The sequence below is a fragment of the Rhodopseudomonas sp. genome, from assembly GCF_036404135.1.
In the GTDB taxonomy this organism is placed as follows: Bacteria; Pseudomonadota; Alphaproteobacteria; order Rhizobiales; family Xanthobacteraceae; genus Rhodopseudomonas_A.
Genome location: NZ_DASWPE010000152.1, coordinates 1 through 44511, shown reverse-complemented (window position 1 = coordinate 44511; position 44511 = coordinate 1). Strand labels below are relative to the sequence as shown.

Here is a 44511-nt window from a genome sequence, read left to right as displayed (position 1 = left end):
CCAGCATGCGACACCCCCGTCAAAATCGAAGTGTCGCAAGACAGATCACACGAATTCCCGATTCTGGAATCCCCCCAGCAACACCCGAGTCAATCCGTCGCACCCAAGATGTGTGCATGCCTTAGTGCACACGCAGGGACCCATACGGCGCGGAGCCGCGTTTTGACTTGTGGCTGCGGTCGTTTCTTCATCTTGGAATCCAGGGGTGATGGGTCCCTGCGTGCGCAGGGACGACGCGGGGAGAGGTCCTGCACGTTCGCTACTCGCTGCGACCAAGCACAGCCGCCTCGGTCATTCGTCTTCGAACTCTCTCACCCGATCTTGATCGCCGTGGTCTCTTTGATGCGCTTCACCGGGATGATGCTGCGGGTGTTGGCGACGCCCTCGATGCGCGCCAGCACCTGGGTGAGAAAGCGGTGAAACTCGTCGAGATCAGCCACCGCGATCTTCAACAGATAATCGAACTCGCCGGTGACGAAGGCGCAATCGATCACCTCCGGCCGCGTCAGCACCACGGACTCGAACCGGCTCGAATAGGTCTCGACCTGCTTCTCCAACCGCACCTCGACGAAGGCGATGAAGCCGGTGCCGACCGCAGGGCCATCGACCAGCGCGACGTAGCGCATGATCACGCCGGCGGCCTCCAGCGCCTTGACCCGGCGCAGACAGGGCGACGGCGACAGCCCGACCCGGGCCGCCAGATCCTGATTCTGGATCGCGGCATCATCCTGCAGAATGCGCAGTATCTTGCGGTCGAGTTCGTCCATGCGCAATCCAGTGCCGTGATGTGATGTTTTGAGCATAGCGGATGCCAAAGCGCCGCGCGAGCGGGTCGCACTTCGCCGCCCGCTGGCGCGCCGTCGCGGCTATCGTCGTGCCAGCGTCACGCGAGGACATGCCATGACACGACGGGCCAGCGACATCCTGCTCGATATTCTGCGCGACGAGGGCATCAGCCACGTGTTCGGCAATCCCGGCTCCACCGAGATGCCGCTGATGGACGCGCTGGTCGATGCGCCGGACATTCAGTACGTGCTCGGGCTGCAGGAGGCCACCGCGGTCGGCATGGCCGACGGCTGGGCGCTGACCTCGGGCAAGACCGGCTTCGTCAACCTGCATGCGATGGGCGGGCTCGGCAACGCGATGGGCGTGCTGGTCGCCTCGAAATCCAGCGAGACGCCGCTGGTGGTCACCGCCGGCCAGCAGGACACCAGGCATCTGGCGACCGAACCCTGGCTGTCCGGCGACCTTGTGGCGCTCGCGGCCCCGGTGACCAAATGGGCCAAGGAGGTGCGTCGCGGCGAGGACCTCGGCGCCGCGTTGCGCCGCGCCTTTGCGATCGCCCGCACCCCGCCCTGCGGCCCGGTGTTCCTGTCGCTGCCGATGGACGTGCTCGATCAGCCGGTCGAGGGCGTGACGCCGCCGGCCTCGGCGTCGCCGCGGCTTGGCCCCTCGCCGGATTCCGACAGCTTTGCCGAGATGCTGTCGCGCCACGCGCCGGAGAAGGTGCTGGTGCTGCTCGGCGACGACCTGCCTACCACCGCCGCGCCGGGGCTGGTGGAGTTCGCCGAGGCCGGCGGTTACGCGGTGGCCGGCCTGCAACTGACCTCGCGTTCGGCGTTTCCCTCGGCGCATCCGTGCTGGGCCGGGGTGCTGAAGCCGGACTTCGCGGCGATCCGCGAACGGCTGCACAGCGTCGAGGCGCTGGTGCTGGTCGGCGGCCGCGCCTTCGTCGCCTATCCCTATCGCGACGTCCGCCCGATCCCGGAGGGCGTGAAGATCTTGCACCTCGCCGACAATCCGGAGGCGTTCGGCCGCGAACACCCGGCCGACCTCGCACTGCTCGGCGACATCGGCGCGACGCTGCAGACCGCCGCCGCAACGCTCGGGCAGTTGCTCGACCGCGCCGGCGTCGCAGCGCGACTGGCGGAGCGCGCCGCCGCCAAACAGGCGCATATCGCAAAAATTCGCGCCGAGATTCTCGGCACCGCGCACGAGACGCCGCTGTCGCCCGACGCCGCGGTGCTCACCGTGTCCGACGCGCTGCCGGACAACACGCTGCTCGCCAATGATTCCGCGGCGACCTTCGGCCAGGTGCAGGACTTGCTGATGACACGGCCGGGGCGCTATTTCTTCGCCCGCGGCGGCGTGCTCGGCTGCAACATGCCGGCCTCGGTCGGCGCCGCCTTGCTGCATGACGGGCCGGTGGCGTCGTTGGTCGGCGATGGCGGCGCGATGTATTCGCCGCAGGCGCTGTGGAGTGCGGCGCGCTATCGCACCAAGGTGCTGTTCATCGTGTTCAACAACCGCCGCTACGGCGTGTTGCAGAACATTGCCAAGCAGCTCGGCTGCAAGAACGCGGTGGCCGGGCGCTTCGTCGGCATGGATGTCGACGATCCGCCGATCGACTTCATGGCGTTGTCCAAATCCATGGGGGTGCCGGCGGTCAAGGCCGACACCCCGGATGCGATCCGTGCCGCGATCGCCGCGGCGCTTTCGCGCGACGGGCCGACGCTGATCGAGATCGCGGTGAAGTAGGCGGCGCTACGCGGCGGGCCCCACGGCGGCGCCGCCGGAGACAACGCCGCGCCGGGTGCGCGGCCGCAGCTTGCGCCGCGCCCACATCACGAGGCCGGAGCCGAGCAGACCCGCCAGCAGCACCGAGGTGATGAGGTTGAGCGAGCCGGACAAGAGCGTCCACCAATTGCCTTCGTGCAGCAGCCGCGGCCAGTTGCGCGGCAGCGGCGCGACGCCGTCGGCCGTAAACGTGTAGGCGCGCAGTTCGCCATCCTCGTAGATCCGCGCCATCATCCGTCCGCCGCGATTGCGGATCGACGTCAGCCCGGACAGATCGTGCGATTGCGCAATCGCGCGCACCGCGTCGGTCAGCGGCAGCGGCTTGGCCGCGGCCGGCGGCGGCGCGCCCTGGAAGGTGACGCCGGACAGCATCAACAACGCGGTGATCGGGCTCAGCAGCAGCAGCGGAATGCCGAACCAGGCCATCCCCTTGTGCCAACCGGACAGGCTGTTGCGCAGCCGCGGCAGGCCCATTAGCAGGCCGATGCTCATGATCGCCACCATGGCGATGGTGGAAGCGATCACCAGCCATTCCTGGTCGAACAGATGCTCATGGGTGCGCCGCGACCACAGCAACACATCGCCGACCACGTCGCTGCCGGTCGCCGCCTCGCCACTGACCAGATCGATCGCCGGCGCCCCGCTGCCCTGCAACTGCAGGCGCTGGCCGACCGCGCTGATCGACAGGCCGCGCGCCTTGCCGTTTGGATCGTAGCGCTGGATCAGCGCGGCGATGCGATCCGCGTTAACCAGGTCGGGGGCCAGCGCACGGTCCTGCACGATCGGCTCGACCGACAGCATCAGGCCGGTAACGATGATCGCGATCAGCGGTAGCGCGAACACCAGGCTGGTCCAGCGATGTAGTTTCAAAAGAGTTGTGTTGTTCATGGCAGTCTCCGTGGTCCGGACCGCGCTGCAAAACACCGCTCGCGCAAGGTCGGCGTGACCTTTTACCCGACGCTAGCTGACGGAACGCTGACCGGCGAAGCTCACAATTCGATCAGCTCGATCGGATGATCGTTGAGCGATTTGGCCAGTTCGGCGACGTGGCGGTGATGCGTGAACAGAATGATCTGGCGTTGCTGGCCGGCTTCGGCGAGCAGCCGCAGCGTCGCCAGCGTGCGCGGCTCGTCGAAGCTGGTCAATAGATCGTCGCCGATGAACGGCATCGGCTCCGCGGTGCGGCGTTCCAGCAGCGCCAGCCGCAGCGCCAGAAACAACTGATCGCGGCTGCCTTCGCTGAGGCCGGCGATCGCGACCTGCGCGCCGTCACAGCGCCGGGCCACCAACACCGGCTGGTCGTCGTCGCCATAGTCGATGCCGAGCCCGGCGAACGCGCCGCCGGTCGCGGTGGCGAACAGCGAACTCGCGCGCGCGATCAGGGGATCCTGCACCATCGCGCGGTGCCGTTCGATGGCGCGGGCGGCCAGCCGCGCCGCCGCGGCGCGCAGCAACCAGCGCTCGGCGATCGACAGCAATTCGGCATTGGCCTCGGCGCGTTCGGCGGCCTGCGCGGCGGCATCCCGGCCCTTGGTCAGCGCCGCGCAATCGGCCTGCGCCTGATGCAGCGATGCCGACGCCGCGGCGATGTCGCCCAGCAATTGGCTGTGCCGCAACGTCTCGCGGTCGATGTCGCCGGGCAGCCGGTCGAGGTCGAGGCCGTCGCGCTCCTGGCGCAGCGAAGCGTCGTCGCGGCCGTCGGCGATGTCGTAGAGGTCGCGGCGCAGCGCATCCTGATCGGCCGCCAGACGCTGACGCGCCAGCGCGCGCTCCAGCGGCAAAGCCAGCCCGGCGATGTCGGCGACACCGAAGGCGCGGCGGGCGTCGTCCAACACAGCTTCAGTCGCGCCACGCCGGGCCAACAGCGCGTTGCGGCTGGCGGCGCGCGCGATCGCCGCCTGCTGCAGCCGCCGACAGGTCTCGGCGTCGCGCCGGGTGGCGTCGAGCTTGTCCACCAACCGCGCCAGCGATTGTTGTGTATTATCCGAGCGCAGCGCCGGCGCGGTGCGCGCCACGACGTCGAACACGTCGGCATCGAACGCAGCAAGGTCGGCCTCGATCGCGGTGACGCGATGGCCTTCGAGCTGATAGGCGGCCTTCGGCACCGCCACAGATTGCCACACCGCCAAAGCCGCGGCGGCCTGCACCGGGGTTACGCTGCAATCTTGTCCGATGCCGGCCATCGCCGCGGGCCAGGCCGCGCGATGGCGGGCGAGCGCGGTCTGCGCGGCCTCGCGCGCGGCCTTGGCTTCGGTGAGATCGCGCTCGATCCGGCTCTTGGCCACCGCGCGCGCCTTGGCGTCGGCCCAGGCGCCCTGCAGCGCATCGAACCGCGCCTTGGCCTCGCGATACAACAGCTCCGCCGCCAGCGCGCGATCGGCGACGCGCCCGGTAGAGTCGAGAAAGCCCAGCACCGCAAGCTTGCCCTGCTCCAGCGCCGCCGCCAGCGCCGCGAGTGCGGCCTTCTGCGCGTCGCATTTGTCTAGCCGCTTGGCGATGTCGTCGAACCGCTCGCGCCAGCGCAGCATCTCCGCTGGGCTGCGCGGCGCCAATCCTGACGCCGCCCACGCGCCGCGCCAGCCGGTCTCCAATTCGGCGCGCCGCGCCTGCAGGCCGGCAAGCTTGTCGTGCTGCCGCGTGCGTTCGTCGCGAGACGCCGCCAGCCGCTGCTGCGCATCCTCGTGGCGGGTGGCGCGCTCGGTATCGCTCAGCAACCGATCGGTGACGCGGTCGATGCTCTGCGAGGCCTGCTCGGCGGCGTCGAGCTGGCGCTCGACCACACGGGGGTCGACGGCGAGCGCGGCACGCAAGGCGCTGAAATGGCTGTCGCGGTCGTCGCGGGCACGGACCAGATCGGCGCGGGTCGGCACCACGCCGGCGTGCGACAGCCGCGTCAACTCGACCTCGGTCTTGGCGATCGCAGCGTCGGTCGCGGCCAGCGCTTCGCTCAGCCGTTTCACCTCGGCGTCGGCGGCCTCGGCGGCGCGGGCGAAGGTGGCGATGGTGGCCGGGTCCGGCGCGGGCACCGCGCGCAGTTGCTCGAGCGCGCCCGGCGAGGGATCGAGCGCCGCGGCCGCGGCCGCCAGCGCGTCGCTCTCGATCTGCAAATTCGCGCGGTCGCGGCGCAGCCGGTCGGCCTGCGCCGGAATTTCGCCGAGCGCACCGAAGCGCTGCCGGAGCTGATCGATATCGACCACGGCGCTCGCGTCGTCCTGCTCGGTGGCAAAGCCGTCGCGCTCCTGCTGCGCTCGCGTATAACGCGCCGCGGCCTCGGCGATCGCCTGCTCGGCGCGCGCGGTCTGCGCGATCAGCTCGCGCGCCTGCGCCAGCGCCGGATCGCTCGGTAGTTGCGCCAAAACGTCCTGATGCGACGCCAGCCCAAGCCGCTGCGCGGCTTCATCAAGTTGGGCCTCAGCCATCTCGCGGGCTTGCCTGCGCTTCGGCAGATCTTCCAGCGCCTTGCGCACCGCGCCGAGCCGTTCGCGCAACGCGTCGATGGTCGCGGCCTCCGCCAGCAGCGTCTGGTCGACCGCCATCGCCGCGATCTCGGCGGCATCGGCGGCGGCATCGGCCTCCAACGCGCCGAGCTCGCGCTCCAGCGCGGCGTGGCTGTCCAGCGCGGCGCGCCATTGCGCCAGCGCGGGGGCCGCGACCGCCGGCAGATCGGCGAGCGCCGCGAGCTCCGCGGCGATGCCGTCGAGCCGCGCCAAATGCGAGCGCACCCGTAGCGTGCGCTGCCACAGCGCCAGCGTGCCGCCGATCTCGGCATGCGCGGCGTTCAGCGCTTCGAGCTTCTGCCGCGCCTCGCGCACCATCGCCTCGGCCTGCGTCACCGCTTCGCGGGTGACGATGGCGTCGCGCAGCGCGCGGTCGGCAGCGTCGCGCCGCTCGGCCGCCAGATAGAACGGTTTGGAGCCGGACTTGCGCGGCATGAACAGCTCGTCGGCCTCGCTCTGCAAGCGAAGCCGCGTCTGCGACAGCGAGGCCATGCCGGCCGAACTCGCCGCCAAGGTCTCCGCCAGCCGGCCGCCGGCGGTGAGCAAGTCGTGGCCGCCCTCGCGCAGCGCCTGCGCGGTCAGCCCGAACTCACGGCTGAACATTTCGCGCGATACACCGGCGAGCAAAGGCGCCAACAGATCATCGGCGAGCGGCTGGTCGTTGGCGTCGACCAGCGTGTTCTTGTTGCCCTTGCGCCGCCGCGCCGCGATCAGCCGGCCGTCGGAATGGCGGAAGCTGCCGCCGATCCGCAACGCTTTGCTCTCGTGCAGGAAGTCATAGCCGGTGCGGCCGCCGAAGCCGAACAGCAGATCGCCGATCGCCGCCAGCGCCGAGGTCTTGCCGGCCTCGTTGGCGCCGAGCACGACGTGCAGCACTGCTGCGGCATCAAAGCTGAGCGTGCGATCGGTGAAGCGGCCGTAGCGCTCGAACGCCAGTTGCTCGATCCTCACGACGCGTCTCCGGCGAGCAGCGCGCGCGCATCATCGGCCAAACGCTGCAACGCCTCCGAGCGATCGAGTTCGTCGTGCAGGTCCTTCGGCAATTTCGCCTTGATGGTGTCGGTGAGTTCCGCGAGCAGCGCGGCGAACTCCGCATCGGAGGCGGCGTCGCGCAACAACTGATCGACGTCGAGCGCGTCGGCACCGGCCTGCGCCGCGAGCGAGCGCGGCGGCGCGCTGGTTTTCACCTTGAGCTGTTCGACCCAACAATCGGCGGCGAGCTGAAAGCCGATGGCGCGAAGATCGTCCTGCAGCGTCTCGCGCCGCGCTATCAGCTGATTGTGCAAGGAGGTGGCGCCGGTCAGCGTAAGCCGCGCCGCCAGCGGCCGGCCCTCGCTCTGCGCCTGTGCGGCGGCCAGCGCGGCGCGGCTTCGCGCCAGCATCTCGTCCTCGCCGCTGAGGCCGGCGACGTCGACGCTCACATGCGCCCAGCGCGCGCCGTCCAGCGCCAGCGGCGTCACCTCGACGATGCGGCCGTCCTCGACGGTGACGCGCATGGCGCCCTTGGCGCCGGTCTCGCGCACGCTGCGGCCTTGCAGATTGCCGGGATAGACGATCCAGGGATCGTCACAGACCACGGCTGCGGCATGGACGTGGCCGAGCGCCCAGTAATCATAGCCGAACCGCTTGAGGTCCTCGACGCTGCATGGCGCGTAGCCGTCGTGGCTGCGGGTGCCATCGAGCGAGGTATGCAGCACGCCGATATTGAGCCAGCCGTCGCGGCGCGGCGGATAGCTCTCGACGAAGTCGGCGGTCAGCCGGTGCGGAAAGCTGCGGCCATGCAAGGCGACGCGCTGCGGCTCCAGCGCCACGGTCTCGGCCTTGCCGGCGCTGAACACCCTGACGCTGCCGGGATAGGGCAGATCGCGCGACATCACGCTGGCGGCGTCGTGATTGCCCTTGACCAGGAACACCGGGATGCCGGCGCGATCGAGCGCGCCGAGCGCGCGAGCGAAGAACAGCCCGGTCGAGACGTCCTTCCAGTCGCCGTCGAAAATATCGCCGGCGATGATCAGGAACGAAGCCTTGCTGGCGATGGTCTGTTCGATCAGCGCCTCGACCGCGCGCCGGCCGGCCTGCGCGAAGCGCGCGGCCACCGCCTTGTCCTTCAGGCTTAGTCCGGCGAGCGGGCTGTCGATGTGCAGATCAGCGGCGTGAATGAAGCTAAAACGCATGACGATCCGGATCGGCGCGGCGGATACGCCGTCGCGCGGGGGCGCAAATTCGCATCACGCGTGTGCTGCACGATTGCCCCCTTATAAGTACAATCATTCGTTGCGATCAAGGGGCATCGGGGCAGCGATCGAAGGCTCATCCCGCCGGCGCGATGGCCAGCCCCCTGCCCTGATCGGCCAGTCGCAATTTGGTATTGACCGCGAGCGCCCGCAAGCTCGCCTTGACGTCGTCAGCGGAGGTTTCGCCGACGCTGACGAGCTGGTTGTCCCACCACAGCGCCGCCAGACCCGCCACATGCGGGCACGCCATGCTGGTTCCGCTCATCGCCACCAGCCCGCCGCCGACCTTGGCGCCGACGATATCGACGCCCGGCGCGGACAGCATCGGGTTGACGTTGGAGAACGGCGCGACGGCGTAGCCGTTCGCGGTTCGGCCGAGCGCGGCCACCGAAACCACGCCTTCGGTCGCCGCCGGCATGCTGACGTCGATCAGCTGATCCGGGCCGCCGGCGCCGCGCTTGCTGTCATTGCCGGCCGCGGCGATCAACAGCCGCTGGTCGAAGTTGAGAAAATCCACCAGCTTGTCGAAGTAGCGGATGTTGTCGCGGTAGGCCTGCAACGCCTTGGACACCGCCGCCCGCTCCGGCCAGGACGCCGCCTTGAGCCGCTCGACGATCGCCGGGAAATCGAACCCGAGCGACATCGACAGAATCCGCGCGCCCTTGCCGACCGCCCATTGCAGCGCCGCGGCGACCGCCTCGTTGGAGCCGCGACCCTCGTCGTCGAGCACCTTGGCGATGATCGCGGTGGTCACCCCCGGCGCCACGCCGATGCGGACGCCGTCGACATCCTGGCCGAACACGGTGCTGGCGCAATGCGTGCCGTGACCCTTGACGTCGCTGACATCGGGATTCGGCGCGCCCTCCGGCCCCGGATCGATGAAGTTCTGGGTGTGCCAGGTCTTGATGCCGCGGAACGCGGGGTGGGTTCGATCGATCCCGGTGTCTAGTATCGCCACCGGGATATCGCGCTCCGGCGGCCGATCCGGACTGATGGCATATTTCGCCTGCACCGCGCCGATGCCCCACGACGCGCCGGCGGCCGTGGCCGCCTGTAGCGCCGCCGCCGCAGCATCGACATCGGCGGTGGCAGCCGGCGCCACCAGCGCCATCGGAATCAACGGCGCGGCTTCCTGCTTCGGATCGCGCAGCACGGCGTCGCGCTGCCGGTCGGACAGCGTGGTGGCTTCCAGCGTCAGCCGCGGCGGCGCGGCGCGCATCTCTTCGACCACCTCGGGCCGCAGCGCATTCATGCTTTGCAGCCGGCTCACCCCGGCCGGCATCCGGCCGTCGATACGCAGCACCAGATAGCGATCGGGGTCGTAGGGAATGCTCATCACGCGCTCCATGCTAGCGGCAGGGCGGCCTCGGCTTACTTGTTGGTCGCGGTGGCCGGCTGTTTGGACGGCAGCACCGGCGAAAGATCGACCCAGACCTCGAGCGAGCCCGGCACCAGCGGCTTGCTGCCGACAAAGCTCAAGAGCGGCCGCAGGCTCACCGGCCGACCGCCATTGATCTCCCGCACCTTGGCGGCAACGGCTTCGGCCAGATCGGTATCTTCCTTGAAAAAGAAGCGGATCTCGGACAGGCCGGCTGCGCCTGCAATCTTCTCCGGCGCGTAGGTGACCTGGAAGTCGGAAGCGGTCAGATTCTTGCGAAGCTGGTTGGCGAGGTCGTCGGAGCCGGCATACTGGATGTTGACCTTGGCGCAGCTTTTCCGCGGCGCCGACACCTTGGCCCAATATTGCAGCCCGGTCTCGCGCTGATAGGCTTTGGTCTGCTGCACCGTCACCGCGGTACCCTCCGGCACGAAGCCGAACGGCACCGCCATGGCATATTCCGGAAGCTCGGTCGGAAAATCGGCCCGCAGGTAGATGCTGGCGTTGGTCACCGCAGGTCCCGGCCGCAGCTTGTCCGGAGAGTCGGGGGACTTCAGCTTCCAGTTGGTTTTCGAGCCGACCCACATGTAGCCGAAACAATCCCCGGTCTTCGGATCGAATTGCGGCTGCGGCAATGCCGGCTGACTGTCGGCCAGAATATTCCCAGCAGCCGAGAGCCGTTGCGGCGTCGGTTGCGGCATCACGGTCTGCGCCGCCGAGTCCGAGATCGTCGAGGCCAGGCTGGCCTTGAAGTCGACGGACTTGCCTTCGGCCGCGGTCCTCTGCAGTTCCTCCAGCCGGTCGGTCAGTTTCTGCACCTCGGCGCGCAGCCCCTCCTCGATCTTTCGATCCTCTTGCTGCTTCTGGTAGTATTGCGCCAAGCCGAACGCGGCGATGATCACGAAAGCCGAAACGATCGCGCCGATGCGGACGCCGCGATCATAGCGCTGCTTTTTTTGCAACTCCACTTCGTGATCGGCCCGGGCCTTGAAGCTGGCCTCCAGCAACTGCCGCACGTCCATCGAATCGCTGCGATAGTCCTTGAACGGCTCGAGCGCGTCGCCGGTGATCAGATAGCCCTCGTCGCGGCCGCTATCGAGCCACAGCCGCGCGGTGGAGATCAGCTTGGATTCCGTCTCGCGGCCGTGCCGGGCGTCCGCAAGCCAGCTCGCCAGCGTCGGCCAATAGCCGATCAGCGTCTCGTGCGCGACTTCGAACCGATCCTCGCCGTCGATGTCCGCCGAAGACAGCCGCCGCAACAGCCGCGCCCGTTCGAAGGCGTCGAGGATTTCGCCGACGGCGGCGGCATCCTCGCCGAGCGCCAGCGTGTCGCGGCCGACCCGGTTGCGGACAAAGTCCTTGTCGCCGGCCGGCACCACCAGCTTGAGGAAGATCCGCCGCGCCAGATCCTTCTTCGGATCGGAGAACTGCTGCAGCACCGTTTCGGCGGTGCTGGTCAGCGCTTCGCGCGGCGAGCCGACCTCGCGATAGACCGCCTGGGTGATCTCGTCGCGGTCCTTGTAGTCCCACAATTTGTTCAGCGTGAATTGCAGCAGCGGCAACGCGTCTGGATTTCCCGCCACCGAGCGCACCAGATCGTCGACCACGCCGACGCCGAACCGCAGCCCGACCTGCTCGGCCGGCCCCTCGATCATGCTGCGCAACTCGTAGATCGACGGCGGCGGCGGACTGAACAGGCTGGCCGGCGAATGCGCCGCATCGCCGATCCCGGCGATCTTCTCGAACTGCAGCCGCTGGCTCTCGCGCAGGCAGACCAACAGCTTGTGGCTGCCGGCGAGCGACGCTAACGCCCGGCCGATGACGTCGAGCGACGGCTGCACATCCGCCCTGGCCAGCGCCTCGCCGAACTGATCGATGATCAGGATCGCCTGCGGATCGAACGCGGTCAGCGCATCGTTCAATTTGCCCGGCGTCTTGACGATGGCGCGCTCCTCGGAACGGATCGCGGCCAGATCGGCGCCCGGCCTGATCGCGCGAAGGATCGCGGCCAGCGGCTCGCGGCCCGGCGAGGCGACCACCACGACCTTGTGGCCCTTGTCCTCCAGCCGCGGCAGCAGGCCGGCATTGATCAGCGAGGATTTGCCGCTGCCGGACGGCCCCAGCAGCAGCACCACCGGGCGCGGCCCCTCGATCCGGTTCAGCAATTCCTCGGCGGCGTCCTCGCGGCCGAAATAATCGTCGGCGTCGCCGCGGGTGAACGGATCGAGCCCCTTATAGGGCGATCGGTCGCGGCTGAGACTGCGGTTGGTGCGCGGATCGAAATCCGCCAGCACCGCCACCGTCGGCGCCGCCGGGTCCGCCGACGAAAGCGCTTCCGACGCCGCCCCCGATGAATATTCCCGCGACAGGATCAACGAGGTGGTCCAGTACTCGATCGCGGCCTGCGCCGCCTTGCGCTCCGAGGGCCGCTGCAGGATTTTGCCGGTGACCACCGCCTTGCCGATGAATTCGACCACCTTGTCGAGATGCCCGCCGCTGCCATTGCCATCGGTCGAATCGACCTTGTCTTCCAGCAGTTCGAGATTGGCCTGCTGCAACTCAACGAAGGATGCAAAGGCGCGGCCCTGCGAAATGGCCGACAGCAGCGTCGTCATAGACTCGCCTCCACCAAAGCCGCGAGCGGGTTGCCGAGTAGAATGATCTGCTCGCTGCCGGACAGCAGCGATTTGTCGACCTGGCTGAAGCGATTGGTCATGTCGCTGCGGAACAGGTCGAAATGTTCGAGCACCAGATCCCATTTGCTGGCGGCGATGTCGGCGGCAACGACACCGCCGTGCCGCAGCATCTCGCCGGCCCAATCATCGGCCGCACTCGCCTGGCACAGCGCCGAGGCCTTCGGCCAGGCCTTTTCCCAGGTCGCCTCGAACCAGCGCTGCTGCAACTGCTCGGTGACCTGCATTTCCTGCAGCATGGAGAGATCGTTATCGAGATCCTGCCAGGAATTGTGGTCGGCGACGTTGCTGCGCAGCGCTTCCCAATGCGCCCGCAGCCGGTCCGGGCCGGTACTGACCACGGTGCGCAACACGGCGTCTTGCAGGTCCATCGAGCGGATCACGGTCTCGAACAGATCGAGCAACTGATCGACCGGCAGGTCGCGCAGGATCAGCCGGACCTTGCCGTTGAGTTCGGAGGGCTGAAACCGCAGGTGTTTCTGGATCAGCTTGGCAGCGCCCATCTTGTCGATGATGCGGTCGGCCTCGATCAGGCTGGTCAGCGCGCCGGTGAATTCGTCGATCCAGTCCATCTCGTGCAGGCCGCGCGCCCGGCCGGCTTCCTTCAGTTCGTTGGCCTCGGTCGAATAGTTGCGCCAGGATTGCCGCATGATTAGCGCGGTCATCCGGATGCCGTCGCGGGATTTCTTCTGATCGGGCTCGTTCAGCGCCGACATCAGTATCGGGAAATTTCCCTGAATGGTCTGCAGCACGTCATGGATGGCCTTGTGCCGTCGCAGATCGGCGGTGCGCTCGGTGATGGTCTTGATCGTTGCGCCGCTGTCGCGGATCGCCGTCTTGGCGTCCGGATATTGTCCGAGCAGCTGGAACAGCCCGCTCCATGGCGCCTGCTGCCTTGCATCGGCGAGCACGTCGTATTTCGGAATCGCGGTGGTCTGGGTCTTGACGATGCGCTGCCGGATCAGTCTGATCGGGACGCCCTGCGAGGCGACGATCGCGTTCCAGTTCGGATCGCCGAGGTGATGCAGCGCGAACAGCTTGTATTCTTCGGTCAGGCAGGGCGAGCCGGATGAGCCCGGGCCGGTCATGTATTCATAGCGCATCCTGGTGTGCAGCGCGTTGTCGCCGATAAATTCGCGGGCCTTGTAGACCTGCGGCGCGCCGAGCGGGTGCTGGATCACGATCACCCGGGCGCCGCGCGGCAACACCGCGACGCCGTCGGTCGGCGGCGGCAGGGATTCCCACGGCGTGTCCCACAGGTCGATCCAACCGCGACGCTGCAACACCCGGCCCGGCGGCTGCATCTGGCCGACCGGCTGCGCCAGTTGCAGCAAGGCGTAGTCGAGCTGGTCCTCGGTCGGCATCGGGTCGTTGATGTGATCGGTGATCTCGGCCTGGCCGTAGCCGCTCCAGTCGAGGCAGCGCAGCACCGGGATCGGCGTGCCGAGCTTCACCGAATTGTCGGCGCTTTTCTGATAGTCGAACACACAATTGGCCGGCTGCACCAATTGGCCCACGGCATCGATGATCCGCTCCACCACGTGAAAATTGGTCAGTACGGTGTCCGGCCCGACCAGAAACCCGGTGCCGAGCGGCGCGCCGCCGGTCTGGATGCTGCAGACGCTGCTGAGAACCCGGCCAAATCGCTCCGAGACCTCGTTCGGCGTAGGCATGCTGCTCAGCCCTCCGTGGGCAGATCCTGCAGGCTGACCCGTTGGAACAGCGGCACCACGGCGAATTCGCCGCCCGGCGTCGCCACGGATTCCGCCTTGACGAATTGCTTGGGCCGGATCGCGGTGGCGCGCGCCCAATCGATCTCGAAAGCCTGCGCGTAATAGCCGGCGAGTTCCTGGTCGTCGAAGATCAGCGAGGCGTCGCGGTTGAGCGTCACCCCCGGCTTGCTCCAGTTGTGACTGCCGAGCAAAATCCGCTGGCCGTCGACGATCATGCCCTTGGTGTGGCTGTCGTCGATCCGTCGCAGCCGCTCCGCGATGTCGACGCCCTTCGACTTGAAGTACCAGGCGGCGTGGGTGGGGTCGGAGTATTTCGCGCCGCCGGTGCGCAGGATCACCCGCGCGTCGTCGAGCGTCTTCAGCTTCTGGGTCAGCGCCTTGATCAGCTCGTCGATGTAGCCGCGATCCTGCCGCGGGTTCGACGGCATGCCGATATAGGGGATCTGGAACAGCAAGCTGTTGCGCGCCGACTTGATCAGATCGAGCACCGCCTCGCTATACACCGCGCCCTCGCGGTCCGGCGTCAGCAGCGGCTTGACCTTGACCTTGCGGGTGATCTCGAGCGGCTCCACGACCCGGCCGGGCGGCCGGCGCTCCAGCTCGACGCCCTCCTCCAGCGGAACCTCGACCTCCTTCACCATCTTGCTTTTCGGCACCACGCCGCCGCCGAGATCGGTCGAACGTTTGAAATCCTGCTGGATATGACTGCGGAAGCGCCCCGACAGCGTGGCGTTGTGGATGACGACGTGCCATTCGCGGTTGCCGGGCAGATCGGTATCGGCGGCGTCGTCGCGCTGCTGCTGGGTAATGATCGGCTGGCTCGACTCCGCCTTCCAGTTCCCCGACGACAGCCAGAACACGTCGTCGTCGCGCACCGTGACCTTGATGTGATAGGCGTCCGAGATCAGCCCAGAGGTGCCTTCCGGCGCCACGATGCGCTCGAAGCCGGCGAATTTCTCCCACGCCTTGAAGGTCGGAATACGATCGAACTCGCCGTCCGGATCCTTCACCTTGGAAAAGCTGGCATTGTCCAGCACCAGTTGCAGCGCCACGTTGTTGTCCAGCCGCTCCTGCAGCGCGTCCTTGATGTGCGCGGCGTGAAACTCATACATCGCCGATACCAGCGTGCGGGGCGCCGCGGCCAGGAACGCCTTGAGTTCGTCCCAGGAATATTCCGGCCCGACATGGGCGCGGATCGTCATAGGCTCGTTGACCTCGGCAAAGGAGAACTGCTCGCCGCTGCGGGCGTCGTCGTCATAGGCGATCGAGTCGACGGATTCCACGGCCGGGCCGGCCTCGATCTGCTCGGCGACGCTGGCCGGAAAATAGCGCACCGGAAAGCCTTGAAACTGCGACGGCACGGCGGCGGCGACCGCGGCCAGCCGTGACGGCAACACCGATGCGGCGATGCAGGGCGCGTCGCCGATCGCCTCGCCGTCATCGAGGAAACCGACCCGCGCCGCCAACACGCCATCCGGGCGTGCGTTCCAGAATTGCGCGACCGCGGTCTCGATGTCGGGCGCGGCGCCCGAAGGCGGCGCGCTTGAACCCGACGCTGGCGCGCCCCCGCCGGACGACGTCTGCGGTTGGCCCAGCGAAACCCGGATGATCAGCGGAATGCTGATTTCGACGCCGCCGGTCGCGCTCACGACCTGCGGCGCAGCCGAGGGCTGCTGCGGCGGCGCTGGCCCTTGCGCGACGCTTTGGCTGCCCGGCCGCGGCAGTGGCGCGCCACGGTTCAGTTCCAGCACCGGCGGCTCACGCCAGCGCTCGCGCTTGATGTAGTCGCTCAGCACCGAGGCCGGCACCGCGTAATTGGCCTGCTTGTACAGCCCGGCGAAATGCAGCCCGGCGGCGCGCCCGGTCTTCGGATCGATCACCGCCGCCCCGGAATTGCCGCCCAGCGTGCTGCAGTCATGCTCCGCCGCATTGTTGCGTTCGACGGCCATGATCAGCCCAGGCGCGGCGCGCTTGACGTCGTAACGGTCTCGAAACAGCTGCTTCATCCATGCCTGATCGGGAATCATGCGCTTGGGCGCCTTGGCCGGATATCCGATGGTGACCACCGGGGCATTGACGGCCAGATTACTGTCGCAGATCGCGATGAAGGCCGGCCGTGCACCGTCGACTGTTCGGGCCACCTGGATGAACGCAATATCGTTCGGGCCGCTGGTCTTTTCGATATAGAGCACCTGCTTGACGTCAAACACCCGCCCCTGGTTCGCCGCCAGATCGTCGAATTCGTGCACGGTATTGAGCGAGGCCGAGATCGGCTTGCCGGCGACGCCGCGCGAAAATACGAAACGCCGGCCGTCCTGCTGCGCGATCAGTTGCGCGACATGCCGGTTGGTGACCACGATGTCGGCGGCGACGAACCATGCGGTGCCGACGAAATCCAGATTGCCGGGAAAGTCGACAACGTCGATGCGGCCGACCAGCGGCATGATCGGTTCGACGGCGGTGCGCGAGGCGTTCAAATCCGTCACCAGATCCCTGGCCTCGTCGCCGTCCAGGCTCACCTCGACGGTATCGATCCAGTCATTCCTGACGAACAGCACCGGGCGTTGCTCGCGGACGATGGTTTCGTTAACCACGTCGACCGGCGATGCGGCGATGCCACCCACCGCCTCGGCCTGCACGCGAGGCGCCAGCGCTTCGGCCTCGATTGCCTTCTGGTAGCGCTCGCGCTGCGCGGGCCTGCGCGCCAGGAAGCGCTCGACGAATTTCCGGTTATAGTCGCGCTGCTCGTCGTTTTCCATGACGGTCTCGACAATTCTGCGATCCAGATTCCTGACCGGAGAGCCGGGCCTCGGGCGACGCCCCGGCGCGAAACGTTGCAACGGCTACAGCGTGCCAAAACTGGTTTCGTGCGGTCGACGGTTCGAGAAACCATCGTCCGTCCATCAAAAAACATTGATATCAAAACTACTTAGCAGGCCTCAAAATTCCGGCCAAACCCGCCACGCTAATAACAACCGTGAGTTTAATTTGAGCACCGCTTGTCGCCAGACGCAAGCGTTTTGAATTGCCGCCGCCCGACCGATGAGCGACCACCTGTCGCCGCTTCGGAACCAGCCAGGCTGGCGTCCTACATCCGCGCCGTTCACGGCGAGCTAATCGATCAGGATGTCCGCGCTAATATGAAGCGCGCCCTGCGCCGTGGTCTCGACGGTCGCGGCGACGCCGTAGACATCGCGCAGCATCTGCACGCTGACCGTGACGGCGGCAGCGCCGGCGCCATACAACGCGCCGCCGCGCAGCACCACGATCTGATCGGCCCAGCGCGCCGCGGCCTGCAAATCATGCAGCACCGCGATCACGATGGCGCCGGCGCGGGCGGCCTCGCGCACGATTTGCATGACTTGCAACTGATGTCGCAGATCGAGCGCGCTGGTCGGCTCATCCAGCAACAACAGTTTCGGCGAGCGCACCAAAGCCTGCGCCAGGCTGGCGAGCTGGCGCTGCCCGCCGGACAATTGATCGAACGGCCGCATCGCCAATTCGACGATACCGAGCCGCTGCAGCGTCGCCAACGCGGCGTCGCGAAATCCATCGGGGCTCGGATCGGCCGATTGCGCCGGCGACGCCCGCAACGCGCTGATCACCGATTCCAGCACGCTCAACGCCAGCCGCTGCGGCACGAATTGCGGCATGAACGCCATCAGCCGCGAGCGCGCCACCGCGTCCATCGCCAGCACGTCGTCGGCGCCGAGACGCGCCATCCCCGTGGCCGGCACCAGTCCCGCGAGCGCGCGCAGCAGCGTGGTCTTGCCGGCGCCGTTGGGGCCGACCAGCGCGGTGATCTGCCCCGCCGCGATCGGCGGCAGCGACAGGTCGGCGATGATCCGGCGCCCGCCATAGCCGGCGCAAAGATTGCCGATCCGCAGATCTGGCGCGGCCATCATAGCGAGCCTCGCCGGCTGAAGATCAGCGAAAAGAACACCGGCAGCCCGATCAACGCGGTGACGATGCCGATCGGCACCAGCACGCCGGGGATGATGCTCTTGCTCGCCACCGAGGCCAGCGACATGATGATGGCGCCGGTCAGCGCGCTCGCCGGCAGGAAGAAGCGATGGTCCTCGCCGATCAGCATCCGCGCGATATGCGGCCCGGCCAGCCCGACAAAGCCGATGGTGCCGACGAACGCCATCGCGGTGGCGGTCATCAGGCTGATCCGTAGCAGCGACATGAAGCGCAAGCGGCCGATATTGATGCCGAGGCTGCGGGCGCGATCCTCGCCGAGCCGCAGCGCCATCATCGGCCAGGCGGCGCGCTGCGAGAACGGCAGCGTCACCACTAGCACCACGGCGAGCAGCCGCAGCTTGTCCCAGGAGGCCCGCGACAGGCTGCCCATGATCCAGAACACCAATTGCTGCAACGCCTGCTGGCTGGCGAGAAACTGCGTCAGCGCCACCAGCGCGTTGAAGGTGAAGAACAGCGCGATGCCGCACAGCACCAGGATGTCGGTGCCGGGTCCGCGCATCCGCACCACCGATTGCAGCACCAGCACCGAGACGAAGGCGAAGGCAAAGGCATTGGCCGAGATGATCCAGTTCTGCGGCACCCCGGGAATGCCGATCCCCAGCACGATCGCCAGCGCCGCGCCGAACGACGCCGCCGACGACACCCCGAGCGTGAACGGGCTGGCCAACGGATTGCCGAGGATGGTCTGCATCTCGGCGCCGGCGGTGGCGAGCCCGAGCCCGACCAGCACCGCGAGCAGCGCCTGCGGCAACCGCACCTCCCACAGGATCGCGGCGTGTGCGCCCGACAACGACCCCGGCTGCCAAACGCCGCGGATCACGCCGGACAGGCCGAGGCTGGAGGGGCCGGTGCCGAGATCGATCGCGAAGGCGGCGACGCTGATCAGCGCCAACAGCAGCAGAACCGCGATACGGCGGCGGATGACGCGCTGATAGGCCCGCGCCATAGCCTTGCTGGCCTCGCTGGGTGCCGGCACGGCGCTGAGCGGCGACGTCATCGTCACCGGCGCAACTCCTGAGGCAACAAATCCTGAGACATGGGCTGCGTCACTTCAGATCGATCCAATAGGTTCCGCGCATCGGCACCGCCAGAAAGCGCGCATTGATCTCCGCCATCGTCGCATCGGGGTCGATGTCTTGCATCAGCTCCGGGTTGATCCATTTGGCGAGCGCCTCGGTCGCCAGCAAGTTCAACGGCGTCGACAGCATGTTGTGGAACAGCCCGTGGACCCGGCGCTCGCGCACCGCGCGCAGTTCGGCAAAGCCCGGCCGCGCCACCACCGCCGCCAGCCGCGTGCGGATCGTCGCTTGATCAAACCCCGGACCGATCACCAGCCCGCCGGAGGCTTGCAGATGCGCGCCGCCGGTGCCGACATAGATCTGCGGATTCTGCGCGATCACATATTCCAATCCCAGTTGCGCGCTCGGCGCTGACGACACCGCGGCGGAGACGCTGTCGCCGCCGGCGAAGGCGATGAATTGCCCGATATTGCCGGCACCCGGGGCGTGGCAGCAATCGGAAATCCCGGCATGGGTCTCGACCAGAATGCTCGGCCGCGGTGCGGTCCTGCGCGCCAACCGCTCGGCGATCCGATCCATATGGGCCTGGTAGAACGCGGCATAGGCTCCGGCCTGCGCGTCGCGGCCGGTGACGCGGCCGAGGATGCGCAGGCTGCGCAGCGTGTTGTCGAACGGCGCGACGAAGAAATCGGTGAACACCACCGGGATGCCCGCCGCCTCCAGCTGCCGCGCCACGTCGTTGGCGCGACCACCCGGCGCAAAGCTGACGCCGAGCACCGCGAGACCCGGCTGCATCGCGATCGCCTGCTCGACCGAAAACGTCCCGTCATTGCCGAGGCCGAGCACCGGCACCGCGTCGATCGCCGGGAATTTCTCCCGGTACAGCGCGTAGCTCTCCGGGTCGCTTTTGCGAAAATCCCCGAGCCAGCCGGCCAGCAGACTGACGGGGGCGTCATGGATCAGCGACAGCGCGATGATCTGGCGGCCTTCGGCGAGCAAGATGCGCCGCGCCGGGCCTGGCAAGGTCACGCTGCGGCCGGTGACGTCGGTGACCTCGATCGGCTGATCGGCGCGGGCCGGCAAGATCACTCCGCCGAGCGTCAAGGCGAAGGCCAGCAGCAGCAGCGCCGCAATCGATCTTGCCGCCGCATCGCGCCCGCGAACACGCATCATGCCGCCCCCAATGCAAAGCGCAGCGCCCGGCTGATCGCCGCCGGCAGCACCGAGCCGTGGTCCTCGTCGGCGAATTCGGTGAACGACACCGCGAGCAAGGCGGCGTCGGCGCCGCTGAGTGCGCCGGCCAGTTCGGAGGCGTTCTCCACCATCCGGTTGCGCCGAACCCAGGCATCGTGCGGGTCCTGCCCCGCGCCGATCTGTTCGAGGCTGCCCACCGTCAGCAGCAACCGCCGCGGCAGTTGCTGCGGCGCGCTCGCCAGGAAGCGCTCGCGTTGCGCAAGCAGCCGCTCGCGAGCAAACCAGATCGAGGGGCTGGCCGCGATATAGCTGCGAAACAGCGCCGGTCGCGAGAACAGTGCGTGCAGCACCAGCAGTCCGCCGAACGAATGGCCGAACAGCGCGCTGCGGGCGCGATCGATCGAAAATTCATGCTCGATCTGCGGACACAATTCGTGCGTCAGAAAATCCAGAAAATCCTCGGCGCCGCCGGTCGCCGGCCATGGCTCATGGTTCGGGCGCGGTGGCAGCAGGTCTTGCGGCAAGGCCGGTGTATAATCGAAGGTGCGGCGCCCGGCATCGAGCCACGAGGTGGTCGGATAGCCGATCCCGACCACGACCGCCGGAGTCACGCCGGTCCGCTCCGGCCGCCGCGACTGCAACGCCGCGGCCGCCGCGGCGATCGGAAAGCTGCCATTACCGTCGAGTAGATACAGCACCGGCAGCGACTCCGACGCCGCGTCATGCTCCGGCTGCCAGACGAAGATCCGGTACTCCCGCCCGGCACTCGAACGGATGTCGCGCACCGACGCGCCGGGGATCACCGCGTTTGCCATCATGAGACGCTCCGGTTGGTGATCCGATGCAGATCGAACGGCCGGAGGCATCAGCGCGGCGGCGGTCGCTACCATTGGTACTTGACCGTGCCGAGCGTGGTGCGGCCGTTGCCGTAGAAGCATTGCGTCGCCGAGGCGCAGGCCGAGACATAGGTCTTATCGAACACGTTGCTCATGTTGACGGCGAGTTTCCAGCCTTTCAATTGCGGCGACAGCCCGGCGAGATCGTAATGCAGTTGCAGATCGGCCAAGGTATAGGCCGGCACCAGCATTGCCGCGGAGTTGATGTTGTCGCCGAACGAGGCGCCGACATAGCGGACGCCGCCGCCGCCGCCGAAGCCGGCCAGCGCGCCACTCTGCAGCGTGTAGTCCAGCCACAGCGAGGCGGTGTCCGACGGCGCGCCGACCGGAGCTTTGCCCTGCACCGCGATGCCGCTGACCACCTGCGTGCTCTTGGTGATCTCGATATCGGTGTGCGAATAGGCCGCGACCAGGTCGAGGCCGGGCTGCAGCGTGACCTTGCCGCTGAGTTCGACGCCCTTGGAGCGGACCTGGCCTTGCTGGATCTGGCAGTTGGTTCCCGACGCCGTGCACAGCGTATAGGCCGAGGCCAGATGCGTGGTGTCCAGCGTCAGCACGTTGTTCTGGGTGATGTCGAAATAGGACAGCATGAAGAAGCCGTTGAGACCGACCGGCTGATATTTGACGCCGACTTCATATTGTTCGCCGGTGGTCGGCACGAACGCAGCCCCGGTGTAGTCGGTGCCGATGGTCGGCTCGAACGAGGTCGAGTAGCTGGCATAGGGCGCAATGCCATTGTCGAACAGATAGGTCGCCCCGGCGCGCCAGGTCGCCGCGGAATCGTCCGGCCGGGCGCTGCTGGTGGTCTTGCCGGTGGCGATCGCCGAGGTCACCGAGGTGGCGTCGGCCCAGTCGTTGCGGACGCCGAGCACCACGGCAAGCTTGCCGAGCCGGACCTGATCCTGGGTGTAGACGCCGAGCTGGTTGCGGTCCTGATCGGTGCGGCTGGTCAGCGCCGGCACAACAAGGGTTCCGTAGTTCGGATTAAGATAGTTGATGTTGGTCGCAGTGCCGTTGCCGAACTGCGCGCTGGCGCTCGAGGTCTGATAGTCGAGGCCGGCGAGCACGGTGTGATGCAGCCAGCCGGTGTCGAACTTCGCCTCGACCTGGTTGTCGAGCGAGGCGGCTTTCAATTGCTCGATATAACGCGTGGTGGTGCGCACCAGGCAGAGATTGGTCTTGCTGCCGGCGCCGCAGGTCGAGCCGGCGCCGAACCCGGTGACCGACAGCGCCCTGAAGTCGCTGGAGACCTCCATGTAGCGCAGGTTCTGGCGAACGCTCCAGATCTCGTCGAAATGGTGCTCGAACTCGTAGCCGATCGAGGTCTGGGTGCGATCGTATTCATTAAAGGCCGGATGGCCGGAGAAGAAGTTCTTCGGGATCTGGCCGTTGGGATTGGCCTGCAGCGTGCCGAGCGCCGGCAGCCAGTTCGGCTGATAAGCGGAAGGATCGTGGTCGTAGCTGCCGCGGATCGTCCAGGTGGTGTCGACCGACGGTCGCCAGGTGATGGTCGGCGCGATCAGCTCGCGTTCGGTGGTGGTGTAGTTAACCTCGGTGTCGGCCTTGCGGCCGAGCCCGATCAACCGATACAGCAGGTCGCCATCCTTGGTGAGCGGCCCGGAGACGTCGAAGCCGGCTTCGTAGCGGTTGTGATCGCCGAACCTTGCCATCACCTCGCCCTGCGGCGTGGCGGTGGGGTTCTTACTGATCAGATTGACCATGCCGCCGAGATTGTTCTGACCGTACAGCACCGAGGCCGGTCCGCGCAGGATCTCGACCCGCTCCAGCAGATAGGGATCGACCGAGGGCATCGCGTAGGAGACGCCGCGCGGCAGCCGCAGCCCGTCCCAGAAATGCAGGTAGTTGGCGTTGGCGCCGAACCCGCCGAAGCCGCGGATGAACACATTGTCGAACCGATCGCCGACCCGGCTTTCCGACACCACGCCGGGCTCGTAGCGCAACGCCTCGGCGACGCTGCGGGCGCCCTGCGCGGCGATCTGGTCCTTGGTCACCACCGACATCGATTGCGGCGTCTCCAGGATCGCGGCGTCGGTCTTCGATCCGGTGCTGCTGCGCTGCGCGACGATGCCGCGAACCGGACCGCGCGCGCTTTCTTTCGGCGCGGTGTCGACAACCGGCGCCTGAACCGCCGGCGCCGGTTGAACCGCCGGCGCGCGGGTCACGCGTTTCGCCGCGGCGCGCGGCTTGACGTTGCGGCCCTCGATCACCACTGCGGGAAGGTCGGAGCCGTTTGCCGGCGGCTGCGCCGCCGCGCCGGAAGTGAAATCGACCAGTTCGGCCGCCGCGACCAGCGCGGACAACAGGGGCAGCCGGCCCCGGCGAAAGGATGTCGTCATGTCAGCGCGCCCCACCAAATAAGTCCCCGCAGGCGCGCGAACCGTTCGCAACGCCACGTCTCTTGGTGCGACAGTGGCCGCAGGAGGACAATGGCGAAGGCTTTCGTTTGCCGAACTCTGGCTTTCGGTGCAGTTTAGTGGCGTTAAAAACTGCCGCGATGAAGTCACCCGCTAGCGCAGACTGCTCGGCGACACGCCGAACCGCTTGCGGAACACGGTGGCAAAATGCGCGGCGCCATAGCCGACGTGATAGGCGGCTTCGGAGACGCTCATTTCCCCCGACGAAATCAGCTTGTAGGCCTGCTCGAGCCGGTATTCCTGCAGGAAGCCGTAGGCGGTGGAGCGATAGATCCGGCGAAAGCCGAGATTGAGCTTGCGCACATTGAGGCCGGTCTGCTGCGCCAGCGAGTCCAGGCTGGGCGGGTTGCGCATCGCGCCGACCAGCAGATCGCGGGCCTGGCGGATGCGGTCGACATCCTTCGAGGAGAACTGATGGCCGTCATGGTCGTCCGCGTCGGAGATGCAGGACGACAGCGCCAGCGCAACCAGTTGCATGGCCTTGCCGCCGAGATACAACTCGCGCTCGACGCCGCGGATCGGGCAATTCATGATCTGCGCGGCCACCGCCTGCAAATCATTGCCGGCCGAACTGGACAGCAGCACCGCGCCGGGCGCGCTGCCGCCGCTCGCCTGCAGCGGCGAGCGATCGAACGCCGCCGCGATCTCGCTGCCGAGCAGCTTTTCGTCGAGCTGCACGATGACATAGCGGACCGGCACATCGGCGGCGAACACCTGGTCGCGCTGGCCGCCGCGGAGGCTTCTGATCATCAGCACCGCGGGGCCGCAGATCTCGCGCTCGCCGGCGTCGCCGATCCGGATCCGCAACCGCCCGCTGAGCAGCATCACGGTCTTCACGCCGGCGGCCAGTTCGGCATTCACTCGCTTCGGCTGATCGAACTGGGTGATTCCGGCCGACACCACCATCGCACCGGAGAACAGCGGAAACCTTTCGCCTTCCCGTTGCAAGGATGACCGTGTCGTTGTGGTCGCGCGACTTGTCATCCACTCCTGCACTGGCCCGGGCGCGCCCCGAAAGCCTCACGGATTGCCGGGGCCGGAGCATCGGGCATCACCCGATCAAGCCCTTTCGATAAGCGAAAAGAGCCTAACTTTGCCATTGCAGCGCGGCAAGCCGCGCGGGCCGCGGCAGACTACATTCGCTCCAAACCGGCGGCGGCCGTCGCTATGGCGTGGCGCGAGCCGCGATGGCGCGTTGCTGGGTTTCGATCCACGCCACCCAGGCCGCCAGGCCCTCGCCGCTGGTGGCGGAGAGCTGCAGCACCGGCAGGGTCGGATTGACCCGGTGCGCCAGCTCCAGGCAGCGTTCGACATTGAAGCTGACATAGGGCGCCAGATCGATCTTGTTCAGGATCATCAGATCGGCGGCGGCGAACATGTCGGGATATTTCAGCGGCTTGTCCTCGCCCTCGGTGACCGACAGGATCACCACCTTGGCGGCCTCGCCGAGATCGAAGGCGGCCGGGCAGACCAGATTGCCGACGTTCTCGACGAACAGCACCCCACCCTCGGCAAGATCGAGCCGCGCGAAGGCGTCGGCCACCATCGCGGCATCGAGATGACAGCCCTTGCCGGTGTTGACCTGGATCGCCGGCGCGCCGGTCTCGCGGATGCGATCGGCGTCGAAGCTGGTCTGCTGATCGCCCTCGATCACCGCCACCGGCAATCGGCCGGCCAGCGCGGTGATGGTGGCGCAGAGCAGTGTGGTCTTGCCCGACCCCGGGCTCGACAGCAAATTGAGCGTCAGAATGCCGGCCTGCGCGAAACGCGCGCGGTTGGCTTCGGCGAGACCGTCGTTGTGCGCCAGCACCGCGCGCTCCAGCTTGATGACCTGGCGCTGGTCGAGCCCCGATACGGAAACCCCGGCCGCGCCGGCGCCGTAATGCATAGCCGCATGATCGTGCTCGGCGTGTTCGGCGTGACGATGATCATGGTCGTGCGGATGATCGTGGTGATGGCCGTGCGGGGTGCCGGCCGCGTGCAGCGCCGCATGCGCGGCGGCGTCGAGCTCGGCGTGGTCGTGGCGATGCTGTCCGTCAATGGTTTCCTGGCCGCAGCCGCAGATCGCACACATGGCCCGCCTCCTGTTCGATGTGGCGATCGCTCGCCAAAGCCCACCGCCGCCCGTCTTTAGGGCGGCGGCAAAATCAAATGTCAGATGATGCCGCTGAGCAGGCCGACGCCGGCCGCGGCGACCACGCCGCCCGCGGTGCGCACCGCCGCCGTGCCGAGCCGGTCGCCGACCTTGCCGATCGCAAAGCCAAGACCGATGCCGCCGACGTGGAGCAGCGCGGTGGCGGCCATGAAGCCGAATGCATAAGATAGCCCGCTGACGTCCTGCGGCATTTCCGCGCCATGCGCGTGACCGTGAAACACCGCGAAGAATCCGACCATGCCGACGGCGAGCGCCACCGGCATCGCGACGCCGCTGGCAACGATGGCGCCGAGCGCGATCAGCGAGGCGGCGATTCCGACTTCAACGAACGGCACGGCGATGCCGGCCGCGCCGAGCGCGCCACCGCCGGCCATCACCAGCACGAAGCTCGCCGGCAGCAGCCACAGCGCGCGGCCGCCGAGCTTGAACGCCAGAAGCCCCACGGTGACCATGGCAAAGACGTGGTCGAAGCCGAACAGCGGATGCGCGAAGCCGTGCGCCACTCCGCCGAGGTGATCAAGGCCGGGATGGGCGAAGGCGACGCTCGGCAGCAACGCGGCTGCAAGGCCGAGCGCGGCGATCTTGATGACGTTGGTGTTCATGGTCGTACCCTCTTCTGCTGATGCGTGTGGGGCGAACGCCGCCGAGCAACATCGGCACCGTTTGTGCGAATTGCATCAGAGTTCGTTCGTCATGGCCGAACGTCGTCGGATGCCTCGGCAGGACTTCTTCAAATCGTCATCCTGCTCGAGCTTTTTGATTGAGCATGATCTGTTCCGAAAACCGGCGGTCAGTTTTCGGGATCGTGTTTTAGAGCGGGCGAATCTTCTTGCCCACGCTCGACCATTCCTCCGCCGGCAACCGACCGGCCGCCGCGATGGTCAGCCGCGGCATGTCGAGGATGGTGTAGTCGGTGCGGCCCTTGCGGCTGATGTAGCCCTCCTTGATCAAGCTGTTCAGCGCCGTCGAGGTGGTCTGCCGCGAGGAGCCGATCAGATTGGCGATCTCCTCGATGGTGAGTTCGACCGACAGCGTGATTCCGGTTCCCGAAGCCTTTCCCTCGCTCGAGGCGCGGTCGACGAAGAACCACGCGATCCTTTGCTTGATGTCGTGAAACATCAGATCCTCGATGGTGCGCATGCAGGACATGATCGCGCGGCCGAGAATCGAAACCAGTCCGAAGGCGATCGCCGGGCACTGCTCCAGTTTCTTGCTGAAGGTGCGGATATCGGTGAAGCGCAATTCGCTCTTCTCGACGGCCTCGATCAGACAGCCGGAGTGCATGCAGAAGATATCGCCGGGGACCAAGTAGAACAGCGTCATTTCCCGCTCGTCGCCGACCAGATAGACCTTCAGCTTGCCACCCATCACCACGAATACGCCGTTCTCGTCGCCCTCGCCGGTGCAGATCATGCTTCCCTTGTCGTGCTTGCGCACGTTGAAGCCGTTAAAGAACCCCTCCCCGGATGGGCTGGTCAACACATCGGCGATATTGAAGCGCGGCGGCATGTCGTTTCCCTCACGCAAGGGGCCTCGGGCGCCAGCTGTCCGACATCGGGCTGTGACCGCGTTGATCGAACGCGGCAACCCTGTCGTCACGCGATCGGGCGCGGCCCTCCAATTTTGGCTTTATGATGCTCAGTCACATCATGGGAGCCGGGTGTCACTACACTTTCCGGGGAGTGGTGAAGGTGGGGTTGATGGCCATGCGCGTGGTGCGAGAACACGTCCCGCGCCGGGCTGCCGCCGATCTCCTGCAGCGCGGCCTCCAGCGAGCGCCGCGCCAGCTGCACGTCGGCCATCGCCTGGTCCAGCGCCTCATCGAGCCTGGCATTGACGCCGATGGCGCCGCGCTGCGCTTCGATCTCGGCGACATGGTCCTGCGCATGATCGATAAAATGCGCCAGATAGGCGCGCAGCCGCGCCTTGGCCTGGTCCTGTGGCGTCATGGGGTGTTCTCCTCGATAAGAGTGACGATTACGCCTTTTTGCATGTCGATCCGCTGGATCGAGACGCCCAAAAACAATTGCTCGTCCCCGAACAGGGTCGAGACCCGCACCGCGCCGGGCTCAAAGCTGATCGCGGTGACGTCCTTGACTTCAACCGCGCCGGTCGAGGCGGTGCGGCTGACGACCACGGTTCCTAGGCACATTGCATCTGCTCCTTCGGCTGCTGCGTGGGCGCGATGCGATCGAGCAGCGTCAGCTGCAGCGCATGCGCGCGCTCGCGTCCCGCCTCGGCCAGATCGTAGAACGACACGCCGGCCTGGTCGGCGGCCTGCACCGCGGCGTCGAACGGCAACGAGGCCAACAGGTCGCAGCGCTGCGATTGCTCGGCGATGAAGCCGCGGTCCTGCTCCGAGGCCACCTTGTTGGCGACGTAACAGATCTGCTTGATGCCGAGTTCGCCGGCCAGTTGCTCGATCTGCCGCGCGGTCTGGAAGCTGCGCGCGCCGGGCTCGACCACGATGATCAACAGGTCCACCGCCTCGACGGTGCCGCGGCCGAAATGCTCGATGCCGGCCTCCATGTCGATCAGCACGCATTCCTTGCGCCGAGTCAGGATGTGCCGCAGCAAGGTCCGCACCAGCGCGTGCTCCGGACAGACGCAGCCAGTGCCGGCGTGATCCACCGTTCCCATCAGCAGCATCTTGACGCCGGCATGCTCGACGCAAAACTGGTCGGGAATGTCGTCGACCTTCGGGTTGAGGATGAAGTGGCTGCCCATCCCGGCGTGGGCGCCGGTGCGTTGGCGCGCCAGATCGACCATCTTCGAGATCGGCGTGACGCCGGCCAGCCGCTCCGGCGAAACCCCGATCGCCGAGGCCAGATTGGCGTCGGGATCGGCGTCGATCGCCAGCACTTTCCAGCCGTCGTCGGCGAGCGCGCGGGCCAGCATGCCGACGATGGTGGATTTGCCGACGCCGCCTTTTCCGGTGACCGCGATCTTCATGACAGCCTCGCAGGGATCACCGGGCGCTTCGCCGCGGCGAGCGCGTGGATCAGCGGCGCGGCCAGGGTGCGGAGGCCGAGCCCGTTGCGACGCTCCTGGATCGCGGCGAACATCTTGTCGGCGGCAATCGCCGGATCGGTCTCGACGATGAAGTAGCCGCCGAGCAGCTCGCGCGCCGTGGTGGTGACGAGTTGGCTCACCACGTCGGAGCCGACGATCGGCGGCACGGTGCCGAGATGGGTCGGGATGCCGAGCGCCACCGCCCAGCTGCCGATCACCACGGCCTTTTCGGTCATCGCTTCCGGCGCCGAGGCGACCAGCGGCAGATCGGAAATATCGACGCCGAGCTTGTTGGCGAGCGCGGTGGCGAGCGCCACGGCGCGGCTATTGTCGACGCAGGAGCCCATATGCAGCACCAGCGGCAGCGGCCCGCCAAGCCCGGCGGATTCGCCGATCGCGGTCAGCACGCCTTTCAGGCCCTCGCCGGCATATTGCCGGGTGGCGTCCTGGGTCATCATGCCGGCCTTGGCATAGGCGCCGGCGGCGCAGCCGGTGGCGAGCACCAGCACGTTGCGTTTCGCCAGCGAGCGGGCGATCTCGATATAGGCGCTGTCCTGCTGGGTCTTGGTGTTGTTGCAGCCGGCGAACAGTACCACGCCCTGGATATTGCCGTTGACGATGTTGTCAACCAATGGCTGCAGCGGATCCTCGGCGTTGATGGTGGCGAGCGCCGCCACGATCGCCTCGGTGCTGAAGCCGACGATCGCCTCCTGCGCAATGTTGGGGATCTGGATGCGGCGCGGATCGCGATGCTTGAACGCTTCGATCGCCATCCGCACGATCGAGGTGGCGTTTTCCGAAGCCTTGGCCTCCTGGAAATCCATGTGGGTGGCGCCGGCGATCTTGTTCTGCTTGTCGGTGGTGATGATCTTGGTGTGGAAGCACTCCGCAACCCGCGGCAGCGACGGCATGATGCACTGCACGTCGAGCACCATGGCGTCGAGCGCGCCGGTCAGGATCGGCAGTTCCTGCGATAGATAGTTGGTGGCGAGCGGAATGCCGTGGCGCACCATCACCTCGTTGCCGGTGCAGCAGATGCCGATGATGTTGATGCCGTCCTTGGCGCCGGCGGCGATCGCCTCGGCGTTGAGGTCAGCGGCGATGTCGCAGATGATATCCGACAACAAGGGGTTATGGCCGTTGACCGCGACGTTGACGGCGTCGCGCTTGATCACGCCGAGATTCGACGAGGTCACGATCGGCTTCGGCGTGCCGAACAACGCGTCGGACAATTCGGTCGCCAGCATCTCGCCGTCGAGATCGGCCAGCGCCACGCGCAGTCCGCCGAGGATCAGGTTGGTCGGATCGGCGTCGCAGCCGAGATGGGTGCGCGACATCGACTGCGCCACCGAGGCGTCGATATTGTGCGGCAACAGCCCGAGGTCGCCGAGCTTCTTCAGCCGCGGCGCCGGCAGCGACGCCGACAACCAATGGCACGGCTCGTCGTAGTTCTGGTTCTGGAAATCGTGCAGCGTGAGATCGGCGAGTTCGCGGACGATGGTCATCAGGTCGCGGCCCTCGGTCGCGACCCCGAGCCGCGTGGCGACGACCCGCAATTTCTCTTCGTCGCGGATCGAATAATCGTGCAGATGGCCTTGGCTGAGATGCAGCATCGCCAGCGCGATATGGCGGCCGTGCTCGGAATGCGCGGCGGCGCCGGCGGCCATCATGCGGACCAGGTGGCGCGCGACGATGGTGTCACGATCGGCGCCGCAGATGCCGAATTGCGGGCCCTGGCCGAACGGATCGATCCGGCACGGGCCTTTCAGGCAGATCCGGCAGCACAGGCCGGTGGTGCCGAAGCCGCATTGCGGCTGCTGCTGGGCATGACGGCTCCATGCCGTGCCGATATTGTTGGCTTCGGCAATCGCCAGCATCTGGACGGCGGCGGGATCGGACGAACAGGTGTTACAATCGAGGCAGGCCACGGGAGAACCTCTTCAATTAGAGCGAAATACGCAGGGAACGATGGGCTTGGGCGAGCTCGCGGGCGCGGGCCAGTCGCAACGCATCGCGGTAGGCGATCAGATCGACCATCTTGATCGCCTTGGTCGGGCAGGCCTCGACGCAGGCCGGATCGGTCTTGCCGTTCTCGGCGCGCCAGTCGCTGCACAGGTCGCACTTCTTGGCGACGCCGCGGTTGGTGATCGACGACGGGCCGAGCTTGGCCTCGGAGCGCACCGTGATGGCGCCGAACGGGCAGACCATGACGCAGAGCTTGCAGCCGATGCATTGCTGCTCGACGATCTCGATCTGGCCGTTGGCCTGGCGGCACGATCCGGTCGGGCAGACCATGGTGCAGGGCGCGTCCTCGCACTGCCGGCACTGCATCGGCATGGTGGCGCCGTCGACCGACACCACCTGGTTGCGGGCGTGCAGCGGCAGATGCGCCGCGACCGCGCTGACGATATCGTGGCCGTCGCCGTGCGCGACGGCGCAGGCCAGTTCGCAGGAATGGCAGGCCAGACAGCGATCCGGCTCGGCATAGATGATGACGTTTTCTTTGGCGGGTCGTTGCGACATCTGTCGGCCTCCGGGCCTGTTACATTGGCTGCGCGCCGCTAGGCGCAGACCACGATCTCATCGACGGTCATTCCTTCCGACGGCAGCATGCTGACGTCGCTTCCCTGGCAAGAGCCGCATCGGAAGCGCTGATCGGCCACCCGCTCGTCTTGGCAATCCCTGCAGAACACCCGCACAGGGCGACGGTTGATCCTGAGCAGCGCGCCGGCCATGTTGGTGTCTTCGGCCAGCAGATCGAACGACGATTGCAGCACGCGCGGCTCGATGCCCTGGAGGCCTCCGATCGTCATCGTGATCGCGGAGACCTTGCCGCCACCGCGGCGCAGCACCTCCTCGTTCACCACCCGCATGAGGGCACAAGTGATTGTGATCTCGTGCATCTCGGGGACCCCAGAACCATGTCGTGGTGGTGGATTAGGCCGATGCCGCGGGCGGTTCTGTCCGCCAAATGACAAATCGAAAAAAGATTTAGAACGCTGCAAAACCGGGCGAGACGCCGCGCGTCCCGGCGCTTGCCGGCCGACGACGGCGCGGTGCGCCAGCCGAACGGCGAAAGCCATCCGGGGCTTGCTGAGCCACCCTGGATGGCTTCTTTGACGGGCTTTAATGCCCGGTTTCGCTGAACGGCCTTCGCGCAAGACGGCCGGGCGATGTCTGATCCTGGCGCGTCAGCGCTCGGTGCAGGAAATGCAAGGATCGATGCTGTTGACAATCAAGGGAATGTCGGAGATCCCCTCGCCCACCATCATCAGATGCAGCACGTCCCAGTTCATGTAGCTCGGCACCCGCCATTTCACCCGCGCCGGAATATCGGTTCCGTTGGTGTTGACGTAGTAGACGAGTTCGCCGCGCGGCGCCTCGACCTTGGTGACCGCCTCGCCGGCCGGAATGAACGGCAAGGGGCCGGCGTCGGTCGCACCGTCCGGCAGGTCACGCAGGCATTGCCGCAACAGCCGGATCGAGACCGCCACCTCCTTCAGCCGCACCATGGCGCGCGACCAGACGTCGCCGTCCGGATAGCTGATCACTTCGACGTCCATCTTGTCATAGACCGCATAGGGCGCCGCGGTGCGCACATCGTAGCCGTAGCCGGCGCCGCGCGCCACCGGACCCATCAGACCGTATTCGATGCAGTGTTCGCGGCTGATCTGGCCGACGCCGCGGGTGCGCCCCTGGATCGTGGCGTTGCTCTCGTAGACCGGGATGATCTCGTTCAGCAGCAGCGGCTCCAGCCGGTCGAGCTGGGCAATGATGTAGGCCGACTGAGCGGCGTCGATATCGTATTTCACCCCGCCGATGATATTGGCGGCGAGGTCCATGCGATTGCCGAACACGGTCTCCTTGGTGTCCTGCATGATCTCGCGCGCTTCCATCACATGCATGAACAGCGATTCGAAGCCGACCACATGCGCCAGGATCGCGACGTTGAACATGTGCGAGGCGACGCGCTTGATCTCATCGGCGAACACCCGCAGATATTGCGCGCGCTCCGGCACCTCAATGCCGGCGATGGTCTCCAGCGCCATGCAATAGGCTTCCGGATGGCTATTGGAGCACAGCGAGCAGACCCGCTCGATCAGCGCCAGGTTCTGGTAGATGTTGCGCTTGGCGGTGAGATATTCGATGCCGCGATGGACGTGGCCGGCGGTGATCTCCAGCCCGGCAACCTTCTCGCCCTCGACGTCGATGCGGAAATACATCGGCTCCTCGAGCGAGACGTGCAGCGGGCCGACCGGCATGTTGAAGGATTTCATCGTTGCTTCTCCCGATCGGTGATCAGCCGCTCGAACAGCATGTTGGTCGAGGCGGCGTTGGAAATCACGGAGAGCGGAATCAGCCGCTCCATCACCCGGCCGTCGACGCTTTCGTCGAGGAACAGCCGGCGATTGTCGGTCCGGCCATTGGTCTTGATGTCGTAGAACTCCATGAATTCGCGTTCGTGCCAGTCGGCGTTGCGGAACAGCGTCACGATGCTGTCGACGCTGGCGCCGCTCGCGAGCGTCACCTTGATGGTGACGGTCGAGCCCTCGATGTCGAAATGATAGGCGATCTGGTTGCAGCCGGCCTGTTGATCGGCGAGCGCCGTGATCATGCTCAGCCTTGCGTCGAACGCTTTCAGCGCGCGGCACGCCGCGATGAGGTCGTCCTTGTCGGCCAGCGTGATCCAGGCGGTGACCCGACCGTGGCGGTCTTCGCTGATCGAGAAATCGCCGCGGATCATGCGGGCGACGGACATCACCCGATCCTTGATGCTGGATGCATCGCTCATATCATCTCTCCTCTGTAGCTCGCCTTGCGCCGGCACTCCGGGCACAGATCCATCAGCCGCTCGGCGCGCGGATTCGGTCCCTTGTAGGCGAGCTGTGTCAGCACGCTGCCGGTCGGCAGCAGCTTGTCGCCGCACGACGTGCAGCGCTTATAGGCAACCACGGCATGGTCGAGCTGGGCGTATTTGTCCTGCTGCAGATGCGACAGGTGCCAGTCGTTGCTGAGCTTGATCGCCTTGGTCGGGCAGTAATAGGCGCACAGCCCGCAGGATACGCAGGTGTTGTGCCAGATCACGAAATGCAGGCCGTCCTCGGCCTCGGCGAAGCGGATCGCGCCGGCGGCGCAGACGTGCTCGCACATGTTGCAGCCGACGCAGGTGGCTTCGTCGAACGTCACCTTGCCGCGATAGCCGGCGGGCGTGGTCGCTTCGCCGAACGGAAACGCTTCGGTCGAAGGCCCCTTGCGCAGATTGTCCCAGAGGATTTTCAGGAATGCCACGATCCGCTCCTATGTCCGCTTGGCCCAGATTTCGATGGCCATGGCGATGCCTTCGATGATCGCCTGCGGCCGCGGCGGACAGCCGGGGACGTTGACGTCGACCGGCAGATAGCGATCGATCGGCCCCTCGATCGCGTAGCTTTCGCGGAACACGCCGCCGGAGATCGGACAGATCCCGACCGCGACGGTGACCTTGGGGTCGGGAATTTCCTCGAACACCCGCAGCACCCGGTCCTTGACCCGCGCGGTCAGCGGCCCGGTGATCAGCACGATGTCGGCGTGCTTCGGGCTGCCGCAATATTGGCAGCCGAGCCGCTCGACGTCGTAGCGCGGAATGCAGGCGGTGGTGGCGAGCTCGACGTCGCAGCCGTTGCAGGAGCCGGCGTTGATGCGATACAGCCAGGGTGACTTTTTCGCCGCGGTCGAAAACAAATTCATGAGCATCGCTCCTTAAAGCCGCGCCGCGACGAGAACCAACCCGGCAACGCCGAGCAGCTCCGGCCACTTCAGATAGAACAGCACCGCCTGATCGATCCGCATCCGGCCGACCGCGGCCTTCAGCAGCGCGCCGGCCAGCACCATCACCAGGCATTTCAGCGCGAACACCATGAGGCCGGCGATGCCGTCCGGCCCGTTGGGAAAGAACAGCGCGACGCCGAGCCCGATCACCACCACGCTTTTGATCGCCGAGGTGAGCTTCAACAGGCCGAGCGGCGGGCCGGAATATTCCACCAGCGGCCCTTCCAGCACTTCGGCCTCGGCCTCCGGAATGTCGAACGGCGCGATGCCGAGATTGGCCGGGATGAAGCTCAGATAGGTCAGGAACGCCGGCAGCAGCCAGGGATCGAACAGGAACGCGCCGTGGCGCTGCTGATAGGCGACGATGTCGGACAGATTGAGCGCGATCGGCTGGCCCATCACCGAGCCGGCGTGCAGCGCCACCGCGACCAGCGACAGCAGGATTGGCCCCTCATAGGCCAGTACGATCGCCATCTCGCGGGAGAAGCCGATCGCGCCATAGGGCGAGCCGGAGGCGGAGCCCGCCAGCATCAACGCCACCGCCGGCACCGAGACCAGATAGAACAGCACGATCAGGTCGCCGAGCATCGGGCTCGGCTGGTAGAAGCCGGGGATCGGGATCATCGCCGCGGCGACGCCCATCGCCGCGAGGCCGATCAGCGGCACCGTCAGGAATACGAATGGATTGGCGGTGTCGGGGATAAGCGTGCGTTTGCGCATCAGCTTGATGAGATCGTAGAACGGCTGCACGAGCGGCGGCCCGATCCGGCGCTGCAACCGGGCGATGGCGCGGCGCTCGACGCCTTTCAGCGCGAGGCCCAGGGCCATCGCGAACAATCCGCCGGGAAACACCACGACGGCGAGCAGGGTCCAGAGCGCGTCCTTAATCATGGTGGTGACTTTCGATCGCGGGTTCGGCCCGAAGTGCGAGCCGGATCAGCCGCTCCGGCGTCTCGTACAGCGCCGAGGCCGGCATGTGCATGCGGGCGTTGGGGATATTCATCACACCGCCGGTGTGGACGTAGCTCGCGACCCTGGTGCTGCCGGCGATCCGGCAATACAGCCAACCGATCAGGCCGACGCCGGCGAGCGCCACGCTGAGCAGCAGCGGATTGAACGATCCGGGCAGCCCGCCGAGCCAGCTTGCCTCGATCGGCTCAAGCCCAAGACTGGTCTGGATGCCGGCGATCGGCACCAGCAGCAGGCCGGGAAACACGCCGACCGCAACGCTGGCCGCGACCAAGAGCAGCATCGGCGCCAGCATCACCGCCGGGGCTTCCTTCATGCCGGCCGCAACCGGCGACAATTGTCCCATGAAGGCGGTGTGGGCGAATTTCAGCACTGCGGCCAAAGTGAACAGGCTCGACATCAGCGCCGCCAGCGCCAGCAGATAGTGCCCGCTCTGGAACGCCGCCTGATAGATCAGCCATTTCGAGCCGAAGCCGTTGAGCGGCGGAATCCCCGCCAGCGACAGCCCGGCGAACAGCAAGATGCCGAAGGTGATCGGCATTTTCCGCCCCAGTCCGCCGAGTTCGTCGAGGCTAGTGATATGCGCCTGCGCCAGGATGCAGCCGGCGACCAGAAACAGCACATCCTTCAGCAGCATGTGGTTGGCGGCGTGCATCAAGCCGCTGGCGATGCCGAGCGAGGTGCCGAGCGAAATCCCGAGCAGGATGTAACCGAGCTGGCTCACGGTGCTATAGATCAACAGCCGTTTGATGCCGGTCTGCACCACCGCCATCGCGCCGGCATAGAGCAGCGTGATCGCGGCGATCACCGCCACCACCTGCATCAGGTTCGGCATCCAGGCTGAAATGCTGGCGATCCTGGTGAAGGTCGCGCCGGCGCCCAGCACCACGAAAAATTTCAAAATGCCGTAGGGGCCGACCTTCAGCAGCACCGCGGAGATGTAGCCGGAAACGGGCGTCGGCGCCGGCACGGTGTGCATCTGGTAATCGATCCGCAGCGGCAATTGCGCGGCTTTCATCAGGAAGCCGGCGAAGATCAGGCTGACCGGAACCAGCAGCGCGACCGCCGGCAGCTTGCCGACAGCTGCGGCCAATTCAGCGATCTGGAAGGTGCCGGCGACTGAGGCCAGCATGGTGACGCCGAGGAACAGCACGCTGGCGCCGACGAAATTGAAGATGAAATACTTGGTGCCTTCGCGCAGCGCTTCCGCGGTTTCGTCGTGGCTGATCACCAGATACAGCGTCCAGCTGCTCATCAGCTCCCAGAAGGCGAAGAACGAGAACAGATTGCCGCTGGCGGTGACGCCGAGCAGTCCGGCGATCATCGCCAGGAAGTAGAAGAAGAACCTGTTCTGGGCATGGCCGTGCGCCATATAGCCGATCGAATAGCACAGGTTGATGCCGCCCATCGCCACGATCGCCGCGGCGTACCAGAACGACAGCGCGTCGTAGCTCGCCGCCTGCAGCAGCACGCCGGCCAATGCAGCGGCCATCACCGCCACCGAGAGCACGCCGGCGCGCAGCGGGCGGCCGCGGCCGAAGAGATAGACCGCGACGGCGCCGAGCGCGGCGATCGCGGCGGCGAGCGACCACTGCATGGTCAGGGGCGGCAAGGCTGCGCGAGCCAATTCGCTGTGCGCGGCCAGCCGATCCACCACCGGCACCACGAAATGCAGCACGGCGTCGGGATACAGCCCGTTCACCACACACAACGCGGCCAGCGCGCCAAGCACGATTCGCATCGACAGCGACGCCTCGGCGATCTCCGGGCCGCGATACGGCGCGAAGAACACCGCGCGCAGGATGCGGGCGTAATACATCGCGCCGATCACGCCGCCGAACAGCATCACCATCGCCACCGGGATCTGGCCGGCCTCGACGCAGGCATAGATCATCAGGAACTTGCCGACGAACCCACCGAACGGCGGCACGCTCATGATCGCCAACAGGCCGATGCCCATGCAGAACGCGGTGAACGGCATCTTGCGGCCGATGCCGTTCAAGGCATCGAGGGTCTGGCCCTTGGCGCGCATGATCAGCGCGCCGGCGCAGAAGAACAGCAGCGTCTTCATGATGGCGTGATTGGCGACATGCACCAGCGCGCCGGCCAGCGCCAAATAAGTGCCGACGCCGATCACCATCGTAATCTCGCCGATCTGCGCCAGCGTCGAATAGGCCAATAGCCGCTTGATATCGACCTGCCGATAGGCCTGGATCTCGCCGATCAGGAAGGTGACGCAGCCCAGCGTAATCAGCACCACGCCCGGCGCGGTGAGCCCGCCGAACACGTCGAGATGCACGAAACTCGCCGCGCCGAACACCGCGAACAGCAGCTTCACGATGCCGAGAATGCCGGCCTTCGTCAGGATGCCGGACATCGGCGCCGAGATCGACGATGGCGCCACCGGATGGGCGTCCGGCAACCAGCTATGCAGCGGAAACAGCCCGGCCTTGGCGCCGAGCCCGACCAGGAAGGTGGCAGCGATCAGCCAGCCCATCGCCGGCGACAGCTGCGACGCGCGCTCGGCAATCTCGCTGAGCTCGAAGCTGCCGAGCTGGGTGTGCAGCAACAGGATGCCGAGATGCATCACATAGGCGCCGGAGGTGCAGATCAGGAAATATTTCATTCCTGCCTTGAGCGCCTTGTCGGTCTGCTCGTGGATCACCAACAGATACGAGCTCCAGGTCATCAGCTCCCAGAAGAGATAGAAATTGCCGAGATGCTCCGCGGTAGCGACGCCGATCAGCGAGCCGATCATCACGAACAGGAAGAAGAAATAGCGGTTGATGGCGTGCGAATGCGCGATGTAGCGGACCGAATACACCGCGACGGCGAGGCCGACGCCGGCGAAGATCAGCGCGAAATAATCGCCGACGTCGCCGCGCTTCAGGGTGAACGCCACCAGCGCCAGCGTCGCCGCCGCGATCACCACGGCGCCGACGCTGCGCAGCGAGGTGGAGAACCGGCCGAGCACGAACAGCAGGAACCCGCCGACATAAGGCAGCAGCACCGGCGCGCTCCAGGCGGTCTCGAATTCCGGCAGCGCGGAATGATCGACCATGCCGGCGGCGGTGGCGGCCATCGCCAGGAAAGGGTCGGGATAAAGACTCATCACGATGGTGGCGAGCGCCAGCACCACCATCGGCGCGTCGCGCGGGGTGATGGCGAAGAACGAGATCGGTTTGTCCTTGAGGATGCCATGGCTCTGGCGCTGGAAGCACACCACCTGCACGGTGCGGATGAAATACACCGCGGCGATGATGCTGGCGAGCGTGCCGCCGACCGCGAGCAGCCAGTCGCCGTTTTCGATCGCGGCGTACAGAATAATGAATTTGGAGAACGCGCCCTTGAACGGCGACAGCCCCATCACCGAGAACATGCCGAAGCCGAACATCAGCGACACGAACGGGAAGCGCTCGACGCTGCCGACCAGATCGACCAGTTTCGAGGAGCCGGTGCGGCGGATCAGGTGCCAAGCCGCGACGAGCAGCAGCGCGCGCATCACCAATTGGTAGCCCAGATGCATGATCGCGCCGGTGTCGCCGGTCAGGGTTCCCACGCCGAACCCCATGAGAACATAGCCGATTTCGGCGACGCACGAGGCGATCAGCAGGCGCTTGAGATCGCGCAATTGCAGCAGCGCGGTGATTTCACCAGCCACCGTAAGCAACAGGCCAAGCCAGCCAAGAAACGAAATATGAGCCATGGACCGCATCCGTCCTGTTGCCTGCCCCGCGGGGATCGGCCGTGGAGTAGGCCAACCCCGCGGCGAATTCCGTCAGACAGCGGACAAATCGGAAATCTTTGCCGCGGCCGGCGGCGATCCGGCAGCCGGCCGGCTGCAAATGCCGGACGCACGGCCGGATGCAAAACAGCCTGGGCCCCGGTCGCATCCGCGACCGAGGCCCAGGCTGTGTGCTTTGCGGCTGACGCTGCGGCGAGCCGGATATCGGCGGCGGCTGCGCGGCGAAACTGCTGCGGAGCCCGCAATGCGCCGAGATCGTCGCCGCGGTTGTCGCTCCCGAACGACGCGGGACGCGGCTATCGCGCAGCTTGCGATCGCATCTATCGATTGACCAGGCAGCGCTGATCGACGGCCCCGCCCCGCAGCAGCGTCAGCACGTTACGCACCGTCATCAACGAGACTTCGCGCCGCGCTTCCTCGGTGACGCCGCCGCAATGCGGCGTCACGATCACGTTGGGCAGGGTCCACAGCGGATTGTCCTTGGCCGGCGGCTCGACCGCGAAACTGTCGAGTCCCGCCGCCGCGAGCCGACCGGACGTCAGCGCATCGAACAGCGCCGCCTCGTCGACCACCTCGCCGCGCGCGGTGTTGATCAGCAGCGCGCCCGGTTTCATCAGGCCCAAGGCGCGGGCGTCGATCAGGTTCTGGGTCTGCGGGGTCAGCGGACAATGCAGGCTGACGATGTCAGAATCCGCCAACAGCGCGTCGAGCGACTCCACCCTGCGGGCGTGCGGACCGAACGCCGCTTCGGGCGCGAACGGATCGTAGGCGATGGTGGTCATGCCGATCGGCTGCACCATCGCCGCCAGCGCCCGACCGATCATGCCGATGCCGATCAGGCCCAGCACCCGGCCGCGCAATTCACGGCCGCGGTAGCCCTTCTTGTCCCAGCCGCCGCCGCGCACATAGGCGTCCTGGTTGCGCACATCCTTGATCAGCGCGAGCATCAGCATCAAGGCGTGTTCGGCGACCGAATGCGCGTTGGCGCCGACGGCGGCGAGCACCGGCAGGCCGAGCGCCTTCGCCGCTGCGAGGTCGATCTCGTTGGTGCCGGCGCCGTGCTTGGCGACGACCTTCAGATTCGGCGACGCCTTCATCAGGTCGGCGTCGATCCGCTCGACCAGGCGGACGATGATGGCATCGGCGCCGGAGCGGCCGAGCAACTCGACCGCCTCCTGCTTGATCGGATAGGCCGCGGTATGCAGCGAGGTGACGCCGGCCTCGCGCAACATGTCCTCGCCCTCGGCGGCGACGGGGCCGCCGAGGCTGACAACGGTGAACGCCATGATCTATCCCTTCCAGTTTTCGCTGCGGCTCACGCCCGGATCGGCTCGACCTTGCCGAGCAGCAGGGCGTAGTTGAGGATGCCGAGCAGTCCGATGCCCGCCGAGAACAACAGCGCCGCGTTGAACGATCCGGTCTGCGCGACGATGAAGCCGGTGACGATCGGGCCGACCACGCCGCCGAAATTCGACACCATGTTCTGCAGGCCGGCGACCACGCTGGCCATGTTTTTCGGCGCGACGTCGCCGGGCAAGGCCCAGACCTGCGAGGCAGCGATCGTGGTGCCGGCCTTGGCGATGCACAGCAGCGTCACGGTCAGTACCACGCTCTCGGCGACCGCGGCGAGCCCGATGCACAGCGCCATCGTCAGGCCGGCGATCAGGAACAGCTTGCGGGTCGCGGTCAGCGACAGCCGCTTGGAGCGCACCACGCGGTCGGACAGCATGCCGGCGACGATTTCTGCGACCAGACCGGCCAACAGCGGCAGCGCGGCGATGAATCCCATCTGGATCATCCCCATGCCCTTCTCCTTGACCAGGTAGGTCGGCAGCCACGTGATGAAGAAATACGAGATATAGTTGATGGTGAAGAAGCCGAGGCACATCGCCCAGATGTTGCGATAACGCAGCAGCTCGTACCATCGCATCGCAATGGTCTTGTCCTCGCCATGCTTCATCGCCTGGCCGTCGCGGATGTAATCGACCTCCGCCTTGTTCGCCATCGGATGGGTTTCGGGCGTCTCGGTGTAGAACCACCACCAGATGATCGCCCAGACCACGCCGATGCCGCCGATCACCACGAAGGTCATGCGCCAGCCGACCAACGCGATCAGCCAGACGATCAGCGGCATGGCGATCGCGCCGCCGAATTTCGAGGCGCTGTCGAACAGCCCGGAGATCGTCGCGCGCTCGCCGTCGGGGAACCATTTCGAGGCGATGCCGGCATTGCTCGGATAGGCGCCGGCCTCGCCGACGCCGAGACCAAGACGCATCGCGAACAAAGAATAGAAGCCGGTGGCGAGCCCGGTCGCGGAGGTGGCGAGCGACCACAGACCGACAGAGGCGCCAAGCCCGATCTTCTGGCCAAAGCGGTCCGCAAAATAGCCGGCCGGGATTTGCAGCAGCGCATAAGACCAGAAGAACGCCGACAGGATGAAGCCCATCTGGTCCGCAGGAATCGACAATTCCGAGCTGAGATGCGGCGCCGCCGCCGACAGCACGGTGCGGTCGATGTAATTGATCGCGATCGCCGACCACATCAGGCCGGCGACGATCCAACGGATGTTGGTAGCTTTCACCAAGGAACTCGTCGGCAACGCTGCAACATCGCTCATTTTTGTCCTCCCTTTCAATGCATTTCCGGTTGCCGTCGATCAGTCGATCGCTTCGGCGAAGCGCTGTGAAATCTCTCGCACCTTCTCGTTGACCTCGTCGGAAATCAGCACCGGCGCACGGCTCGCTCCGACCTCAGGCATCGCCAGACGCAGCGCGCGCTTCACCAGCGCCGGCGGGAAGCCGTGGGCGTAGAGTTGCTTGCGCAGGCTCGAATAGTGGTCCTGGTGCTTGGCCGCCAAGGCGGCTTCGCCGGCGACGAACGACTTGTGAATCGCGTTGAGCGTCACCGGCGAGATGTTGCCGAGACCAGAGATGCAGCCGGCGGCGCCGTTCTGCAGGCCGTGCAGCACCAGGGAGTCGGCGCCGACCAGCACGTCGAAATCCTTGCGCTCGCGGGCGATGGCGAGGAAGGCATCGAGGCTTTCCTGGGAGCCCGCGCTGTCCTTGATGCCGATGATGTTGGGGTGATCGGCAAGAATGCGCGCGGTATCCGGCTGGATCGTGTTCCCGGTGCGGGCCGGGATATTGTACAGATAGACCGGCTTCGACAGTGCGTCGGCGACGCGGCGATAGTGATCGATCAGCTCGGATTGCGAACAGGCGATGAAGGACGGCGTGATCGCCGACATCGCCTTGACGCCGAGCTTCTCGATGAGCTTGCCAAGCGCAATGGTTTCGTGGGTCGAAATTTCGCCGATATGGGCCAGCACCGGCACCCGCCCGGCGGCGGCCTCGACGCAGATCTCGGCGACGCGGAGTTTTTCCTGGAACGACAGCGCGTAGAACTCGCCATTGGTGCCGGCGCAGAACACGCCGTTGCCGGCTTTGGCCTGGCGCTCGACCTGGCGACGCAGTGCGGGTTCGCTGATGTCCTCGCTGGCGTCGAACGGGGTGACGATGGCGACGAATGGTCCAAAGATCCTGGTCATGTGGTTTCCTTCCTGGCCTTAGGCGGCGGCGCGGTAGATGGCGAGAATGTCGTCGCGCGTCAGATCGCGCGGGTTGTTGTCGAGCAGCCGGCGGATGGCGTGCGCCTCGTCGGCCATGATCGGCAAATCGTCAGCGGGAACGCCGAGCGCCGACAGCCGCATCTCGCAGCCGAGCTCGACGCACCATTTATGCGTGACCGCGAACACGGCGGCGGGATCGGAGTTCGCCTGAAGGCCCAGTGCCGCAAGGATCGTCGCGGTGCGCTCGGCGGCCGCGGGCGCGTTGAAGGCCAGCATATGCGGGAAGATCAGCGCATTGGCGGCGCCGTGCGGAATGTGATGACGCGAGCCGAGCGGATAGGCGACCGCGTGGCCTCCCGCGGTATTCACCGGACCGAGACAGAAGCCGCCATAGAGCGACGCCAGCGCCATGCCGGCGCGGGCTTCGCGGTCGGCGCCGTTCTCGGCCACGCGCGGCAGCCAGTGGCCGACCAGCCGAATGCCTTCCAGCGCGTAGAGATCGATGGTCGGATGCGCCTTCTTGTTGGTGTAGGCCTCGACGCAATGCGCCAGCGCGTCGACGCCGGTCGCGACGGTCACGGCGCGCGGCACGCTGAGAGTCAGGTCGGGATCGACCGCGGCGAGATCGGCCAGCATGTGGTCGCTCTGCACCGCGAGCTTGGCGAGCGTGTTCGGATCGGTGACCAGCGCGCGGGTCCCGGCCTCGCTGCCGGTGCCGGCGGTGGTCGGCACCTGAACCAGCGCGGGGGTGCGGCCGAGAACCTTGTCCGGACCGACGACGTCCATGAAGTGCTGGCCGCTGCCGGGCAGCACCGCGGCGAGCTTGGCGAGATCCATCGCGCTGCCGCCGCCAAAGCCGATGATCAGATCGGGCTTGGCGGCTTCGACCGCCGCCAGCAGCCGTTCGAGATCCGCGGCGTCCGGTTCGGGCCGGAAGCTGTCAAACACGATCGTCTCGCAGCCGAGCTTCAGCACATCGACGCGCGTCGCATTGAAGCTGTCGGCGACGACGAAAGCCTTGTTCAGATGGCGCTTGCCGACCCAGTCGCCGACGCGCGCGGCGACGCCGGACCCGAACAGGATCTGCGGCGGACGGAGAAGGTCGATCGGCTGAGACAGGTTTACGGCCATTATCAAGTCCTGTTGTGGAGACGGGCGGCGGCCAATTTCACGGCGTAGTCGATCGCTTCGAGCAGCGAGGTCTCGCTGGCGATGCCCTTGCCGGCGATGTCGAAGGCGGTGCCGTGATCGACCGAGGTGCGGATGATCGGCAGGCCGAGGGTGATGTTGACGCCGGAGAGGTCGTTCCAGGTGCCGGTGGCCGGGTCGATATCAAAGCCGAGCAGCTTGACTGGGATGTGGCCCTGGTCGTGGTAGTTCGCGATCACGGCGTCGTATTGGCCGGCGCGCAGTTTGACGAACACGGTGTCGCCCGGCACGGGTCCGACGACGTCCATGCCGTCCGCGACGGCTTGGGCGATGACTGGGGCGGCGATGTCGATATCGTGGCGTCCGAAGAGGCCGCCTTCGCCGGCGTGCGGGTTCAGGGCGGCGACGGCGATGCGGGCGCGGCCTAGGCCGAGCCGGGTCAGTGCTTCGTGCGTCAGGTCGAGC

Annotated in this window: 35 protein-coding genes; 1 reads left to right on the top strand and 34 read right to left on the bottom strand. The window is 66.6% G+C overall.

Features of this window, described 5'->3' with window-relative positions; translation table 11 throughout:
* Positions 1 to 311: 311 nt before the first annotated feature.
* Positions 312 to 767 carry an Lrp/AsnC family transcriptional regulator gene (locus VGC77_RS18245; RefSeq protein WP_331172982.1) on the bottom strand — a complete coding sequence of 152 codons (456 nt, stop codon included), beginning with the start codon at positions 765 to 767 and terminating at the stop codon, positions 312 to 314.
* Between the two features lie 133 nt (positions 768 to 900).
* Between VGC77_RS18245 and VGC77_RS18240 the strand changes: the two genes are divergently transcribed.
* The gene (locus VGC77_RS18240) at positions 901 to 2538 is read left to right on the top strand and encodes a thiamine pyrophosphate-binding protein (RefSeq protein ID WP_331172981.1); all 1638 of its coding nucleotides are present in this window, start codon (positions 901 to 903) and stop codon (positions 2536 to 2538) included.
* A gap of 6 nt (positions 2539 to 2544) precedes the next feature.
* Here VGC77_RS18240 and VGC77_RS18235 read toward each other — a convergent pair whose 3' ends face one another.
* The 33 genes from VGC77_RS18235 to VGC77_RS18075 form a co-directional block, all read right to left on the bottom strand.
* Positions 2545 to 3465 (bottom strand): PepSY domain-containing protein, encoded by a 921-nt coding sequence (locus tag VGC77_RS18235; protein WP_331172980.1) that lies wholly within the window; start codon positions 3463 to 3465, stop codon positions 2545 to 2547.
* Between the two features lie 101 nt (positions 3466 to 3566).
* Positions 3567 to 7025, bottom strand: a complete 3459-nt coding sequence (locus VGC77_RS18230; RefSeq protein WP_331172979.1) for an ATP-binding protein — start codon at positions 7023 to 7025, stop codon at positions 3567 to 3569.
* A complete protein-coding gene (locus tag VGC77_RS18225) occupies positions 7022 to 8248 on the bottom strand; it encodes a metallophosphoesterase family protein (RefSeq protein ID WP_331172978.1) in 1227 nt (408 codons plus the stop codon). Before VGC77_RS18225 ends, VGC77_RS18230 begins: the two co-directional genes overlap by 4 nt.
* Before the next feature lie 136 nt (positions 8249 to 8384).
* Positions 8385 to 9644, bottom strand: a complete 1260-nt coding sequence (locus VGC77_RS18220) for a S8 family serine peptidase (protein ID WP_331172977.1) — start codon at positions 9642 to 9644, stop codon at positions 8385 to 8387.
* 35 nt (positions 9645 to 9679) lie between these two features.
* A complete protein-coding gene (locus VGC77_RS18215; protein ID WP_331172976.1) occupies positions 9680 to 12301 on the bottom strand; it encodes a hypothetical protein in 2622 nt (873 codons plus the stop codon).
* Positions 12298 to 14052, bottom strand: a complete 1755-nt coding sequence (locus VGC77_RS18210) for a serine protease (RefSeq protein WP_331172975.1) — start codon at positions 14050 to 14052, stop codon at positions 12298 to 12300. Before VGC77_RS18210 ends, VGC77_RS18215 begins: the two co-directional genes overlap by 4 nt.
* A 5-nt stretch (positions 14053 to 14057) precedes the next feature.
* Positions 14058 to 16871, bottom strand: coding sequence for a phospholipase D-like domain-containing protein (locus tag VGC77_RS18205; RefSeq protein ID WP_331172974.1), 2814 nt, complete (start codon positions 16869 to 16871; stop codon positions 14058 to 14060).
* Positions 16872 to 17225: 354 nt separating this feature from the next.
* Positions 17226 to 18014, bottom strand: a complete 789-nt coding sequence (locus tag VGC77_RS18200) for an ABC transporter ATP-binding protein (protein WP_331172973.1) — start codon at positions 18012 to 18014, stop codon at positions 17226 to 17228.
* Complete coding sequence (locus VGC77_RS18195) at positions 18014 to 19093, bottom strand: iron ABC transporter permease (protein WP_331172983.1); 1080 nt, start codon at positions 19091 to 19093, stop codon at positions 18014 to 18016. The genes VGC77_RS18200 and VGC77_RS18195 overlap by 1 nt, the downstream gene beginning before the upstream one ends.
* Positions 19094 to 19142: 49 nt before the next feature.
* Positions 19143 to 20288: an ABC transporter substrate-binding protein gene (locus tag VGC77_RS18190; protein WP_331172972.1), complete on the bottom strand. Its 1146-nt coding sequence runs from the start codon at positions 20286 to 20288 to the stop codon at positions 19143 to 19145.
* A complete protein-coding gene (locus VGC77_RS18185) occupies positions 20285 to 21127 on the bottom strand; it encodes an alpha/beta hydrolase (RefSeq protein WP_331172971.1) in 843 nt (280 codons plus the stop codon). Before VGC77_RS18185 ends, VGC77_RS18190 begins: the two co-directional genes overlap by 4 nt.
* A 65-nt stretch (positions 21128 to 21192) precedes the next feature.
* Positions 21193 to 23562, bottom strand: a complete 2370-nt coding sequence (locus VGC77_RS18180) for a TonB-dependent siderophore receptor (protein WP_331172970.1) — start codon at positions 23560 to 23562, stop codon at positions 21193 to 21195.
* 171 nt (positions 23563 to 23733) lie between these two features.
* A complete protein-coding gene (locus tag VGC77_RS18175; RefSeq protein WP_331172969.1) occupies positions 23734 to 24588 on the bottom strand; it encodes an AraC family transcriptional regulator in 855 nt (284 codons plus the stop codon).
* A gap of 217 nt (positions 24589 to 24805) precedes the next feature.
* The gene (hypB, locus tag VGC77_RS18170; RefSeq protein WP_331172968.1) at positions 24806 to 25714 is read right to left on the bottom strand and encodes a hydrogenase nickel incorporation protein HypB; all 909 of its coding nucleotides are present in this window, start codon (positions 25712 to 25714) and stop codon (positions 24806 to 24808) included.
* An 80-nt stretch (positions 25715 to 25794) separates the two neighbouring features.
* Complete coding sequence (locus tag VGC77_RS18165) at positions 25795 to 26397, bottom strand: HupE/UreJ family protein (protein WP_331172967.1); 603 nt, start codon at positions 26395 to 26397, stop codon at positions 25795 to 25797.
* Between the two features lie 208 nt (positions 26398 to 26605).
* Positions 26606 to 27304 carry a Crp/Fnr family transcriptional regulator gene (locus tag VGC77_RS18160; protein WP_331172966.1) on the bottom strand — a complete coding sequence of 233 codons (699 nt, stop codon included), beginning with the start codon at positions 27302 to 27304 and terminating at the stop codon, positions 26606 to 26608.
* Positions 27305 to 27390: 86 nt separating this feature from the next.
* Positions 27391 to 27744 (bottom strand): hypothetical protein, encoded by a 354-nt coding sequence (locus VGC77_RS18155; protein WP_331172965.1) that lies wholly within the window; start codon positions 27742 to 27744, stop codon positions 27391 to 27393.
* Positions 27741 to 27947 carry a CooT family nickel-binding protein gene (locus VGC77_RS18150; protein ID WP_331172964.1) on the bottom strand — a complete coding sequence of 69 codons (207 nt, stop codon included), beginning with the start codon at positions 27945 to 27947 and terminating at the stop codon, positions 27741 to 27743. Before VGC77_RS18150 ends, VGC77_RS18155 begins: the two co-directional genes overlap by 4 nt.
* Positions 27938 to 28747: a carbon monoxide dehydrogenase accessory protein CooC gene (locus tag VGC77_RS18145; protein WP_331172963.1), complete on the bottom strand. Its 810-nt coding sequence runs from the start codon at positions 28745 to 28747 to the stop codon at positions 27938 to 27940. The genes VGC77_RS18150 and VGC77_RS18145 overlap by 10 nt, the downstream gene beginning before the upstream one ends.
* Positions 28744 to 30735, bottom strand: a complete 1992-nt coding sequence (gene cooS / locus VGC77_RS18140; RefSeq protein WP_331172962.1) for an anaerobic carbon-monoxide dehydrogenase catalytic subunit — start codon at positions 30733 to 30735, stop codon at positions 28744 to 28746. The genes VGC77_RS18145 and cooS overlap by 4 nt, the downstream gene beginning before the upstream one ends.
* Positions 30736 to 30751: 16 nt before the next feature.
* Entirely contained in the window at positions 30752 to 31330 is a 579-nt protein-coding gene (locus VGC77_RS18135; RefSeq protein ID WP_331172961.1) for a 4Fe-4S dicluster domain-containing protein, read from the bottom strand.
* A gap of 38 nt (positions 31331 to 31368) precedes the next feature.
* Positions 31369 to 31710 carry a hydrogenase maturation nickel metallochaperone HypA gene (locus VGC77_RS18130; RefSeq protein ID WP_331172960.1) on the bottom strand — a complete coding sequence of 114 codons (342 nt, stop codon included), beginning with the start codon at positions 31708 to 31710 and terminating at the stop codon, positions 31369 to 31371.
* A gap of 288 nt (positions 31711 to 31998) precedes the next feature.
* Positions 31999 to 33084 (bottom strand): nickel-dependent hydrogenase large subunit, encoded by a 1086-nt coding sequence (locus tag VGC77_RS18125; protein WP_331172959.1) that lies wholly within the window; start codon positions 33082 to 33084, stop codon positions 31999 to 32001.
* Complete coding sequence (locus tag VGC77_RS18120; protein ID WP_331172958.1) at positions 33081 to 33599, bottom strand: NADH-quinone oxidoreductase subunit C; 519 nt, start codon at positions 33597 to 33599, stop codon at positions 33081 to 33083. Before VGC77_RS18120 ends, VGC77_RS18125 begins: the two co-directional genes overlap by 4 nt.
* Positions 33596 to 34096 carry a 4Fe-4S dicluster domain-containing protein gene (locus VGC77_RS18115; RefSeq protein WP_331172957.1) on the bottom strand — a complete coding sequence of 167 codons (501 nt, stop codon included), beginning with the start codon at positions 34094 to 34096 and terminating at the stop codon, positions 33596 to 33598. The genes VGC77_RS18120 and VGC77_RS18115 overlap by 4 nt, the downstream gene beginning before the upstream one ends.
* A gap of 9 nt (positions 34097 to 34105) precedes the next feature.
* The gene (locus VGC77_RS18110; protein ID WP_331172956.1) at positions 34106 to 34534 is read right to left on the bottom strand and encodes an NADH-quinone oxidoreductase subunit NuoB; all 429 of its coding nucleotides are present in this window, start codon (positions 34532 to 34534) and stop codon (positions 34106 to 34108) included.
* A 12-nt stretch (positions 34535 to 34546) separates the two neighbouring features.
* Complete coding sequence (locus tag VGC77_RS18105) at positions 34547 to 35506, bottom strand: complex I subunit 1 family protein (protein WP_331172955.1); 960 nt, start codon at positions 35504 to 35506, stop codon at positions 34547 to 34549.
* Positions 35499 to 39290 (bottom strand): proton-conducting transporter membrane subunit, encoded by a 3792-nt coding sequence (locus VGC77_RS18100; protein WP_331172954.1) that lies wholly within the window; start codon positions 39288 to 39290, stop codon positions 35499 to 35501. Before VGC77_RS18100 ends, VGC77_RS18105 begins: the two co-directional genes overlap by 8 nt.
* A gap of 359 nt (positions 39291 to 39649) precedes the next feature.
* A complete protein-coding gene (locus VGC77_RS18095; RefSeq protein WP_331172953.1) occupies positions 39650 to 40615 on the bottom strand; it encodes a hydroxyacid dehydrogenase in 966 nt (321 codons plus the stop codon).
* Positions 40616 to 40644: 29 nt separating this feature from the next.
* Complete coding sequence (locus VGC77_RS18090; protein ID WP_331172952.1) at positions 40645 to 41946, bottom strand: MFS transporter; 1302 nt, start codon at positions 41944 to 41946, stop codon at positions 40645 to 40647.
* Between the two features lie 39 nt (positions 41947 to 41985).
* On the bottom strand, positions 41986 to 42876 hold the full coding sequence (locus tag VGC77_RS18085; protein ID WP_331172951.1) for a dihydrodipicolinate synthase family protein: 891 nt from the start codon (positions 42874 to 42876) through the stop codon (positions 41986 to 41988).
* An 18-nt stretch (positions 42877 to 42894) separates the two neighbouring features.
* Positions 42895 to 44028, bottom strand: coding sequence for an iron-containing alcohol dehydrogenase (locus VGC77_RS18080; RefSeq protein WP_331172950.1), 1134 nt, complete (start codon positions 44026 to 44028; stop codon positions 42895 to 42897).
* Positions 44029 to 44030: 2 nt separating this feature from the next.
* On the bottom strand, positions 44031 to 44511 hold a 481-nt coding region (locus VGC77_RS18075), incomplete at its 5' end, for a 4-hydroxythreonine-4-phosphate dehydrogenase PdxA (RefSeq protein WP_331172949.1).

Excerpts from the sequence above, each read along its gene's own strand:
- VGC77_RS18245 (WP_331172982.1), bottom strand. The coding sequence starts at position 767 with ATGGACGAACTCGACCGCAAGATACTGCGCATTCTGCAGGATGATGCC.
- VGC77_RS18240 (WP_331172981.1), top strand. The coding sequence starts at position 901 with ATGACACGACGGGCCAGCGACATCCTGCTCGATATTCTGCGCGACGAG.
- VGC77_RS18235 (WP_331172980.1), bottom strand. The coding sequence starts at position 3,465 with ATGAACAACACAACTCTTTTGAAACTACATCGCTGGACCAGCCTGGTG.
- VGC77_RS18225 (WP_331172978.1), bottom strand. The coding sequence starts at position 8,248 with ATGCGTTTTAGCTTCATTCACGCCGCTGATCTGCACATCGACAGCCCG.
- VGC77_RS18220 (WP_331172977.1), bottom strand. The coding sequence starts at position 9,644 with ATGAGCATTCCCTACGACCCCGATCGCTATCTGGTGCTGCGTATCGAC.
- VGC77_RS18215 (WP_331172976.1), bottom strand. The coding sequence starts at position 12,301 with ATGACGACGCTGCTGTCGGCCATTTCGCAGGGCCGCGCCTTTGCATCC.
- VGC77_RS18210 (WP_331172975.1), bottom strand. The coding sequence starts at position 14,052 with ATGCCTACGCCGAACGAGGTCTCGGAGCGATTTGGCCGGGTTCTCAGC.
- VGC77_RS18205 (WP_331172974.1), bottom strand. The coding sequence starts at position 16,871 with ATGGAAAACGACGAGCAGCGCGACTATAACCGGAAATTCGTCGAGCGC.
- VGC77_RS18200 (WP_331172973.1), bottom strand. The coding sequence starts at position 18,014 with ATGGCCGCGCCAGATCTGCGGATCGGCAATCTTTGCGCCGGCTATGGC.
- VGC77_RS18195 (WP_331172983.1), bottom strand. The coding sequence starts at position 19,093 with ATGACGTCGCCGCTCAGCGCCGTGCCGGCACCCAGCGAGGCCAGCAAG.
- VGC77_RS18190 (WP_331172972.1), bottom strand. The coding sequence starts at position 20,288 with ATGATGCGTGTTCGCGGGCGCGATGCGGCGGCAAGATCGATTGCGGCG.
- VGC77_RS18185 (WP_331172971.1), bottom strand. The coding sequence starts at position 21,127 with ATGATGGCAAACGCGGTGATCCCCGGCGCGTCGGTGCGCGACATCCGT.
- VGC77_RS18180 (WP_331172970.1), bottom strand. The coding sequence starts at position 23,562 with ATGACGACATCCTTTCGCCGGGGCCGGCTGCCCCTGTTGTCCGCGCTG.
- hypB (WP_331172968.1), bottom strand. The coding sequence starts at position 25,714 with ATGTGTGCGATCTGCGGCTGCGGCCAGGAAACCATTGACGGACAGCAT.
- VGC77_RS18165 (WP_331172967.1), bottom strand. The coding sequence starts at position 26,397 with ATGAACACCAACGTCATCAAGATCGCCGCGCTCGGCCTTGCAGCCGCG.
- VGC77_RS18160 (WP_331172966.1), bottom strand. The coding sequence starts at position 27,304 with ATGCCGCCGCGCTTCAATATCGCCGATGTGTTGACCAGCCCATCCGGG.
- VGC77_RS18155 (WP_331172965.1), bottom strand. The coding sequence starts at position 27,744 with ATGACGCCACAGGACCAGGCCAAGGCGCGGCTGCGCGCCTATCTGGCG.
- VGC77_RS18150 (WP_331172964.1), bottom strand. The coding sequence starts at position 27,947 with ATGTGCCTAGGAACCGTGGTCGTCAGCCGCACCGCCTCGACCGGCGCG.
- VGC77_RS18145 (WP_331172963.1), bottom strand. The coding sequence starts at position 28,747 with ATGAAGATCGCGGTCACCGGAAAAGGCGGCGTCGGCAAATCCACCATC.
- VGC77_RS18135 (WP_331172961.1), bottom strand. The coding sequence starts at position 31,330 with ATGTCGCAACGACCCGCCAAAGAAAACGTCATCATCTATGCCGAGCCG.
- VGC77_RS18130 (WP_331172960.1), bottom strand. The coding sequence starts at position 31,710 with ATGCACGAGATCACAATCACTTGTGCCCTCATGCGGGTGGTGAACGAG.
- VGC77_RS18125 (WP_331172959.1), bottom strand. The coding sequence starts at position 33,084 with ATGAAATCCTTCAACATGCCGGTCGGCCCGCTGCACGTCTCGCTCGAG.
- VGC77_RS18120 (WP_331172958.1), bottom strand. The coding sequence starts at position 33,599 with ATGAGCGATGCATCCAGCATCAAGGATCGGGTGATGTCCGTCGCCCGC.
- VGC77_RS18110 (WP_331172956.1), bottom strand. The coding sequence starts at position 34,534 with ATGAATTTGTTTTCGACCGCGGCGAAAAAGTCACCCTGGCTGTATCGC.
- VGC77_RS18105 (WP_331172955.1), bottom strand. The coding sequence starts at position 35,506 with ATGATTAAGGACGCGCTCTGGACCCTGCTCGCCGTCGTGGTGTTTCCC.
- VGC77_RS18100 (WP_331172954.1), bottom strand. The coding sequence starts at position 39,290 with ATGGCTCATATTTCGTTTCTTGGCTGGCTTGGCCTGTTGCTTACGGTG.
- VGC77_RS18095 (WP_331172953.1), bottom strand. The coding sequence starts at position 40,615 with ATGGCGTTCACCGTTGTCAGCCTCGGCGGCCCCGTCGCCGCCGAGGGC.
- VGC77_RS18090 (WP_331172952.1), bottom strand. The coding sequence starts at position 41,946 with ATGAGCGATGTTGCAGCGTTGCCGACGAGTTCCTTGGTGAAAGCTACC.
- VGC77_RS18085 (WP_331172951.1), bottom strand. The coding sequence starts at position 42,876 with ATGACCAGGATCTTTGGACCATTCGTCGCCATCGTCACCCCGTTCGAC.
- VGC77_RS18080 (WP_331172950.1), bottom strand. The coding sequence starts at position 44,028 with ATGGCCGTAAACCTGTCTCAGCCGATCGACCTTCTCCGTCCGCCGCAG.